Genomic DNA, 46,403 nt, shown 5'->3' on the forward strand with positions numbered 1-46,403 from the left:
GGCCTATTTGACGTTCACAATCTTTCAACTTCAGATGTAACCTCCGGTCCTTTCCCATAGGTGTACTGTTTACCTACCGGTTGTTCAAAACGGTGAGTTTCCCCGTTTCTATACCAACGTAACCATATCTCCACTTGCGTTTTGTTCTTGATACAAAGGTGTTCCATTACTTCTCTCACTGATACGCCCCTCAGCCTCATTTCAACAGCCTTTAACTTGATTTCCGTTGGATAACTTACTCTCGTTGACACAGAAAAAACACCTCCAAGTTGTCCCCATATCTTACGACATGGTCGCATTCTCTTGAAGGTGTTTTGATTTGTCTTACATTATGGGGTCAGTCCCAATTCTCGGGTGGCACTCTTTTATATATCCTCAGGCATGGCGTCAAGCTTCTCTCGGATGGCTCAGTTTAATTCAAGCGGGACTGAAGTGCTGTTGGTTACGCAGCGCGGCTAGAATCCATGTGGAGACTACGCCAACGAATCCCTCTACATTCGGCTTGTCCTTTGGCTTACGGACATGTGCAGGGATGACGGCCATATTGTAGTGCTTGGCCATCTCGTGATAAATCTTATTGATAACAGCGGAGTGCCCGGATGCTTTCTCTACTCCGGTCTTCAAGTTGTCCGGAATGAGCCCACGAGTCGAGCCACCAAAGAATTGATACATGTGGATATGGGCGGTAATCCACATTTCCTGATCTTGTGAAGGTAAGGCTTCCACATACGGCTGGAAGTCAGTTTACGAAGCCTCCATGGAAGAACTGTCGCACTTGGCTTGACAATTCGTCAAAATGAAAAAATCAAATCAATCTGTTATTAATTTTGAATAGATATTGAGATCGTTAAACTTTCCGTTTACTCTTTCATACTGTCTTAGTGTTCCCTCAAACGTAAAGTTTAACTTTTGTAAGACTTTGACTGAGCTCACGTTTTCGGGTTCCACTTTTGCTTCGATTCGATTTAGCTTTAAAGATGAGAATGCGTAATCTAACAAAGAACAGATAGCTTCTGAAGCGTATCCTCTTCCCCAAAATGCTCTAGCAAGGTCATATCCGATTTCTGCTTTTGCATTTTCAAAATCTAAGAAATTGTAACCACAAGAACCTATGATTTCATTTGATTCAATTTCAATTATGGAGAAACGAATAGCTTTGTTATCTTGAGAAAATTCATCAAGGAGTTTAATCATATCTTTTGCCTGATTTTCATCAGTAAAACAATTAATATTCATGAATTTGGTAACATCTGGATCAGACCAAATTTTAAACAAACTAGGCGAATCCGATACCTTCATTTTTCTTAAATGTAATCGTTCTGTGTGTAACTCTACAGTCAACATTCTTACCTCCATTAAATTTTAATAGTTGGCTAAAAAATAATGACATCTGCGCATAGTTCAGTCCCTTCATGTATAAAGATAGTTTCATAATACAAGACGCCAAAGGCTTAATCCACGCTTAATATCCAAGATGTGGTTTAATTAGGGGTGTCGCCACATCAATCGAATCTCGACTCTTGGGGCTTTTATGACGACCGTCATTCATCTCCGTATTACTAGCCATTCTTTTGCCTTTTTATTCATGGCAATCTATTTCTCTGTAAGCAGATCTAATGTACCCGTGTGCACACCAAACAAATTATTATCATAATCATAGAAATAAATGGAAAATTCCTCTCCCTGCATTATTTCCTCTCTTGCCCCCATGCTTCCACGGCTGACCTTATAGATTATAGTTTGCTGCCGAGTTCCAGTTGTATTTGAAGATGACGAGACACACAAGGTCCTATGACTTTACAATGCTCTCTTCATGGTCTTTCAAGTAATGGACGAGATTTAGCCAGTATTGACCTGTTGTTTCCATACCTACAATGAATTCTCTACATCCGTTATTTAACATGATTTGCTGACACCACTGTAGAAAGCCAGCGAATCCCTCTTTGTTATTCTCGAACGTCAGTGGCTTTCCTAGGTCAACTCCTCTAAAGTCCTGTGCACGAGCCACGTGTTTGTATTTTGCGATGTCTACACCAATAATAAGTGTGTGAGAAGAGATTTGAGAAATCTTCTGATTCTGATTATAATTCATTACGATATCCTCCTTGGTATGTTTGAAGGTCTGTTTCGCTTGCCGGCAACTTGGACCCTTGAGCATCATACCAAGGAGTTTTTTTATTCCTCAAACCGTAAATTCTTCAAAATAGGAATGCTCCCTCTTAGTTTAAACGCTTCTTAGAATAGACGATGTGATACAAGAGCTGTGACAAGAGCGTCAAGCGGATATTCTGCCTTTCAGTGTCTGCCGCTTCCGCCCACGGTAATTGACACCCAGCACGCCGCCAATAATGAACACTGCACCTATGATGTGATAGTAGGCCAGCTGCTCATTCAAGAAGACAACGCCCGCCAATATTGAAACAAGTGTTCCCACATTGACGAACACGCTCATCTGGGAAGCCTCGATTTTGGACAGCACATAATTGGATAACAGCGCGCTAACCAGCGACGACAAAATTCCGATATATAAAATAGCGACTACGAAGCTTCTATCTTTAATCGGCTCGAGCAGCTCAGGCAGTGTGCCTTGAGTGGCATGGTTGATGATGGACATTGCATTAAAGCAAATGAATCCTAAAGCCATCATGGCAAAAGTTATTTGGAGCGCCGTAAATTCCGTACTCAGCGACCGGGCCAGCACGCTGTAGACGGCAAGCATAAGCGATGACAGCAGAAGCAGCGCCATGCCTTTCGTATTGGCCACGTTAAGCGATGCTCCTTTCATCATCAAGATATAAACGACCCCGCCGACGGAGGCCAGGACGGACAATTTTTGCAGCCAAGTCGTTCTTTCTTTGAGAAAAAACGCTGCCAGAACCATAGTGAAGATCGGCGAGGAAGCCTGAATAATTCCACCCTCGGACGAACTCGCATACACCAGGCCGAAGGCTTGGAAGGCAAAAAACATCGCCGGATAAAACAGTCCGATAAGCAGAAGGCGCCACACCTTTTTCCCGTGGAGCCCCAATTGAACCCAGCCCGCCGCAACCGGAATCAGGATGGATAAAAATGATATTGTAAAACGATATGCAAGCGTATCGATCGGATTCGATACGCCGAGCGCCACTTTCGTAAACAGAAAGGAAAAACCAATAATTAACGCGTATAATAGTGCACATAGATAAATAATTTTTCTTTGCGTCATATTTAATCATCGCCTTTGCTTGGATTCATTATCAATGCTAAGAGCCGGCCGGCTAACTGAGTTCAGCATAACCGAAACCGAAACCACTAACTGCTTACAATATTAAAGACAGCCTGTACCGGTACGGTGTACACTTCGCCATCCGGAATGTTCAGGCCGCCGTCGCATTTTACGGCGCCAAGCTATCCCCTTCCATTCGGTTGTAAACCCGTCCGGTCAGCAGCAAGCCCGTTCCAATAGCCAACAACACCGTATATACTTCTTTACCGCCGCTTTTTTTGACCCCTTTCTCTCTTACTGAAAGTTTGCGGAAAGCGGGGAGAGTCAGTAAGACAGCCAAGCCAATGAATGGAAGCACCAACCAAAAAACAAATCTCCAGGACCAGTGCTCAGCTAAAAGCCCGGCGATATAAGGGCCGATTAACGCAGGTAAAATATACGAGCTTGAATATTTTCGTTCTCAGCTTATCAGGATAGCCTAAAGTAATGCTGTAATATACACACGTAATGATGGCTCCCGCGCCAAACCCCTGAAACGCTCTCCCCGCGATCAGCATAACCATGTTCACGGAGGTAGCCGCAATAGCGATACCGATTACAAATAATAGAATCGGTTACCCAAATCTCTACTTATTTTTAGAACTCCATTTTTAACCATGTCATGATAAAACTGAATATTCATTTTCGCCAGAAATGTATGCGTATGAACAACAGCATCGTACCAAATATCCACTAAATTATCATGATCTTCTTCTTGATAAGCTACAATTCCGTATGGCATTCTTCATCCCCCGATAGTTCAAGCTGCCAGTCTATTCCATCAACCCTTTTTTAATATTCCTAAATACGCAATCCACGGCCCAACATCTGTCCTGTGTCTATTCGCCATTACCCGAACGATTTGAGCGATGTGCGTTAAATCGTGTACAACCCAGGTAGATAGAAATTCCCTTACTTCACTGCACCGAATTCAGGGTGCATACCTTTCAATTCAAGATGCGATTCAGGATCAATAAGCTCCTTACGTTTGATTATGTTGTGAGTTCTTATCTTTTTAAATTCAAGCAATTTCAGTTCAATTGTTTGTTCAGCTTCTCATTTAAGTGGGAAAAACGATCAAATGCGGGAAACGGTTTGTTATCGCGTTCCATAAGAATAAATTCTAACCGCGGCATCCAATTATTCTCTTAATGAGATGCCCAATCACTTCATGGACATTCCAAGTTCCTTCACCTTCATTGCAACCAACCGTCGGACAAACCGGATACAAAATACTCCAATGTTTGCGACGTACGCTCCAGTCCCTCAATCGCTTCATACAGATTAAAATGCATACATCTGCTCTTCTTTCTGCTTATAAATCTTTTACATTGTTATACATGACGGTAAGAACCCTTCTGAACGTTTCAACTTCATCTTCGGACAACCCCTTGATGGTGTTCTTTTACCCCTCAATGGAAGGAGCAAGAATTTCATCTTTAATTTCACGGCCTTTAGGAGTCAAATAAACGCGCAACGTTCGTCTGATCCTTGTGCAGCCTTTCGGCCTTTTTGGGGAATCCCTTCTATTTCCCATAAGACGATCAGTATTTGCGAGAGCCGATCTCTTGTGTTCTACCTCGATACGGAGAAATGCAAGACATGCCCTCTTCGAGAAGGCTGTTTCAAACCAAAGAGAAAGACCTATTCCATCCGGATCGTGGCGGAACACTACAAGGTGCAAATCGAGTTTGAGAAGAGCGATACGTTTAAAGAACGTATTCGCCGCAGACCGATCATTGAGCATAAAATTGCGGAGTTAAAAAGGTATCATGGGATGACCAAGGCCAACTACCGTGGTCTATTTCGCATGCGAATGCAAGCTATCCTTACCGCTTTCGTCTGCAATGCGAAGCGAATGGTCAAGCTAATCGAAAAAATTGCCCGCCTCCTAAGGGAGACGGACTGCATTTTTTCATAAAAGCCCATTTAGAAAAAGCTCATTGGGGAAAAATCATTCCTCAATCCCCAAAAACGAGGTGTTCTGCAGGGCTCTCTTAAATAGAAGGTTTTATTATTTCGCCTGTCTACTTAATGGGGAGCATACCACTTTATCGGTAGCCTTTTGTTAAACTGACGTACGAAGGGGAAATTTAATTGGGGTACAGGGTTACTTGTACCGAGCTCACATCGTTTCAAGATCCAGCAGATAATTTTTATACTGATCCAGATAACTTGTGCGTTGCTCATTTGATATATATTCGGGTTGGAAGACAACAAAAGGATTCAAGACTTTGATGTGGGAATACTCTAGCATGCCGACTTCAATGTGTTTAATCCAATCTCTGATCGGTCCCTTTTGCCCTTTCAAGGAATATGACTCTTCTGAAGCTCCAGTGGTCATGACACATACTGCCTTTCGGCCGCTTAAGTTTTGGGGAACACCGTCAATATGTCCATAAGCGAATCCATAGGCAAATACCCGATCGACCCACCCCTTCATGATTGCAGGCATGGAAAACCACCATACCGGAAATTGGAACAAGAGCAAGTCCGCCCATAGCACCTTGTCTTGTTCTTGCTGAATATCTTCTGCAAAGCGTTTATGAATCGAGGAATTCATTTGCTCTGCAGTAAGACTTAAGAACTCGTTGTTTTCTCGCTCCATAAAATCATAATAATCCGCAATGGGATTGAATTTCATCGTGTACAAATCTGAAATCTGTACTTGATGCCCTGCTCCAGACAGTGTTTCCACCGCCAGATTCTTCATCGCGGCATTAAAAGAGTTTTTTTCAGGGTGAGCATAAACGATTAATACCTTCATAGCTGACCTCCATTGTTTTTTTGCCTGTACATTAACGAAGACAATTGAAGGAGCAAATCTGTGACAACGATGCGCAAAAAAAATCAGGATGGCCGTTCGAGCAAGCGGGCCGCGTTATGCAGTTTGTCCGGATTCATCATGACATAAACGCGCGAAATGGCCGAACCGTCCGGAGTGAAACCTAGGGCGTAAACAGCGTATGGTTTGCCGGCATGTATCACCATGAAGCTGTTGCGGCCATTGACGGAAACCGACCGGATAACGCCATCCCGGAGGTAGCGAGAAATGGAAAAGGCCAGCAAATCTCGGACGCGGTCCCGGCCATAAATCGGATTGACCGCGGCTTTCACTTTGCCGCCGCCGTCTGTAAGCAAGATGGTGTTTTCGCTCAGCAATTCGACAATGGAGGCGATATCTCCGACGCGGAAGGCGGCGCTGAACGACGCGCTGAGCGCCTCGGCTTCCGGTTTCAAGGGTGCAATCGGCACGCCGGCGTCGTTCTTCTGTACGTCCAGCTTGCGCTTGCTGCGACTGAACAGTTGCCGGCAATTGACCGTAGATTTGCCTATCATTTCGCCGATTTCCTCGAACGTGAAGCCGAGAGTTTCCCGTAGTACGAAAACGGCCCGTTCCACCGACGTCAGCCGCTGCATGACGACCAGATATGCGTAGGCGATGTCATCCTGTAGCGCCAGCGCTTCCGCAGGATTACCTTCAGACGCCGTTACGATCGGTTCGGGTAGCCATGGTCCGATATAGGTGGTTTTCGTCTTGCGCGACGATTTAATTTCGTTCAGGCAGCGGTTGGTGACAAGTTTGCACAGGTACGCTTTCATATTGGCGATTTCGCCGGAATTGTGCTGTTGCAGCACAACGAACACGTCCTGAATAACATCTTCGGCGTCCTGTGCCAATCCGAGCATCCGGTAGGCGATGGAGAAAAGAAGCGGACGATACTGTTCATAAAGCGCATGGTAATCGAGCATTTTTGTCCACACCCCTTTCAACCTGAGTTATAAAAGCCTTATTCTATACTTTGTTCCAGCTGTGAGACTCAAGTTCCGTTATATACGTTTCCAGCGCAATTTTCTGCATTTCCATCGCAAACGGGTCCAAAGTCACCCATTATTCATCGGCAAATGTCAGTATCAAAAGTTAGTTGTTTACGAAAGATCGGAAAAACTATACTACCATCTACCTTAATGGATGAACTCTCCATGAAATGAAATAGTGTTTCCTTCATTTTGCAATCATTTTATCGCATAGGAAATTCATACTACGGCGCTCCATCTAGTAAGCCTATTGCGCTTAAAATCAGAGAGCCGTTACAAACTGATGTAGTCCATTTAGTCGTTTCATGAATTTTGCGAATCCAGCTCAACGTCTCTTCATCATTCATTGGGGCTTTGTAGTTAGGAGGACTGCAACCAGGAACCACGAGAATATCAGCAGAGGCAATTTCAGAAAAGCTATAATCGGCATGCAAATAACCCATTTTTGAGTCAAGCTTGATGATACCTTTGTTCTTAGCGATAAACTTCACGTTATTGTTTCCATAGTGTTCTCTCCTTAGGTAAAGTATATTGGGTTTCGGAATTCAGGTTTACTTAACTTTAAAAAGTTGTTCGCCGATAAAACCTCCTTCGCCTGCACCGGGCGGGCAGGCAAAAACAGAACTCGATACCGTTGAAATAAAGGGATTAAGCGCATCATGCGTAGCGAGTAAGGATAACATTGGAACGAGCTGCTTGCGAACACTTTGCTGAAAACTGATAAAGAAAAGACCAGCGTTCAAATTGTGAGTCATCGGATCAATGCCTTCGAAGTAAGAGTAAGATCGTCGTAAAATTTTCGTCCCAACGCTACGTGCAAGCCAAACATGGGAGTCAGACGGGATTTCGCGCATCGATACGGCATCAAACTCATCTTGTTTCCCAAACGGGGCCCCGCTGTTTTTCCATCGACCGAATATAGCTTCCTGCTTTCTAACTAATGTTTGCTCCCATTTTTCCAAATCCATCCGAATTTTACGGGCTACCAAATAAGTTCCGTTGGTCATCCAGGCAGGACCTTTGGATGAGTCAACCCATACATGGTCCTCCTTGCCTTGTTCATTTGCCAGCTCAATATTGGCTGTGCCGTCTTTAAATCCAAAAAGATTTCTTGGTGTTTGACCATCAGAAGCATCAATAAATCCAGTTTGAATCCAACGAATAACCGCCATCTCAATGGAAACCGCAGCTAAATTGCGAATCACATAAAAAGCGATAGTCGGATCATTCGAACAGACCTGAATACAAATATCGCCTCCCGAAATTTGTGCATTTATTGTTTCTCCAGGCATAGATGGGATATCTTTCAGCTCGTCAGGACGATGTGAACCCAAGCCAAATCTGTCTACCCCGTTCCTAGTGAACAGAGTCGATCCAAATCCTAACGTAATGGTAAGCTTTGCTGATGAACTGATAGAATTCTCCTCGGTACTGTTCACCTGCTGCTGACCATTCGTTTCTCTAAGTGCTCTGCCTGCAGTCATATCTGCACTATAATCAGTCCATAATTTGAGTAATTGTTTTAGCGTTTCTACATTATCGGAAATAATGTCAAAAGCGGCAAAACACATATACATTTGCTGAGGGGTTCCGATACCCGCTTGCCTTGCTCCATAGAATGGGATTGCGTCTTTGTTCACTGTTTCGGGTTGAGTGTCTTCGAGAACAGGATTAACAAGGCGATTAGCTTTTAGTCCGTTGTTAATAGCGAATATAGAAGCCATTCCGCTCATTCCAACGACAATTCCTGTTCCCGCCAGAGCCGCCATTTTCAATACCTCTCTTCGACTATAGCTGGATTCGTCACGATTATCGTTATTTGATTCATTTGCTTGTGTATGCTTCATGTTGAACTCCTCCATTCTAAAAAGAAACCTATTGTTTTTTATAGTAATAACGAGTATTTTCCCTTTTTTCACCAGGCATAAGTTACAATTTGTAAACATGTTCCGCCCTGGGGAATGAATTTTGTTAATTTGGTTGCTATTCAATTTTGATAATCAGCCATTTTTATGTATCACATGAATACCTGTCTATTTCATAGAAATTAACTATAGCAGCTAATCTTTAATTAAAACGGATGGCACTCTCTTCTGCTTCGAAATCAGCTCTACAAACACTATATTGATGATCCAAGCTGCCCACACGGCAATCGTATAAGACGATACATAATCCACATCAAATAGCTTTATTATTGCAAGCTGAATGAAATGAAGCGATGTATTAGCTAGTGTCAGCGCATAGCTTCGCATCATCCAGATCTGATGCTTAACCGTCTGCTTCAAACGAATAGTCCACCAAGCATATAAGGTAGCAAAGATCCACATTCCGTTCAGGAGGAGAAAGCCAACCGTGCTTAATGTCCCTCCCGTCGCATCCTTCGCTAAATATATCGTTGCAACAGAGCTAAATAATATGCTCAGAACATATACTTTCCCATTTAATCGGTGCAGCGCCGGTTTTTTCCTCAACATTGTTGCAGAAAAACCAAAGGGACCTGTTATCAAAGCAATACAAGCGCTTATAATATGAAGGCGCAGTAATACAAGCCATAGTGTCTCTCTGAAATTTTCGCCGAGGTCTTTATGCTGAAGATGCTTCGCCGCCCCTGGATCAACAATAAAATAGTTGGCCAGCATGTGAAAGGCCCAGCCGATTGACAGGATGCTTAGGATGATATAAAGGCTTTTCCTCAATAGTTTCATGACGCACCTCTTTTATTTTTTTCAAAAAGACCGATCGGTCTTTTTTACGATAAGGGATAGAATCTCCTTTCTCAACAGACATATGTTACAATTTTAAAACAGCAACTACTCGATGGAGGTTATCATGCGAAAAGGCGAGCAAACACGAATGCACATTATTCAAAAGTCTGCCGAGCTATTTAATGTCAGAGGGTATGCAGGTTCTACCATTAACGACATCATGAAGGCAACTGGTTAAAAAAGGTGGAATATATCGTAACTTTTCAAGCAAGGATCAGATTGCTGCTGAGGCCTTTGATTATGCGACGGCTATTTTGTCAGAACGATTTTCTAAGGCTGTGGAAAGTGCTGATACTGCGATTGAGAAGATGTTGGTGATATTTGACGTTTACAAGGATGCAGTCAATGATCCACCTGTTATTGGTGGCTGTCCGCTATTGAATACAGCGATTGAAAGCGACGATACCCATCCAGAACTGCGCGAGCAAGCCCTGCGGGTTATGAAACAATTTCTTTCAACCGTTCAGGAGATTATTCAGGACGGGATTCAAAGTGGGGAGCTCCGATCAGATGCTGAAGTCGTTTCGTTGTCTTCGTTGATTTTATCTACACTGGAGGGCGCCATTATGGCAAGCAAGCTTGCGTGTGACAACAGCCATATCGCGTATTGCAAAGAGCATCTACACCGCTACCTGCTTTCCTATCGAACTGAGTGTGCGCACGAATTTGAGACGCTATTTTAGGGAGGTGAAAGAAGCCTGCAGAACCTTGATGTAGCCGGGTAAACTGTTGATCCAACTCTGGAATTGACATTAAACATAATCGTCGTACCGTTTCGTTTTCGCATCTGCCATTTTCAAAAAGAATCCATCAATTGCTGGAGAGTTGTTTTCAAGTCAAAATCCCGCAGTACTTCGTTTGCGGGATTTTGACTTGAAAACATAGATTTGGGTGCTAATGAAATCAAAAACGACTACCAAAAAAACGAGAAGATGGCACATCGTGAAGATAACGGGAACCATTTATAAGACCCTTCTTCAAAAAAAGGGTTATTCCTCTTGTATGAAAATCTACAAAATTGATCCAGATCCACCTAAAGTTCCATACATTCATTACTAATAAAGTCTTAGACTGCTAATGCCTTTCTTCAACTATCGATTCCCGTTAGCTACCCCTGCATCAAAGTCCGTTATTGAGACATAAAAATGACTTTGTCAATTAACCCGTATTCCTTTGCTTCGTGGGCGTCCATAAAGTTATCTCAGTCGTGTTGAACAGTATTTTCATTCCGAAAGCACCATTTGAACGAGGGGAGCATGGAAAAATCCCCTCCAAATGAACAGGTAGAGTCATGCTCTTACCTGTTTATTTAAAAGGGATAAGATCGAATCACTTTATTCAAAAACTAATGAATCTAAATCTCTTGGATATTCCGTAATCAGTTTATGACCATTTGCCGTTAAAACAACCGTATCCGAATGACGGAAGCCTCCTAGACCAGGGATATAAATACCAGGTTCTATCGTGTAGACCATCCCTTCTTCAAGGACCAAGTCATTATCAAAGCGCAAGTAAGGTTCTTCATGTGCGGATACACCGATCCCATGTCCAACCCTATGAATGGCGTATTCACCCAAGCCTTCTTTCTGAATCACATCCCTGGCTATTTTATCTACCTGCCTAGCTGTTACACCCGGCTGAATAAACTCCATTGCGACTTCTTGAGCCAGACGCATGACTTCAAAAGTCTTCCGTTGTTGCTTGTTTGGCTCCCCAATGAAAATAGTTCTTTCTAACTCTGCCCGGTAGCCGTTAAGGACTACTTGCCGAGTATGAATAACGACATCCCCTTTCTGCAAAATTCGGGTATTTGAGAATACATGCGGCATAACAGTCCGCTCGGTTCCAGATGGAGACATGACAAGCATATCTAGCGTCGCTTTTGGATAGTTATTGGCTGTTTCAGAAAACAATGCTGCCGTACCGACTGAATCAAACTCAATCTCGGTTATCCCTGCACGACACGCTGCAAGAGTTGCACTCACAGCCAGATTGACTAAACGACCCGCTTCTTCTATCCGGTTGATTTCCGCATCATCTTTTACATAGCGCATATTCACGATTTTTCTTCCAACATCAGAGACCTCAAAGTCCAGATTTCTAATAAAATTCGTTAATTCTGCTGCTGCAAATGACAAATCAATACCTACTTTTGCGTCATTGGTGTATACAGATAGCACCTTGAGGATCTTTTCTCTGAAATCTGTTCCTTTATCGGCCATTTCAGGGTGCTCGTAGTACACGAGGATTTCGTCTACAAGTGCAACCACCTTGGCATGGATTTCTTCCAGTCCAGGTACAATCATTCTTGTTTGATCTTCTTCAACGATGAGGACAATCGGTCGTGAATATATCAGTGCTTTAAAGCCCGTTAAATAAAACTGGTGATCCGGATTCATTACGACAGAAACTTTGATACCCTCTGCTTTCATAAATTCTCTTAACGCAGCTAAGCGATGATCAGTACGCAATTCGATTCACTCTCCAGGTTTAATTTTGTCCAAAACTACGTGAACGGCTGTCATCAATTGTGATTTCCCTCTATATCAATTTCACTTTTTTCACGGTTACGAGCATCATTGCCAATGGTGTATCCTCGAGGCGGCTCTACGCCCATTAGATGCCTCACGAAATAGTCCCATTTCCTGCGAAGAAAATAAGGCTCTAAAATAAATACGTGATGTCGGTTGGGCAGGATCAACATATCAAAATCCTTGTCCGCTTTGATCAAGGCATCAACCATACGCATGGTTAGCGCTGGATGGACGTTGTCATCCGCGTCCCCATGAACCAGCAGCAAATGGCCTTTTAGATTGTGTACGAGCCTAGAATTATCTTGTTCGTCGTATAAGGCTAGATCAGACGAGCCCTGATACCGCTCTGCCCAAAGTGCATTATATAGCCGGTTATCGTGGTTGCCACATGCGGAGACGGCTACCTTGTAAAAATTAGGGTAAGACAGAATCGCGCGCGTAGAAGCGTAACCTCCCCCAGAAAGCCCCCAAATACCAACGCGGTCAAGGTCGATAAAAGGAAAGCGCTCAGCCAACTGTTTTGTTCCGACCACGTGGTCTGGCAGTCCTGCAGCCTCCTGCAAATTACCATAGCAAGCATCGTGGAAAGACTTATTTCGGTGAGGTGTGCCCATGCCGTCCATAATGATCGTCACAAACCCCAATTGGGCAAAGGACTGCGCGCCCCCTAACGGATCTCTGCCATTTTCAAGTGGTTGCCACGCAAAGCTTTTCGGTGTATTCGTACGTTGGGGACCGCCGTAAATATAGTCGATAACTGGATATATACGAGACGGGTCAAATTGTGCAGGGCGAACCATTACGCCATAAAGATCCGTGACCCCATCTAGTGCTTTTACCGTAATTCGCTCCGGGATTTGATATCCCAGCGCTAGGAGCTGCTCAATATCGGCCTGTTCAAGCTCACGAATCAGGGCTCCATTTGCTGCACGTAGAACCGACACCGGAGAAAAGTCAACGCGTGAAAATGTATCCACAAAATACTGCAGGTTTGGAGAGAAATTCACAATGTGCTCTGCATCCTCTGGTGTAAGCAAGGTCAGCTCGGTTCCATCCAGCTGTATCCGGTATAGATGCTGATAATAAGGATCGCGACCACTCTCTCGCCCACCGGCTGTGAAGTAGACCCACCCTTTTTGCTCATCTACTTCCAAAAGGCGACGAACTACCCAAGAACCAGACGTAATCCGATTTTTCAGTTTGCCGGTTTTGGCGTCATATAAGTAAAGATGAGACCAATCATCGCGCTCCGAGTGCCAAATGAACGAGTTGCCGTCAGATAACAGACGAATATTTGGATTGTTGTATGCTTGTCCAGAGATTACATCAAATGCAGTGTGCATATCAAAATGCAGGAAAGAATCTGAATGCTCTTCCAAGAGGGGTGAGGTCTCACCTGTATTTACGTCAGCCAAACAAAATTGGGCTGACTTATGGTTAGATTCCAGACGCACAAAGTATATCTTGTCGCCTTTTTTTGACCACCCAGCTAGTTTAGAACCTGGGGTGAACAAAGATTTACTATGAAGCGTAATCGGACTGGCTTGCAACGGCATAACCGTACCAAGTTCAATATCGCAAATGACCAGCTCTGCTTGTGGAACGTGTTCGTCGCCCGTAAGTGGGTAGCGATACGAGTGTAGAACCGGAGCCAGATCATCACCCTCCTGAGGAACTGCCTGTACGAGATGTACCTCGCGCACCAGTCGCTGATCTACCCGGTATGTTACCAATTTTTTGGAATCAGGAGACCAAGCGGCGGCTGGCGGTAGCTTTAGTCCGTTTATATGTTCGTATACCACTGTGAGGCGATTACCCGGATACGAAGCATAGTCGTAATTCGGAATACCGTCATGCGTAAGCTGAACAATGCTTCCTGATTCCAAGGATCGAACAAACAGGTTATGATTTTGAACGAATGCAGACCAACGCCCGTCTGGAGATGGGAGCTCATCCATCGGAGTCTGCTTCAACTCTTCAACACGAATGCATGAATACTCGGTAAGGTCAAACACATATCGGCTTCCATGCACATGGAACTGAATGGCTTTGTCATCATCTACGTACTCAAATTGTTCAAAAGGCAGATTGTTCTCATCGCACGAGAGTCCCAATTTTTCCGAAAGAGCTGTGGCCAAACGGGAATGATCAAAAGCAGGAATGCAAGAATTCTCCTGTGCATTCACAACCATAAACTGCTTCCCACGGTGGCTCCCCTCTTGCAGCTCCCGCATGTACCAAAACTTGTCTCCAGTCCCCAACCAGTGTGGCTTGATGACACCATTTAAAACGTACTTCCCGGTATTTGTGGGTAGAAGCTTTTCAGCACGCTCGTATTTCTCACGTATAGCATTGATTGACATTTTGTTAACCCCCGCTCTTGTTTCCAAACCACGTTTAGTAAATTATCATAGCTTGAAGCTTTCTTCCCCAATCGTGTCTTGGTCATAGCTTATTGCTGCTGGAATTGCGTGAATCCCTCGCCTTTCTTACGCAAGCAAGTGACAAAAGACCATGTGATTATTATCCAGATGAACAACAGGTGGCTTCTCAGATCTGCATTTATCCATCGCTTCGGGACAACGTGGATGAAACGGGCAGCCAGCTGGAGGGTTTACTGGACTCGGCACATCCCCGGTTAAAATGATCCGTTCCTTCTTTTCGCCTGGATGGGACACAGGTACCGCTGAAATAAGCGCTTTTGTATAAGGATGTTTGGGCGCTGCAAACAGATCTTCTGTATTCGCGAGCTCAATAATTTTCCCTAGATACATCACGCCAACCCTGTCTGTGATATGCTGCACCACGCCTAAATCATGAGAGATAAAAACATATGTCAAATGGAATTCTTTCTGCAGATTTAACAAGAGATTAATTACTTGTGATTGTATAGAGAGATCTAGGGCAGATACGGGTTCATCAGCAATGATTAATTCAGGCTGGAGTATCACCGCGCGAGCGATCCCAATCCGTTGGCGTTGACCTCCTGAAAATTCATGCGGGAACCTATCCAAATGATACTTAGACAATCCAACGATTTCCAAAATCTCAAGCGCTTTTTTTACACGTTCTTCGGGTGTGTATAATCCGTGTACGCGGAGTGGTTCCGTCAATATTTGACGAATGGTTTTTTTCGGGTTAAGCGATGCGTAAGGGTCCTGGAAAACCATTTGCATTTTTCTTCTCAGCTTCCGCATTTCTTGATAAGGTAGCTGGCTGATATCTTTTCCCTCAAATCGAATGTCACCAGAGGTTGGTTCACTTAAGCGAAGGATTGTTCTTCCTGTAGTAGACTTTCCACATCCACTCTCTCCTACCAAGCCAAACGTTTCCCCTTTGTAGACTTGAAATGTCACATCATCTACTGCTTTGACACTTATGTTTGGTTTAAACCAGCCTTGGTCAATGTTGTAGTATTTCTTTAGATGATTAATCTCGAGTAACGGCTCAGTTTGCATGGGAAACCACCTCCGCGTCTTCTTTTTCATGCAACCAGCATCGACTCAATTGGTTTCCTACGTCAAAAAGTGACGGGAGCTTTGCCCAGCATTTGTCGAATGCGTCAGGACAGCGAGGAGCGAAGGTACAACCTGCGGGCAGTTCATTCGGAGTGGGCACGCTTCCAGAAATCGTGTTTAACAAACTTTTCCTAGCGTTATGCTTGGGCATAGATTTTAACAAACCCCGGGTGTAAGGATGCTGCGGAGAATCAAATAAACGGTTTATATCCGTATCCTCCACCACTTGTCCGGCATACATCACCACTACGCGATCACAGACTTCAGCGACCACGCCTAGGTCATGTGTGATCAAAAGCATCCCCATTTGCGTCTCTGCCTTTAATTTTTTCATCAGCTCCAAAATTTGAGCTTGTATGGTAACGTCGAGCGCTGTTGTCGGTTCATCGGCAATCAATAATTTAGGCTTACAGAGCATCGCCAAAGAAATCATGACTCTCTGTCTCATTCCACCAGAGAGCTGATGGGGATATTCATCGATAATAGCCTCAGCTCTTGGAATCCCAACCAAATTGAGCATATCGATAATTCGTTCTCTGATTTCTTTCTTGCCGAGCTTCGTATGTTGTTTCAGTGGCTCACTTAACTGCTGTCCGATAGTGAAAACAGGATTAAGTGATGTCATCGGCTCTTGAAAAATCATGGCAATCTCATTCCCTCTGATTTTCCGCATCTGTTTTTCCTGCAATTTTGTTAAATCCGTATCACCTAAATAAATATGACCTTCTTTAATGGACGCCATTGGTTTCGGTAACAACCCCATGATTGATAAGGATGTCACACTTTTGCCGCAGCCTGACTCCCCTACAATTCCTACTGTTTCACCTTCATATATTTTTAAATCAATGCCATTAACCGCTTTCACTTCTCCGTGGGCTGTATCAAAATACGTCTTCAAGTTGCGAATCTCTAGAATAGGGGTCCGATTCGTCGACATCTCCAATTCCTTCCCATCATTCGAGCTGATGAATTGTATTTTCCATACACGCAATTTCAATGGTCTTGAAAATTGCACTTATTTTCCTTTTAGCTGTGGATCCAGTACATCCCGTAACCAATCACCAAAAAAGTTAACTCCCAAAGACACGAATACAATAGCGAGGCCGGGAAAGGTAATTAACCACCAGGAACTAAAGATGTAGTTTTTCCCTTCGCTTAACATATTTCCCCAAGCAGGTTGAGGTGGCTGAACGCCAAATCCTAGAAAACTGATGGAGGCTTCCGCAATAATAAACGTAGCGATTTGAAGAGACGACAGAATGATGATTGGAGTAAGCAAATTAGGGAGTATATGCTTCAGAATAATCTCCCAGCGCGGAACACCGGTTGACACACAGGATAAGATAAACTCCTTCTCACGCAATACCAACACTTCACTGCGAACGACTCTGGCGTATACCACCCAACCTGCAATCACCAAGGAAATAATAATGTTTCGCAAACCAGCGCCAATCACGGCGTTAATTATCAAAACCAACAAGATAAAAGGAAAGCTCAATTGAACATCAACAATTCGCATTAAAACGGTGTCTATCCATCCTCGAAAGTAACCCGTAATAATGCCGATAATTGTCCCGATTGTTCCAGCAAAAAGAACAGTCGTTACGCCAATGATTAATGAAATCTGAGTGCCATGAATGATTCTGCTGAGCATATCCCTGCCTAATTGATCCGTACCAAGTAGATGGCCATCCGTCATTGGGGGTAAAAATTTTTTGCTAAATTCTGTGTGGTTCGGATCATACGGTGATACCCACTCGCCTGCTACTCCGAAAAATACAAATCCGAGTAGAATCAGGAATCCAATCATACCAGTAGGACTTTTCACGAGTAATCTAGCAAAATGAACAACCCTGCTTTTTTTCTTTGCTGCGGTTTCTCCTCGAAGGACTGGATGCATGCCGGTCTCAGCCTGTGCCATAGTAGTCCCCCTTTCTGTAGTTAATAACGTATTTGTGGATTGACGAGAGCATATAGAAGATCAGCTATGAAATTTAAGATGGAATAAATCACAGCTACGAAAAAGACTCCAGCCAAAACCACGGAAAAATCTCTTCTTAATAAGGACTCCAGCATCAGCCTACCGATTCCAGGCCAAGAAAAGACTGTCTCGATAATAACTGCGCCTCCTAACAACGCACCTAAATCTAGTGCGACTAACGTAATGACAGGAATGAGTGAATTCTTTAATGTATAACGGAAAAGAATTCTTGTAACGGAAACTCCCGAGGCCTTCGCCGTTCTGATATAATCCTTATCCAAAATATCTAACGTAGTAGATCGGGTAAAACGAGCAAATCTCGCAACACTATACGATGCTAGAGTAACAGTAGGCAGGATCATATGCACCATAGATCCACCACCACCAGAAGGTAGCAAATGTAAGCTGGCTGCAAAAATATAAATGAGAATTAGCCCCAACCAAAACCCTGGTACTGCTTGACCCAACACGGTTAATGCAACACCAATTCGGTCAAAGATCGAGTTTCTTTTATAAGCAGACACGATCCCAATGGGGATTGCGATAAGCAGTGATAAACCGAGAGCTGAAAAAGCAAGTTGAAAGGTAGCAGGTACACGGGCCAACACCATGCTTAGGGCATCCTGTCGTGTACTTAACGACTCGCCAAAATCTCCTCTGATCGCATTCCATACAAAATCGGCGTATTGAGCATACAGAGGACGATCAAATCCGAGAGCATGCCTGAATTCTTCCAATTGGCTCCTCGGGGCATCAGGTGGCAGAAAAAGGGCTGTGGGATCTCCCGCTAATCGCACCAAGAAAAAAATCGCTGTTAGCGCTAAAAAAGTCACTAAAATCATCTGTACCGTTCTTTTTACAACAAAATCAAGCATCCGTTAGCCCCCTCGAATGATGTAATCGGAGGATTTACTAGGTTATCCTCCGATGTACGGACTGCCTACTGGTCTTTTACCAACTCATATCGAATGCATACAATCTGGTGTCAACCCGGGGTTTAAATTTCAATTCTTTCGCTAATGCATACGTTGCCTCGCGCTGCCACAGTGGTATCCATGCTGCTTCTTCCACCAAGCGATGTTGTATTTCATCGAAAGCTTTTTTCCTTGCTGCCTGATCAGATGTAGAGATGGCTTTGTTAATCATTTCTTCTACCTCTGGATCATAGTAAGAACTGTATGGGGCGTCTTTCACAAACAGGCTCTCCAGTGTATTTTGGGCAGTGAATAAATTTGTATAGCCTAGATAATACATATCCTTCATTTCTCTCTGACGAATTTTCGCTAAATGATTACCCCATTCGTTGTTTTGAATGGTCACCTTTACTCCAATTCTATCGAGCTGTGAAGCAATCGCTTGGGTTATCGATAGACCAATTGGGTCGGAAGTTTCTGAAACATCCAGTTGCAGATTAAGATCGGATGGTTTATAGCCAGCTTCTGCTAATAATGCAATTGCTTTATCAGGTTGATACCCGTAATCTGTCGTTTCGGTATAATCTTGATTACCATTTGATAATGGGCCAGTCATTTTTGTGCCATATCCACCGTTTATGCTGTTCAATAACTCATCGACATCAACCGCATAGTTAATCGCTTGACGAACTTTTTTGTCTTTCAATGGCCCATCGTAAAACGTATTCAGAGCAACATACACGATATTTACTGTACTCACTGACTCAATTCTCGATTTTGCATCTTTTTTGATTGTATCGATTGATTCGACTGGAACGTTGCCGATTAAATCCACTTCACCGCTTAAAAACGCCGCGAGTCTACCGCTAAATTCAGGAATGTACTTAAACGTTACCTGCTTGATGGAGGGTTTTCCCTTCCAGTAATTTTCATTTCCAACGAGTCTTAAATATTGATGTCTTTCCCATTTGTCAAATTTATACGCTCCAGTTCCTACTGGATTTTCTGCGGCTGTTTGTAAGCCTACCTTTTTAATATGACTCGGTTCCATGATCAACAAATCTTCTGACAGCCTCCAACCCAAATCCGGAAAGGGCTTCTTGGTAATAATTTGAATTTTATTCTTGTCAATTACCTTCGCTTCTTGAATGTTCGTCCATCTTGAACGATAAAAGGAGTTGTTTTTCTCATCTAAAATGTAATCAATATTGAACTTCACTGCTTCTGCGTTGAAAGGCTCTCCGTTATGGAAGGTTACGTCATCACGTAGTGCTATTTCCCAAGTCAGATCGTTCGTTTGTTTCCACTCAGTTGCCAGTGCGGGGATAAGTTTTCCTTGCTCGTCTCTATCAATTAATGGATCGTATATATTTCTAATTTGATAGTCCGTAAAAGAATTGACGTCTGTATTTGCAAGCATAGTGACGGCATCTCCGTTAAAGCCTATCACCAAGTCGTTTTGAGTCTCTTGCGCCGGTTGATTCGCTGCTGTTCCTGATTTTTCTGCAGTTCCTGCAGTTCCTGGCGTGCAAGCGGCTGTGAGAAATGTGGCTACTACTAACATGACTGAAAAAAGCGTATTTTTCCTCATTAATTCTTGCCTCCCATTTGTTAGGTCCTATATTTTGCTGAGGGCGTGATTCGTAGGTAAGGCAGAACTCCCTTCTATTGAAATAATCAGGAATCATTTAATACTCTGAAAATAGAGAATGCACCCTTTCAACCCCCTTGACCAAATCACGCAACCCCAATTACGGTTTAATGATTGTAAATGTCATTAAAATAGTACGCTAATCAATGAATTGTAGTCATTAGCTCTCACCTACAAAAAAATGCTCAAAAATTGCGCTGGGCAACAAAAGATCCCTCCTTTCTTAGAGGGATCATGTTTACTTTTTCGTTTTCAAGTAATGATAGCAAGTTAACGCTAGCTTCAAATTCAGATAGTGAATCGGATCGGTTACATGGATGTTTAAGATTTCTTCTACTTTATTGATGCGATATTTAACTGTGTTTGGATGCAAATGGAGTTGATCTCCACTGTCCTTTAAATTAAAAAAGTTACTTAAATAAACATCAAGTGTTTCCAACAGATTCGAATCACGTAAATCATCGTATTCTAACAATGGCTGTAGTACGGCCAAATAGTTATCGTGAAGTAAATCGGATTCAGTGATTAAATAGATGATTTTTTGAATACCAAGATGATCCCAGCAGATACTCGTTTTTTTCTCGAGCCTAGCAAAATGCAGGGATATCTTGGCTTGATCAAACAATTTTTTAATATTGGTGACGTTTAACTCCCCTATTTTTCCACTGATACCAATGTGAAAATCCTTACTATCGCCATGCAGAATACGACTAGGAATATACGGAAGAATTCCAATGATTTTCTTATCTGAAATCCATAATAAGCAGTCAGGAGCCCCGTCTAGTTGATCGAAAATCCATTGATAACAGTTCTTTGCATTTTTACCAAATTTGGGTTCAGCAATCAGAACATGACTGAGTTTCGTCACATCGTAATAAAAATTTTGAAGAGATAAGGACGTCGCATTATGATTGTAAAAAATATCCTCAAATAACCGAATGTCCTTTGTTTTTTGAAATTCACGGATTTGATTTTTTCGAATGGCATCAAGAATTAATGCTGTAGAGGTATTATTTGTTACAATATCCAGAAAAGGTACGTTATTACATTGTGCGTCAAACACTAAAAAACCAAAAAGGTTCAATTTGCTTTGAAGCGGAATAATAAAGACGGACTGAAGATGCCTCGCTTTTTCGAAAACGGTTATTTCTAATGGCTTGTTGTTACGCCAAATGTTCTGTAGTTCCTGGACATAATGCTCTTTGATGTCTTCCAACCACTCTTTTATTTCCGTACGTGAAAGAGATCCAGCCCATAATGACACAACCCGTAGTTCTGGATCCAAGTACATTACTGGTATCTGGAGATACTTGCCGAACTCTTGAATAATGAAGTGGGATTCTTTTTCAAGTACAAGAGCTTCCATCATACTTTTATTCAAGCTGTCTGTTTTGTCTTTCAATCTCATATTTTCCCGGTTAACTAGCTCGTTGTACTGTTCAAAAAGATAATGGTAAGGTACGTCAGTTGGAATGCTAAATACGGGAATGTTCTCCTGATTTGCGAAGTTGATCAGTTCGATTGGGATGTCACGTTGAAACACTGTGTGATAGCCGATGCCACTTACGTTCGATTCCGCATACCACCCCAAGTGTGTAAGAAGTTCAAGCTCTTGATTATTTGGAATGGAATTAAAAGTTCCCATGACAAAGCCGTTATTCTTTAATCTGGAGCTTTTTAAAAAGAATTCTTGCACCGTCAAGTAATGAATCGCGTTGTCGAGGCCCCCTTCCCCTGCTACGAGTGTAATCCCTGCACTTGTCAAAACTTCATGAAGCATTCGAACCGTAATCATTCCTTTTCACTCCAGTTTTTCGACGTTGTTTCGTTGTAAATAAGAAAGCTCCTTACGCTGTCGGAATTTGGTTGCCATTAACACTACCAAACTTGTTACTCTTTTTCCATTCCCATGACTATTTTAAGGAAGGCATATCAAAATGGTGTACAGTATTCGTTACACACCGATTATTTTCAATTCTTTCGGATAGGATGTCAGCACCTCGGCACCATCCGTCGTTACCCACACATTATCTTCGATGCGAACTCCTGCAAACTGTGGAATATAGAACCCTGGCTCGATAGTAAATACCATACCTTCTCTAACGAGGTCGTTGTTGTTTCCATGGACGGGCGGGTATGCCGGTATCGTAAAGGTCAGGTTGACGATAATGATGCCCGTCGTGTTAGGTATCAGATGTCGCCACAGGATGCGTCCAAACGATGCCCCTAACACTTGTGCCGCCAAAATATATTCGTTTGTGCGCAATTGCAGGATTTGACCACGCACCAGCCGCGCCATCCCTATCCAGCCCGTCACAGTCAAGGCGGTTACGATTGTCATAATGCCCGGTTCCATCACCACCATGAGCAGAATGACCACAAGCAAATAAGGCAGTCCGTGCAGCACCTCAATGACGCGCATGATCGCATTGTCGATGCGTTCACCCTTTTTCCCCCGCCCTGCCATATAACCCGCGATCCCGCCTACGGTAACGCCAATTACCAGATCGATCAGTGCAGCCACTATGCCGATCGTCAATGAAATGCGCGCGCCGTACCAGGTACGAGCAAACATGTCGCGTCCCAAATCGTCTGTGCCAAACCAGTGTTCAGCCGACACGGTCATATTGCTATCCAACAGACTCTGGTCGGCAAAGCTGTAAGGTACAAGAGACGGACCTATGATCGCCATGACAAAAATAAAGAAGATTAACACTAGTCCCACCATCGCGAGTTTATTTTTTGCCAGTTTGCGCACCACTTCTTGCATATAGGAGAGACTAGGACGTTCGATTGTCGTCTGCTTTCCCGTCTTCACCCACGGCTGGAATAAATCATCTGAATTTGCTTGCACGCTCATCTTCACCCCTCCCTGCTATTCAGCTTGATGCGTGGATCAATCAGCGTATATGCGATATCAATCAGTAAAATGATGAATATCAGTACGGTACTGTAAAAGATGGTTGTGCCCAAAATGACCGGATAATCCCGGTTAAAAATGCCGTTTACAAAGTATTTTCCGATCCCTGGGATTGCAAAGATCTTTTCCACTACGAATGAACCTGTAATCAATGCTGCTATCAGTGGTCCTAGAAAGGTAACTACCGGCATGATGGCATTACGGATGCCGTGCCGAATGACAATCAAGTGGGTTGGCAAGCCCTTTGCTTCCTCCGGATAGTGCCGAAACTTTTGTCCTTTGATTGCCATAAAAAATACACACCCTAGAATTTTCATCGGATAACCAAGGGGGTTTTTCCAATGTCTATTCTAAGGGGTGCACTTCAAATCTTTCGAGGGCGTGTTTTTCACGTTTTACAGTTAATATCTAACCAGATTCTCTACGGTAGCGAACTCTTCCGTACAGCTTATTTAATCGTTATCGTAAATTCCGAGCCTGGCGCGCCGACAAATACGATCGTTCCACTCTTGGGCAGAATCACTTTGTTGTTGCCATTGACGATGGAGTGAATGAGTGGGAGTTCTCTTTCTTCATCATATACCGCGAAGGTACCATTCTTTGGCAGTTTTACCGTCAGTGTTTTTCCTGCTGCCGCTGCCGGGATGGTATACCATTTGGCGTATCCGTTCGCTGGCACCGTGACCTTTGATTGATTTCCTGCATCGATCGGTTTTACATTCGCCTCGCTCACAAATATATTCGCGTTTAGCTTCATATATTCGACGCCCTTATCGGTGTAGAACTTGGCTTCAATCGTATCACGGCCAGACAATCCTGGGATTTGAATCTCACTCGTCGCCGAGTTCGGACCTGTTATCTTCTTGTCCTGCCAATAGCCAGGTAAACCGTCAGCGAGGTTAATTTCCATGGCCGGTTGTTCAAAGAAGTATAATTCGGAGCTGAACTTCTCATTTACGAGATAGTACTTAGCTCCTTCCCGTTTTGCCCAAGCTGCTGCGGTCTCCTTCGGAAGCATGTTGTCTTCCAGTTTCTCTGCGGCATACTCTGACGTTGCTTGCTGCGCCAATCCCGGTAACCCTTCGTAAACTCTCTTCCACAAGTACGTGCGACCATTCTTCTCAGCGACGAAGCTGATCTTGGTGGTTCCGTTCTCGTCTTTAAAGCTTCCATCTGAAGTATAGAAATACTTCGTTTCCGAATAGTCTGGAAGGAACAGTTCTCCGTCTTTAGTGATCTCTACCCGGATCTGTGTATTACTGCCCGCGTAATAGCCTGCTTGCTTTAATACATTTTGGGGTATCTTTGCCTTGACGGGCTTGCCAAATGATTTGTCCGGCTTGATGCTCTTGATTTCGCCCTTTGCCTTGAGCGCATGCAGCAGCAATTCGCTTGCCAGCATTTGATTCGTGACACTGCTTCCGCCAGAGGTTAACACAGTAGCTGCCATCTTTTTCTCAGGAAGCACAATGAGGGAAGCAGAATACGCAGACAAGTCCCCGCCCTTGGCCAAGCCCTTTATTCCGTAATCATGAAACGGGTACAGCTTCACACTGTCCCAGCCCAGACCGTAATTGTTACTATCATCTTCATCTTCCGGCCAGATACCTTTCTTGTATTCCTCCTGTTCCATCGCACGTACCGACTTGTCAGAAAGGACCTTGTGTGCCTGCCCCATAAACGGTTGCGAGAATCTCACCATATCTTCTGCTGTGGAATAAATTCCCCCTTCGGCGATCACCATAACATAACTTTTCGGAAGCTGCTTTTCGTAATCCGGGACATACAACGCGGCAAGCTTGTTGTCCTTCATATCATCCTGTGGTGTTTTTGTATGATTCATCTGCAATGGTTCTGTGAAATTTTGATGAATAAATGTGGTAAAGCTCATCCCACTGACTCTTTCAACGAGAATCTCGGCAAGTGTAAAGCCGCTATTGCAATACACCGAGAATGCTCCAGGGTCCGATTTCAAGGTCTGGTCGGACAATGCCTGCAGCATTGTATCATGGGCGTAAGGATCATTATCCTCGAATAAAGAATCGTTCGTAGATCCAGTACCTCGCAGACCTGACGAGTGGTTCAACAGCATGCGTGGAGTAATGCGCTTATATCGTTCGTCCTTCATCTTGAACTCAGGAATATACTTGACGACAGGAGTATCGAGATCGATTTTACCTTGGTCTACCAATTTCATGACGGCTGCAGCTCCAAATACTTTGCTGACTGAACCGATCCCGTACATCGTATCCTTAGTTAGTGGCTTATCGTTCTTGCCAGTCTGGCCAGACACGATCATTTTTCCGTTGTCAATCAGCGCATACTGGACGCTAAATGTTTCCGTGGATTCGAGGAGCAACTCCGCCTTCTCGGCAGCGATTTCCCCCAATCCTTGGCTATAAGAAGTTGCAGGGACGACATCTGAAGCCATTGCTACGGGTGGTGCCATCAGAGTTAGCGCAAGTGTAGCAGATAATGCCAAAAACGGCTTTTTCTTCATAAAACTACCTCCTGATCGCTTCTTCAAACGAAGAAATATACCTAGAATAAGACTTTTAGTCTGTAGAGTCGGGAGAAATTACTTCCCACTTTCCAAACAGACTCAAACCCGCCGCTTTAGCCAGTAACGTAGATGCATGGTTATCGAGCTGGCATCGGTACTGGGGTTCGTATCCTTGACCATAGGCGTGTTTGCAAATGGAGCGCACCGCTTTGCGGGCGTGACCTTTTCCTCTAAAGGATGTCTGCGTCAGTACACCTAGATCGGCAATTTGCAAGTCATCCTCCCAAGGGTACATACTGGCGGCGCTGACCAAGCGATTTTGCTCAAAAGAGCCAAACACCGCCCAGTGATCCAGCTCCACTTGAGCGTCAGCCAGGTCCTGTTCCGAAACGGAGGACTGGAACTCGGAGAAAGTAGCCTCATCTAGCTCTGTTAACCGGCGCAAGTCACCTTCGAGGTTTTCTTGGAGCAATTCGTTCTTATCCGCTTTTGAAAAATAAAAAAGATAATCTGCACCGTGCAGACTGACTCCCGCGTCATTCAATTTCCGACGAAAGACCGGCTCGGATAAGTCCTGCTGTTGATACAGACCAGCTTTTTTGGCCAGCTCTGGCGTCAGGACAGCCATAACCCGACCGTCGGAGAGTTCCAGTACCATGACCCGACTATCTTCGTCGAGATCAGGGTTGATCGTGACAGTAAAGGATTCATCGCGATAGAGGACGTCTCCGGTCAAAAATGACTCCTGCCAATAGTCAGTGATCGTTGGTGAAAATGTAGGCATTACTAGACTTGATTGATTTGTCATTATGTTCACTTCCTAGTATGTTGAGTTTTTCATCAAAGGGGTCTTTACTTCTCGCACATTCGCACTCCTTCTGCGAATGTACAACACATTCTATACCCTGACATTGTGTCAAGGTCAACATCTCACCTACCGCCCTCTTCAGGAAGTTCAAATTACTTATAGAGGATATTACAGACTTTTTATGTCGCATATGTTTCTAAAAAATACAGTGGATCAGGAATCCACAGCTACTTATTTTGTATTACAACAACGATTCATTTAATTGACGCATATTCGAGTTACTTGCAATCGGAATGCATATTTCTGTGACATATTCAGATTGATTATTCGTTTCTCCGCAATCTCTATAGTATCGCTCCACAGATGGTCCTATGATTGCATAGTTATTTTGTTTCGCCCATGCAATGAGCGCTTGGTAAGGATGATCAATATCCTTGTAACTACCGAGATAGATCGTGCTCATATACAGGCCACCTTCGATTATTCTGGAATAAAACGCTCCCTTATTGTATTCAGTATTTATCGGAATACATACTTCGATATCTGCATTCTCGGGATCATACACATAATTGGTTACATGAAAGACCGTCATATGCGTTCCGGTCGTTTCTACATTGTTTGCAGCAATCACTTCATAGAGTTCATCGATCATTTGATCCATTGCTTCTTCATTGGTTCGTCTTCTTTGACATAGTGCTAAAAACTCGCTGCGATAACCGATTACAATATCAAAGCTTCGATTAAAATGTGCCATCTTTTTTTCACGAGACGTCGCTCTAATTTGATTTTCCAGCTCCATAATTAAGTAATGATGTTCTGTTGCAGACTGTTGCAAGTGATCAATCTTGAGTTGAAGCGTCTGTTTTGTGTATTCCACATCATTTTTACCGAGTACAAACTTGATCTCTTCTAACGAAAAGCCATATCTTCTGAATTGCTTTATCATCGAAATTTTATTTATTTCCTCATCGCTATAGTATCTGTACCCATTTTGTTCGATAAAGCTAGGCTTTAACAATTCAATCTTGTCATAATGCCTCAACATTCTAGGAGATACCTTACTTATTTTCGCGAATTCACCGATCGTGTACATTCAATCACCTTCTTTCATGAAGATTTGACTGTGTAAAAATGGGTTTCAGCCACATTCTAAAGAACTACCTAATTTATTGACAAAGGAGTGTTGTACTTTTCTTGCATGGGTTCAATGGTTATAGGAGTTGCCTTCATGTTTCAATCACCTTTTCAGAAATTGTAGTCGGGTCGATCAAAGCTTGCAGCTCATAATTCAGCTGGCTATGACTAAACAAGGATAAATACGATCTTTCAATCAGGATGAAAGGTCCTTGTATCGTATAAGACTGTGCAGCGGCATATGCGTAAAACTGTTCGATCACTTCTTCGAGCTCATCATCGTTATGAACCAGTCTCTGGGTAGAAAGATAGTTTCCACTCGGTAATGAATAATCGCCAGGTATTTGTGATTCCGTATACAAGGTCATCGTACTGGAATCACCTTCTACGAAATAAATATCCGATTCGAACAGATTTGGGACGTACTTGGCACGTTCAGCCAACAGTTTGGCGTTGAGCTTCATTTGCGAATCCATTTCAAGCCAGCGAGTCAAGTAAGTCGTGTCTTGCCACTTTATTTGGTAGTGATTGGGGTGAGAAGCAAAGTTCTTCTGTTCATATAACACCTTATTAATAAATTGCTGAAGCTCTTGTAAACGAAGCAGCTCTGTATTTATTTCTACCAACGAATGATGGAGTAGCTGTCCATATTGATCCGCAGAAAAGGAAGTCATGCATTCTTTAATAGACTGGACTGACACCCCCAACTTGCGAAGCAACAAAATATGTGCAAGCTGGTAAACTTGATCCATGCTATACATGCGATACTGATTGTTGTCTATGTAAGCAGGTAGAAGGACTCCTTTCTCTTCAAAATATCGAATTTGATGAACAGATACGTTCATAAGCTTAGCTAGCTCGCTAATCGTAATTTCACTTTTCATAAGTACGACTCCTATGGCTTTAGTTGTAATGGAATACCTTAACAGTACACCTTAGGTCATACCTAGGGTCAAGTGATTGGTTCAAAGAAAAAAGGGAGTAGTTCTTTGTTAATTTCTCTCCTATACGTTATGATGTAGCTTATTGGAAAACGATTGCTCATCCATGGATTTCGTGGTAAATTTCAAACTCTCACGAATATGAATGATGACGAGCTTGCCCTCTTTTTCGCAAAGCTTTTTGAGCATTTCCCTATTGAGCCGGCAACCCAACGAATGATAGCCATACAAGATGGACAAGTTGTCGGGTCGATGTCAATCAAATGGCATGACGGTTCTTACATGAAACAGCAGCGGAGGCTCCACACGTGGGAAAGCTTTTGCGATTTTGGAAAGTGGAACCTCTTTAAAATGCTGCTCGGTTTGCATTTGTTAGAGCATAAGCCACAGCCTGGAGAATGCTATATCGCCGACGTTGTTGTCCATCCAGATTATCGAGGGATGGGAGTTGGCAAGTTGTTATTGAACTGGGCCTACCAGTTTGTTGAAACTGATTCACATTTGGATAAGCTCAGTTTGTTCGTCTCCGGTAAAAATCCACGCGCCAAGCGTCTATATGAGGAGCTCTCATTCCATACGAATTTACAGAAAAATAGCTTAACAAGACACCTTCTATTTAAAGAAAGGACATGGCATTATATGGTGCAGAGAGTGAAATAGTGGCGAAATCACAAAAAAGAAAAGAAGCCGGTTATGCCCGGCTATAGATAAAGCTATATTTGTTTCTATCCTTACTCCGGAATCTGATAGGGACGATTAAAAATAATATTCTCTACTACTTCTATAGTCGCTTGTGTTCGTTCTCGGTCCTGTTCCACGTTCGATAGATAAATGATTGTTTTGTCAATATCGATATACCGGCTTAGCCAAGTTTGATGTCCCGGCCAGCCCCCTCCATGGCAAACAACCTTTCCTATCGAGGGCTCATTGCGTATCCGCCAGCCATACCCGTAATCATAAGATTGATGATCTGCCAAGAGAACAGGCGAAAAGGCTTTTTCTAAGGTCTCTTTACTTACCAGCTTCTCTGTATATAAGGCCCTATCCCATTTTCTCAGGTCTTCTAGCGTTGAATTAACAATTCCATCTCCCTGAATTCCGTCGAGATAAATGACGAAATCGTACTCTGCTAATTCGTCTGGCAAGCAGTATTTATCCAAATGATTGGAATAAACGTATCCATAAGCGTAATCGTCAATCAACTCCTGAGAGGATCTGCGGTTGTAAACTCTAGTCCTCTCCATCTCAAGCGGTTGAAATATACGTTGTTCCAAGAAATCAGCAAAGCTTGTTCCTGACACTTGCTCAATGATTAATGCGAGTAACACATATCCCGTATTGCTATATTCATATTTTTCATTCGGACGAAAATAGACGTCAGGCTGATGGAGCTTAAGCTGCTCAAGAACGTCATAATTCTTGGCAATTTTTGACCTGTCCCAGTGCTGCTCAAATATCTCCATGTAATCCGGCAAACCGGACGTATGTGTCAGTAGATTCTGAACAGAAACATTTGCATATGGAAAATCAGGAATAAATTTTTCGATCGTATCCTCGTAGCTGATTTTTCCCTGTTCTTGCAAAATCATGATGCCCATCGCCGTAAATGCCTTGGAAACGGACGCAAGCTCAAATACTGTATTGGTTGTCAACACATTGGAATGATCCAGCTGAGCGAAGCCGAATGATCCAGTGTACAAGGGAACACCTTTATCTAGCACCATGATGTTTCCATTGAATTTCTTTTTATCTGCCAAAGTCGTAAATAGTTCATCAAGCTGATGGTATCGCAGTTCATTCGAATTGCTTTGGAGTTCCATTTTTCATGACTCCTCTCGGGATAGGGTTGAATAAAATGGATTCAGCTAACTAACGGACTTTACATGGCAACTCTTCTCTAACGTTGCTAACAGCTAGTTCGCCAGAAATCCTTACACATAAATCTTTTCTTCCAAAGTAACGGCTTTTATTCTGTTCATATCAGGTGTGTAGCCGATTCCAACCCCATCTGGAACTGTTATGATCCCATTGTCTACCGTAACCTCGGGGTTAATAATATCGGCATGCCAATAGTTAGAGGAAGCCGCCGTATCTCCAGGTAATGTGAAGTTAGGGAGGGAAGTCATTGCAATATTATGTGCCCTGCCTATTCCGGATTCGAGCATTCCTCCACACCAAACAGGGATGTTGTGCTTTTGGCATAGCTCATGAATTTTTTTAGCTTCAGTCAGACCGCCAACTCGTCCAATTTTGATGTTAATTACTTTTGTACTTCCCAATTTAATGGCTTTCCGCACATCCTCCGCGGAATGGATGCTTTCATCCAAACAAACAGGGGTTTGAATACGCGCTTGTAATTCAGCATGATCAATCAGATCGTCGTGTTCCAAAGGCTGCTCAATCATCATTAATTGAAACTCGTCCAGCTGTGCCAAATGATCAATATCCGTCAAGCTGTACGCAGAGTTTGCATCTACCATGAGAGGAATCGTAGGGAATTCTTTCCGCACACAACGTGTTACCTCTAGGTCCCAGCCTGGTCTGATTTTAATTTTAATCCGTTTATACCCTTCCGCCAGACTGCGTTCAATTTTACGTAGCGTCTCATCTGTAGAATCCTGGATTCCGATGCTAACCCCTACTTCTATATGCTTTTTGACTCCTCCTAAAGCAGTTGCCAATGACATATTCTTTTCTCTTGCGTATAAATCCCAAATAGCACCTTCCAGGGCCGATTTCGCCATATAGTTTCCGCGAATATGTGAAAAGACCTTCGACACATCATCAGGGTGACCGATTTCCTCTCTTTGAAGAATCGGGATAAGGAAATCCTCCATAATGTGCAAATTCGTTTTTACTGTTTCTTCTTTATAAAAAGGGTCAGCGCTTGCAACTGATTCTGCCCATCCGGATATGCCATCCTCATTTTGAATTTCGATGAGAAGAAACTCACGATCTCTTTCTGTTCCCAAGCTTGTTGTGAAGGGATGAACTAAATCCAATTTCAATCGTCGAATAATTACGCGTTTTATCTTCATCATACTTCCCTCTTTCTGTTATTCGATAAATATCCGAGTTTGGTTGTAAAGTGTTCGAGTTTTTCCCGTCGTGCCCGAATATTTTTTGGATCTTTTTCGTGCATTCCCATTACAATCAATTCAGAAAGACTCAGGAGTGCCAGGATGCGATCTGAAAAAATCTCGGGATTTTCCCCGGTAGTCAATGATATGGTTGCAAGCTGCCCGATTGGTGATAACGGTCGGTCTGTCATTGCAATTAAGGTAGCCTTTTGTCCTTTTGCTTGCTCCGCCAAAACCAGAGCTTCTTTCGAGTAACGCGGCAAGGAAATTAAGAGCACAACAGAGTTTTCTGTGAAAATTGCACAGCGTTTCCGGATTGTATCCAGTCGGGGATGAGCAGTAGACATGATCACGAAGCTGATTTAATTTATACGATAGCCAGTAGGCGGCAGTATACGATTCTCGAAAGCCTCCAACGAAGATTCGGTCAGCTTTTATCAACAGCTCTACTGTTTTCCAGATATCCTCCTCTCTCACTTGGTTTATCAAGCAATCCAATATTTGTTTTTCATGCTGGATTGAATGAGTAAATATGTTCGTAACCTTTCCTTCTTCTTCCTCAGAGATGGAAAGCGAATGAGAAACGTGTTGTTTATGGCTGAGCATCTCTTCTCTAATCATTTTTTGCATCTCAGAAAAACTGTTTAAACCTAATGCGTATGCCAATCGAATGACGGTTGTTTCACTGACACCGACCTCACGCGCAATCTGAGAAATCGTATAAAGCGCGCTCTGTTCCAAAGAAGTTACTAAAAATTCTGCAACCTTCTTTTGTCCGGGAGAAAGATCTTGGTATTTATCCTAGATGATGTGTTGGAATGTCTTGGTTAACATAGGCAACTCCAGTCATACTGTAGAATCGTAGAATTAAATACTTCTATAAATTTATAATAATGAATTTTTATCTCCACATCAACTGAAACTTTGAAAGCGATTTCCAACTGAAAGTGAAAAGGATCTACCTGAGCCATAGCAGCCAGACAAACCCTTTACTCCACGATTGTTTTTAATCAAGAGTATAAGTGACATGCTACAAAATGACCTGGCTCCACCTCTACAGGCGTTGGCCGAACCGATTTACAAAGGTCCATACAGTGCATGCAACGCGGATGAAACGTGCAGCCTTGTGGTGGATTAGCCGGGTTTGGAACATCCCCGTGTAAAACGATTCGCTCACGCTTCATCAGCGGATTCAGAATCGGAACCGCAGACATGAGCGCTTGTGAATAAGGATGGTATGGCTTGGAAAAGATCTGCTGCTTCCCTGCAATTTCGACTACTCCTCCGAGGTACATCACGGCAATTCGGTCACTGAAATGCTTCACAACGCTCAGATCATGTGAAATAAAAATAAATGCCAGTCTAAGCCTTTTCTGCAAATCTTGAAGCAAATTGAGGATCTGTGCCTGGATCGACACGTCGAGTGCCGAAACTGGTTCATCGGCGATAATGAGATCTGGTTGTACAGCGAGCGCTCTGGCAATCCCCACGCGCTGCCGTTGTCCGCCACTAAATTCATGGGGATAACGATCCGCCTGACTCGGATTTAGGCCAACTAACTGCAGCAACTCCATTACCTGCTCCCTGCGATCAGCACGATGCAGATGCGGATCACGGACAGAGAGTGCTTCGCTAAGGATGGCGGAGACAGTCATTCGTGGATTGAGTGATGCATACGGGTCTTGAAACACAATCTGCATCCGTTCCCGCAGTTTGCGCAGTTCACTTTCGGACATAGTAGTGATTTCCGTCCCAGCGAATTTCACTGAGCCGCCAGTCGGGTTGATCAGGCGGAGAATACTTCGTCCAGTAGTCGATTTGCCACAGCCGCTCTCGCCAACAATGCCAAGTGTCTCGCCCTGCTTTAACCGAAATGTGACGCCGTCGACAGCCTTAATATAATCTGTTTTGCCCCCAAACAAGCCTTTCTGTACAGGAAAGTATGTCTTTAACTCCTCTACCTCCAGCAGCCAGTCACTCATATCGTTATTTCCTCTCTCGCATACAGCCAGCATCTGACTCGCTGATTGTCTATATTCATCAGTGGAGGTTTTTCCTGCCTGCACTTCTCATGAGCATATTCACAGCGTGAAAAAAACGGACAGCCGCTTATCACTTCACCAAGCAAGGGAACATTGCCTTTGATCGGTTCGAGACGGTCTCGCTCCTTCTCTATACCTGGCACCGATCGCAGAAGTCCGACCGTGTACGGATGCTTTGGATTCGAAAAGATGCTTGTTACTTCTGCCTCTTCAACGATCTCCCCGTAGTACATCACCATGATCCGATCCGCCATTTCGGCAACGACGCCCAAATCATGGGTAATGAGCAAGATAGCGGTGTTGGAATCCCGTTTTAATTCGTTCATTAAATCGAGGATCTGTGCCTGAATCGTCACATCAAGTGCTGTCGTCGGCTCATCGGCAATCAATAGGTCAGGCTGACAAGCCATCGCCATCGCAATCATGACGCGCTGCTTCATCCCTCCAGAGAGCTGATGAGGAAACTCGCGAATGATCTTATCTGCACGCGGAATCCCTACTTTTTTCAGTATCTCGACTGTTTTTTGCTCCTTCTCCGCTTTGGAAAAATTGGTGTGCACCTTGAACACCTCCCCGATCTGCTTGCCAACGGTATGTACCGGATTCAGTGAGGTCATGGGTTCCTGAAAGATCATGGAGATTTCGTTGCCGCGCAGCGCCCGCATTTCCTTGTCGGAGAGACGGTTTAGCTCTCTATTCTTGAAGCGGATACTGCCTTCTACCTGGCCCTCCTGTCTGGCGATAAGCCGCATAATGGAGAGCGAAGTCACACTTTTCCCGCAACCGGATTCACCAACTAAAGCGACTGTTTCACCTTTATTCACGTGAAAGCTCACATTGTTGACAGCAGGTAGCAGTCCTTTTTCTGTTTTGAAACGCATGAACAACTGGTCAACTTCCAGCAAAACCGACGTCATTTGTACTTCCCTCCCCCTCTACCTAGATAACCTTTAGCCGACATTCACGAAGATTACTTTTGCTTTGGATCTAGTGCATCGCGCAACCCGTCCCCAAGCATATTGAAGCTAAGCACTACAAGCATGATCACGAGCCCTGGAAACAATGACATCCACCAGGCCTGATTCAGGAACACACGACTCTCCATAACCATTGCCCCCCACTCCGGATCTGGGGGCTGAGCCCCTAACCCGAGAAAGCTAAGAGCTGCTGCCGCCAAAATGCAGTCACCAAATATCAGGGTTGTCATGACAATCATCGGTGAAAGAATATTCGGAATGACATGCTTGAGAAGAATCTTGTAATCTCGTATTCCTAGCGCACGAACAGCTTCAATGTATTCCTTTTCCCGCAATGTCAAAACAGCAGAGCGCACGACTCGGACAAATTGCGGAATCTGTGAGATGGCGACGGCAATCATCGCGTTGGTCAGCCCGACACCAAGCACCGCGATGACAACAATTGCAAGTAGCAAAGAAGGAAATGACATAAGAATATCCATCAGCTGCATGATGTACATATCTAGCTTTCGATAGTAGCCGGCAACTACGCCAAGCGTGATGCCGATACCCAAGCAAATCGTGACGGAGATCAGACCCATCATTAATGAAACCCTGCCACCATATAGGATCCGTGTGAAGATATCTCTGCCGAAATCATCTGTCCCGAACAGATGAGTGGTGCTTGGTTTCATTAGTCGCTGTTCGAAATTGATTTGATCAAGCGGGTATGGGGCGATGACAGGAGCGAACACGGCAAAGATAATGATGACCAAAAGGAAGAGCAATCCGCTGATGGCAGCGCCGTTTTTGCTGAACCGCTTCCAGAGCATTCTCCAGTGAGATTGCGACTCCCCTTTTTTGATATCATGTTCAAGGACTGGAATCGGCACTTTATGATCATCTGCATATTTCGTTAACTCACTATCCACTGTTCATTCCCCTTCCTAATCGTAGCGAACTCGTGGGTCGAAAAAGCTGTATACGATGTCCGTAACCAAATTCACCAATGTGTACAGCAACGCTACGAACAGTACCACGCCCTGCACAGTGGGAATGTCCCGTTTGGTAACCGCCTCAATGGCAAAATAGCCGATTCCAGGAAGAGCGAACACGGTTTCCGTAATAACAGCACCTGCCAAGAGCCCTCCAAATTGCAAGCCGATCAAGGTAATAATCGGGATGACAGCATTCTGCAAGCCATGGGCGAACACCCGCGCCCAAGTTGCCACCCCTTTTGCCTCAGCAGTGCGCATGTAATCCTGTTTAATCACATCAAGCATACTGGAACGGGTCATTTTCGCGATAAATCCGATAGAAAACAGACCGATCGTCAGCGAAGGCAGCACCAATGAATAAAACCCATCGTAACCAGAGATCGGGAACCAACCGAATTGGTAGGCAAATAACCAAATGACAAACAAGATGACCCAGAAATCAGGAGCTGAAATGCTGATCGTCGATAATGTGTTCACCAGTCGATCAATGAATGTGTTTTGTTTGACAGCAGCAATGACCCCGAACAATATACCGATTACCGAACCAAGCACGACACCGTAAACGGCGAGTTGAAAGGTGATTGGGAAACGGCTGGTGATTTCTTCCCAGACGGGAATGCCAGTAAATAATGAGGTTCCCAAATCCCCATGGACCAGCTTGCCCAAATAATCAAAATACTGGGTAATCAATGGCTGATCTAGCCCTAGCTGTGCTCTCATCGCCTTGACTGCTTCCTCCGAAGCGTTTTTGCCCACGATATAGCGGGCTGGATCACCAGGTATCATGTGAACGATTAAAAAGACAAGGACCGAGACACCAAGCAAGGTGGTAAATAGAGAAAGGAACCGTTTGAGCAGGTATTTTTGCATGTGAACACACCTCTACCCTATTTCTTTTTCAATTGAATATCCTGGAAAATAACACCTGTTGCGGCTGAGCTTTTAAAGCCTTCAATGTCGCGGTAGGCTGTAACCGTTTCTCTGTTGTAGAGAGGTACCCACGGCGATGCCTTGACCAAGTAATCGCCTACCTCTTCATATGCTTTCATACGCCTGTCTTCATCAATCTCTTGCCGTCCCTTGGACAAAAGGGCTTCCAGTTCATCCGTCTCAAAATACAGTTTGGTAGAGTTGCCTTTGCCAAAAATGAGATGAAGAATATCCGGGTCTAGCCAACCGTACTCGTTCAAAAACATTTCATGCGTGCCCTTTGCCATCCGGTCTCTGAACGTCAGCCAGTCGGTCACGGAGGTTATTTTTACATCAATACCTACTTCCTTCAGTTGAGATTGCAAGATTACGGCCATTTTTTGTTTTTCGGTTCCGCCCTCAATCATCAGTTCTGTCGAAAATGGTTCGCCATTTTTTTCGAGAATGCCATCTCCGTTCGTATCCATCCAACCTGCTTCTGCAAGCAATTGCTTCGATTTGGTTATATCTCGCTTGTACATCTCTTTTGCCATATCTTCTATTTTCTGGCTGTATCCCGGGATCGTTGTTGGTAGTGGTCCATGAATTGGCTTAGCCAAACCGCTCATCGCGTACTGGACAATTGGTGTACGGTCCACTGCCATGGCAATTGCTTGTCTGACACGGACATCCTGAAAATACGGATTTTTGTTGTTAAAGCCGAGGTAATTAAGGCCAGCCTCCAAAGTCTTGGAAATTTCCACCCCTGGTAAGTTTTCCAATTCATTTACGTAGTTAGTCGGAACCTGTTGAAAGATTTGAACGGTCCCTTTTTTAAATTCAAGCATTTTCGTATCGTCATCCTTGATGAAACGGAAGACGACTTCATCTAAATAAGGGGCCCCTTTGTTCTCAGCATTATCCGGTGACCATTTGTACGCTTTGTTCAGCTTATACGTAAGGGAGGCACCACGCACTTTTTCATGAAAGACCAACGGACCTGTCGCGGATGGATTGTTGCCGAACTTGTCCCCCAGCTCGTCCACTCTGGCTGGATCGAGTACTGCCAAGAAGTCAGCTGCTATTGTTAAAAACGGGGCATATTTTTCCGTTAAGGTAATTTTGACTGTATATGGCCCAGAGACTTCCACTTTTTCAATCGGACCGAGCATTAATTTGTCTGGGCAGATTTTCAGGCATCGGTCAATTGACAATTTGACTGTCTCTGCTGTCATCGGTGCTCCGGATTGAAAAGTAACGTCTTTGCGCAATTGAAAGGTCCAGGCTTTCCCGTCATCCGAGACGCTATATGATTGCGCTAGACCCGGAATGATTTTCCCAGTCTCGCTGCGGGCAAGCAAAAAATCATATATTCGTGTGTTGGCATCATCGTACCAAGCCGTTAGATGCATATCCATCGTATCTGGCTCTGTTGGCGCTGCAATGACGATTGTTCCTCCCACACTCGCCTTGCCAGAGCTTTGGTCGTTCTCCCCATTTGTTTGTGATGGTGTTGAGGAAGTACAGCCTGCCAAAAACACTACGGTAACGAGCAAAAGTGAAATCCACTGCTTAAACCGATAGAATCGGAGCATCATTTAACCCCCTTTTTTTCGTTTCTCAGTAACAGTTACGCGGTAACGTTGGCAAAGTCGTAGTTATACTACTTCCATGATGAGTTTCGAATCTTCCGAAATATAAACACCTGCAGCTTGTGTTGTGCTTTCGATCATGGATCGATGGTAGCACGTATTGAATGGCTAAAGACGGTATAGGCCCACTCACCGTCTTTGCCTAATTTGATCGACGTACCCCGTATTGTAAACGCTTGCATCAATGCTTTTGCTTACTCTTCTTTTCCACCACTGACGCCGTCTCGATCTGGGGAACAAAATCGAATCTGTTCAAAGAGAGCAGCCGGTTGGTTATAATATTTGGCCCACTCTTTATCACCGTAGGCGAAATGCCACCACTCGCTATCCGTTGGGGCAAACCCTGCTTGTAGCATGCAATGGCGCAAGATTTGCCTTCTGTGCCACACGTCCTTTTCGATAAACGGAGAATGGACATAGTGATCTCTACTATTCTCTTCCTCCGGCCCCAAGTACACAGCTTCGCCATCAGCGTTGATGAGTAGAACGTCTACGGCTCCTCCAGTCGGATGCCCAGCAACCTCTGGGACAGCAACCAAACGATGGGCTGCCTCTTTTAGTTCTTCTCCATCCAGCTCAGGGTTTTCGGCTTTAACGTGGGCTTTATAGTCGGAATACGCTTTTTCCTGCACATCTGGATGGCGATATCCGCAGACGACTTCGAGTTCGTAATCAGGAAATGTATTTTTCAACGCTGCACGAGCGCTAATCAACATGTCAACAACCCGCGACCGGACATAGATACTGTCGCCGGTGTATGGCTGCATTTCTTCGTAATTTGTTACCTTCCCTTCAAATTCTGGCCCAATCGGTACAAGTGGATCGCCATTGTCCTTGACCGGAATAGAGACATAGTCACTGTACTTCAAGAATTGCTTTTCGAGCATCGCGTAATAGATTTCCTTATTCAAAAAAATCATCCTTTCTGTACACTTTTTCCTAAAGTAATTTCTGCGATTTTTTTGGCGTACTCAATAGATTCAAAAGCCTCATCGTTACTTAGTACTGCAATGGTCAAACGCTCTTCAGGAAAACGCATAAAGTGTGAAGGGTAACTGGCCCAACCACCTGAATGCTCCAGGTAATGACAATCAAAATCTCCGCCTAAAAACACGCCAAAAGCATAATCCTCATTATCGATAATCAGCTGACCTGTTGGGGAAGTTTTCGGGCCTAGCTCAATCATTCTCTTAACAAGGTCTTTCCCGCCAACCATACCTGTCGTGTAGTTTTGTCCCCATTTTACTAAGTCCTCTACATTTGAATGGACGGCTCCATCGCCCATGTGTTCCCAAGGACTTTCATAGATTTCGTATGCCCCTTGCCCATTCTTCGAGTAGCCACGAGCAACTGGAAAGCTTGTAGGATAGCGAACCACAATTGCTGTGTCGTTCATGTGCAAAGGTTCAAAAATACGTTCCTTAGAAAATTCGCTCAAGTTTTTCCCACTGGCTTTTTCAACAACTAATGACAGTAAAAAGTATCCTGTATTGCTGTACTCAAACTTAGTTCCGACCGGAAAAGCTGCCATTTGATGATTTTCAAGATGCAACAATGATTGCTCAGGAGTTAATTTTTCCGTATCTTTAAAATTGGCTTTTTCCGCTAACTCCATATAATCTACTAAACCGCCAGTGTGATGAATGAGATGTCGCAGCGTCACTGGCTCAGCGTAAGCACCAAGAGTGGGTACGTACTTTAAAATCGAATCATCCAGATTCAATTTTCCCTCCTGCTCTAGCAGTAAAATGGCAAAGGCAGTGAATTGTTTGGAGACGGATGCGAGATTAAAAATGGTCTTTGTCGTTATCGGCAGGTTTTCTTCTATTGAATCTAAACCTACCGCTCCTTTATAAGTTACGCCATCGTCGAAGCTCGCTATATATGCACAGCCAGGTTCGTTTGGTGAGAACCTGTTAAATAAATCGTTAAGTGCCAGTTGTATGGATTGATCGCGAGTGCTATACATACTAATTACCCTCCTTTAGCAAAAACAGTGCTCCCCACCCTGTTTTTGCATCAGCTTCGTTGTCTTCCCAGATTAAGTGTGTTTTTTCAGCCTTTCTACATTTGCTTTTTTTCCATTAGGTAAAAATGGACAGGTACTGTTTCATCGCCTTTGATGAAATCACAAACAACCCAACCATTTTGAAAGTAATGCTTGAAAACTCCCCGGGTTGCCATTCGCCAACGGAGCGCCAGATCGACATCCCTAGCTTTCACTTCCTGAAATGCTGAGGGTACGGCAACGACTAGTGGACCGTCATGCTGTTCCACAGTGAGATCAATCGATTGTGGCTCGGGATCGCCTTCGTGGTTGAGTTCAAAATGCAATACTGGCTTTGCTTGAGCGTCTATCTCTCTCTTTTTTTGCGGATTCGCCATCTTCTCGATTACATCAGGACCACTGATCCACCACTCTACCTGAAACCGATCCGAGGGTAAGCCGGTATTTAAAATATCTGTCAGCTCGCCATAGCAGTTTTGAATGTAAGTAGAACAAATCGCACCCAGTTTGCGAATGTTCAAATTTCCGTTGACCGTTTCCAGAGGGTCATATGTCCATGAAACGAGGTTATAGCCTTTTTCAATCGCGGCTTCCTTTTGTACCTGTTTGATCTTTTCTCCCACCCCGCCTTTCTGGAAATCAGGATGGATCCCCATGGTATGAGAGCAAAGGTATGTCTTCACCCCGTCAAACCCTGCAAAGCTGTATTGAAAGCCGATAAGTCGCTCTCCCACAAATGCGCCTATGACCATGCCTCCGTGTTTAACTGCTGTCATCGTCTGATGCACAGGCACTGGGTCATCGTTCGCCCAAATGATTTCTTCCAGCTCTTTTACTGCCAGAAGTTCTTCATATGTGTTCAATTGTCTAATTGTTAATGACTCTAAAAATTGTCTGTTATGCATAAAACTCACCTCATCTCCCTAGACAATCGCAATCAATGTAGAAGAATTATGTTCTACATGTATTTGTATAAATAGAATTAAATACTATGTGAAATCATTTTACCATAAGTACCCAAATAACTAAATTGTTTTTGCATCAATGAAAATGGCCTTTCCGCTGAGTCGTTAATCAATTTAGGCTTACGCGTCCGTTAGTTTTGCAATGCAACATACATTCTAAACCTTGACATCGTGTAAAGGTCAATGACTAGCAAAATGCAACGCATGCTGGCTACGCAGCTCGAAACGCAAAAAAGAGCAACCCATCATGGTTTGCCCAACCCAAAACGAGATGAAGTTTTTAAGTGAAGGAGGTTCAACAGGTATTCACAGATGTTACACTGAAAACTTGGACAAACGCCAGCTGTTTAATTCGTCCACCTGTACATTTTCGATAATCTCCTTTACTGCCAAACGACTTACCAGAGGAGCTAATGTGATTGCTGCATGCATGACTGCTAAATAGAGCCCCTTTATCTGGTCATGAAATCCCACAATTGGATACCCGTCTTCAGGCATCGGTCTCATCCCTACACGTATATTCTCCAGCGTCAAATTTTCCCCTCCACGCAAACTGTGGCGAAGGGTTTCAAATGCTCGTAATGAAAGTTTTGAAATACATACAGGCATGCACCTTCAATCCTATTAATACCTTCTCTGCCTGTGTGCTCATTTTCTACGAACTGCAAAGCAGCATAGGGGTCTCCTGTCTTTTGAAATGCAATTTTATTTACAGGGTCAAAACATCCATTTGTACAACTCCAGACTCTAATTTGTGTTGCCTTCCCCCCTTTCCTATTTTTGCTACCTGTTTTAGTGTTTCAACAACTCTGTCTACTTCCCAATCTTTGATCCATAGCGCGGGATAACCAGGGACAAGCGCCAAGATGGACCAAATACCATCAATGTTAGTCTCACCTATTCCAACGAGCCATTTAGTGTACCCGGAAACTTATATATTATTGGAACAATGAACACCGCGGACAGATCCATTGCTCTAATGGATACTGCCCTCAGACGTCGTTTTCACTTTATTGAATGTGGACCTGATCCAAGCAAACTGGATGATGTAGCAGGCGTACATCTGAATTCGTTTTTAGCAAGAATCAATGAGCGAATTGCTTACTTGTATGATCAGGATCATACCATTGGACATGCTTACTTTATGGTACCTGAATTGGATTATCAAGGTCTTGTGAGCATTATGAAAAACAAAGTAATTCCTTTATTACAGGAGTATTTTTACGAGGATTGGGAAAAAATCGAGCTGATTTTGGGTGGAGCAGGGAAACCTGGAGATAATAATTACTTCCTAACCAAAGTAGAACGTGAGGCTTATCAGATTTTCGGGAACCATCCAGTGATTGATAGACTCTCAACGCAGGTGAAATATACTATTGTACAAAATCCTTCTCTAGAAGCTTTCTCCCGAGTGTATTTGAATACTACCGGAGCATCTGTATGAAAACTCTAACAGTGCATGAATGTGTTGATCATATTCAAATCACTCAGGAAGACAAACTATATTCCATTACTCGAGATGATGCGGAAGAGTTGGATGCGTATTTCAAATCAAGGTACCCTAACAAAGAATATTTACAATGGAGCAGAGACCAAGTTAGCTTTCTCAACGTAGTGGGATATATCCAATTGACTAATGTAGCGATTGAAATCCTGCCTAAAGTGAATATTTCGGGTGACTTGAAGCATGCACGTTCTATGTTACTTCATATGTTGGAGCGCAGCGCTTTCTTACAAGTTTCTTATTCTCATGTCGCCCATTTAGACATTTCGGACAATAACCTCTATGAGATCTATGCGTCCCTGTTCGCTTCGTTATTGGAAAAGGAACTCAGAAGCGGACTACAATCCCAATATGTTGAACATGAAGATAATAAGTTTATCTTAAAAGGCTCTTTGGTAATAAAAGAACAACTGAAAAACAAAATGCAACGAAATAACAAGGTTTACTGTAAATACGAAGAGTTTACTGCCAATCATTTGTTAAACCAAATTCTGAAAGCTGCCATTCATGTTGCTTTGCCTAATATCCGTAATACGAATACCATAAAGAAGCTAAAGAAATGTTCATTAGTGATGGCAGAAATTGAGCTTATACCTGTTCATACAGATCAGCTTAAAAACTTGAGGTTTAACCGTACAAATCAACGGTTTGAGCCATGCCTTCTTCTTGCGAAATTATTCCTGGAACAGCAAACAACAAATATGGCGAGTGGTGTTCAAAAAGGATATTCTATTCTGTTTCCCATGGAAGAGTTATTCGAACAGTATATTGCAGTGATGTTGAAGCGAATAATTCCTACTTATAAGGTACATATTCAACATCGGAAGTACAGGCTTCTCCTCAATGAACAAAGGAACACAGCGGTATATCCATTACTGCCTGATGTTGTCATAGAAATCGATGGGAAGGAGCAAGTGGTAATTGATACAAAGTGGAAACGCATTAAGAGTGGCGTGCATCGTCATAGGGTCAAAAGGGAAGATCTATTCCAGATGTATGCTTACGCAAATCGTTATGAAGATGTGAGCCATACCATATTGGTTTACCCTTATAACGAATTCCTCATAGGGAATGCAGGAGAAATATTAGAGTCTTGGCTTATTGAGGGGGCACCAACTAAGAGGATACAAATGTGTTCTATAGACCTATCTTCAGAGAAAACAGTCAGGAATAGTCTACTTGCTATGTTACATGAATTAAATATTTTACCTTCGTCATGTATTTGGCAAGAAAAAAATGCAGAGTTCGGCAACTATTTTGTGCATAGCCTTGCCAGGCTAAAATTTCATAATTTTAACGGTGGGAAAGAGCATGCCGAAGGCGATAGCTCTCTCCTGTGAAAGCTACGATATGAGCATGATGTACAAGACGGTCGATCAAGGCAGCGGTGAGGCGGTTATCTCCGAAAACCGTATTCCACTGGCTAAACTCCAAATTCGAGGTGACAATGATACCGATCCGTTCATAACATTCTGAGATTAGATGAAAAAGGAGATCAGCACCGTCCTTGTGAAACGGAACAAAGCCTAATTCATCTAAAATCAATACATCAGTGTCCAGTAATTCCTTCTGAAATCGTGGAAGATTGCCAGCCTGAAACTTGGTTTGCAAAATAGAAACCAAGTCTGCCACCCGATAAAACCTCACTTTTTTCCCCTGTTTACACGCCTCCACACCAATTGCCGTTGCCAAATGTGTCTTTCCTGTCCCTACGGGACCAAGCAATATGGCATTTTCCTTGCGTTCTACAAATGAGGCTCTCTTCAACTCCTCAATCGTGACGCTATCAGGTAACGAAACCGACTCAAAGGAGTACCCTTCAAAGGTCTTTATCTGTGTAAATCTGGCTTTCTGCAACAATCGTCGAATTTTTCCCTGCTCACGGGAACTTCGTTCCGAAGATAGCACCGCATGAAGAAATTGAGTCGGGTGTTCAAATGGAACTTGTTCATAGATATTCATAACATGGGCTAATCTCATCTGTTTGCAAAGTTGACGTAATTCTTCTTTCATTTTCGCACCTCTGTCCGTTGAAGTTGATCATACCTCGTTAGATTTGGCTGATATCCAACGAAAACAGATGGTGTGCGACTGTCTTTCATAGGTGCTGGAATGATCTCAGGATGACGTAAACGGTACAGAACATGCTCCAACCGACTCGCATCATCTTGATTTTCTTGCGTAAGGCATCTTTCAATCTCCTCGATCTGATAGGTTTTTAGCATCCGAATGATCCAGCCAATTCTTGTTTTGCGGCTTTTCCCTTCAACAGATTGTAGAAAAGCTTTTGTTTGTCTGGGAAGGAAAGCAAGAACAGAACTGTAGTCTAGAGCTTTTGGCTTACTATAAAGTGGTTGTAACAGTGTTTGAAGGTCAACTGGAACCGGTTCATCCATATATCCTCTTGGTAGTGTAATCAGCACTTCGTAGTCATCATTAAGGACATCTACCTTGTTCCACCAATACTTCACCCATACTCGTTCGTGAGAACGAATGGAAGGAATCTTTACTGTTTTTTGATCAATGAGAACCTCACCATATCCATTGGCTTTTACGAATTCTAAACGGAAAGCTTCATAAGGTACGAGAGGAAGTACAAGAAGTTTGATTTTCTCTTGCTCCCAAAGGTCTTTCTGTAAGACTCTCTTCGCATAATGGGGTCTTCTCAGATCATCAAGGGCTTGCTGATTGATGATTTTCTGTAGATGTTCCAAATCATTGGCTACAGGTAATGGAACACACCAATTTCTTCGAGCATAGCCTACTTTATTCTCAACATGCCCTTTTTCGTTCCCTTGAGCTGGGTTGCAAAAGACAGGCTGGAAGCGATAATGGAGAGCAAATCGCTGAGATTCCTCTGTAAGCTTTCTCTTTCCATCGGTTCCTACAGATACAACAGCTGCTGAAAGATTATCAAACCAGATTCGATTAGGTACTCCACACTCATTTCAAATAACTGTCGTAACCCTTCCAAAAAACACTCGGTGTTCTCCTTCGGAGTAACAAAGACAAATGCAGCATTGCTGTAAGGGTAGGAGAGGATCAACATTTTCCGCTCTATCAGTTCACCACCGATGATCGCTTGAAATGTTCCAAAGTCCGCCTGGGCTTCTCCCCCTGGATGTTCTAAACGAACATAAGGCTCCGATTTTTCGATTTGCAGTTCTGATTTCCGTTTGGCAACATAGTACCGTACGGTACGATCTGATCCTGCAAAGCCAAATTCGAAAACAAGACGATCATAGATACGTTTTGCTGTGTGTCGCTGTTTTTTGGGGCGGGTTTGATCTTCAATGAGCCAGGTATCCACCTGCTCACGGTAAGCTTCCATGATAGGGAATTTTCCTCGAAGAGGAGGTTCTGCTTTGTTCCAATCCGAACAATCTGCATATTTCTTCGCCGTTCTCCAGTTAACACCAGTTTGCTCCGCAATCTGGGAGATAGATTGATCTTTTACATCTCGTAAGTATTTGATATAGTGTTGTTGAGCCATTGCCAGCATTCCTTTCATCCCTCTCCTATCTGTTCCGCAAATAGAAGAGTAGAGGGTTGTTTAG

At 43.6% G+C, this 46,403-nt stretch carries 40 protein-coding genes and 9 pseudogenes; 5 read left to right on the forward strand and 44 right to left on the reverse strand.

The window, feature by feature from the left end:
- Window positions 1-17: 17 nt before the first annotated feature.
- From ACIFQN_RS33880 to ACIFQN_RS33915, 8 genes and pseudogenes are all read right to left on the reverse strand, one after another.
- Window positions 18-251: pseudogene (locus ACIFQN_RS33880) on the reverse strand (helix-turn-helix domain-containing protein); the annotation flags it as partial.
- Between the two features lie 166 nt (window positions 252-417).
- On the reverse strand, window positions 418-696 hold the full coding sequence (locus tag ACIFQN_RS33885; protein WP_429837457.1) for a hypothetical protein: 279 nt from the start codon (window positions 694-696) through the stop codon (window positions 418-420).
- Between the two features lie 114 nt (window positions 697-810).
- Window positions 811-1,341, reverse strand: coding sequence for a GNAT family N-acetyltransferase (locus ACIFQN_RS33890; RefSeq protein WP_429837495.1), 531 nt, complete (start codon window positions 1,339-1,341; stop codon window positions 811-813).
- 475 nt (window positions 1,342-1,816) lie between these two features.
- Window positions 1,817-2,092 (reverse strand): annotated as a pseudogene (locus ACIFQN_RS33895) (IS110 family transposase); the annotation flags it as partial.
- Window positions 2,093-2,275: 183 nt separating this feature from the next.
- Window positions 2,276-3,205, reverse strand: coding sequence for a DMT family transporter (locus ACIFQN_RS33900; RefSeq protein ID WP_429837458.1), 930 nt, complete (start codon window positions 3,203-3,205; stop codon window positions 2,276-2,278).
- 180 nt (window positions 3,206-3,385) lie between these two features.
- Window positions 3,386-3,816, reverse strand: a pseudogene (locus tag ACIFQN_RS33905) (MFS transporter); the annotation flags it as partial.
- The gene (locus ACIFQN_RS33910) at window positions 3,801-3,986 is read right to left on the reverse strand and encodes a hypothetical protein (RefSeq protein WP_429837459.1); all 186 of its coding nucleotides are present in this window, start codon (window positions 3,984-3,986) and stop codon (window positions 3,801-3,803) included. The pseudogene ACIFQN_RS33905 and the gene ACIFQN_RS33910, both read right to left, overlap by 16 nt.
- 39 nt (window positions 3,987-4,025) lie before the next feature.
- Window positions 4,026-4,539 (reverse strand): annotated as a pseudogene (locus tag ACIFQN_RS33915) (DinB family protein).
- A 260-nt stretch (window positions 4,540-4,799) separates the two neighbouring features.
- On the opposite strand from ACIFQN_RS33915, the pseudogene ACIFQN_RS33920 reads away from it, so the two are divergent.
- A pseudogene (locus ACIFQN_RS33920) lies at window positions 4,800-5,165 on the forward strand (transposase); the annotation flags it as partial.
- Window positions 5,166-5,369: 204 nt separating this feature from the next.
- On the opposite strand, the gene ACIFQN_RS33925 reads toward ACIFQN_RS33920, so the two are convergent.
- From ACIFQN_RS33925 to ACIFQN_RS33945, 5 genes and pseudogenes are all read right to left on the reverse strand, one after another.
- Window positions 5,370-6,011: an NAD(P)H-dependent oxidoreductase gene (locus ACIFQN_RS33925; RefSeq protein ID WP_429837460.1), complete on the reverse strand. Its 642-nt coding sequence runs from the start codon at window positions 6,009-6,011 to the stop codon at window positions 5,370-5,372.
- A gap of 83 nt (window positions 6,012-6,094) precedes the next feature.
- On the reverse strand, window positions 6,095-6,997 hold the full coding sequence (gene sigJ / locus ACIFQN_RS33930) for an RNA polymerase sigma factor SigJ (RefSeq protein WP_429837461.1): 903 nt from the start codon (window positions 6,995-6,997) through the stop codon (window positions 6,095-6,097).
- Window positions 6,998-7,296: 299 nt separating this feature from the next.
- Window positions 7,297-7,563, reverse strand: a pseudogene (locus ACIFQN_RS33935) (DJ-1/PfpI family protein); the annotation flags it as partial.
- A gap of 51 nt (window positions 7,564-7,614) precedes the next feature.
- On the reverse strand, window positions 7,615-8,910 hold the full coding sequence (locus ACIFQN_RS33940) for a Dyp-type peroxidase (RefSeq protein ID WP_429837462.1): 1,296 nt from the start codon (window positions 8,908-8,910) through the stop codon (window positions 7,615-7,617).
- 213 nt (window positions 8,911-9,123) lie between these two features.
- A complete protein-coding gene (locus ACIFQN_RS33945; RefSeq protein WP_429837463.1) occupies window positions 9,124-9,768 on the reverse strand; it encodes a DUF2306 domain-containing protein in 645 nt (214 codons plus the stop codon).
- A gap of 374 nt (window positions 9,769-10,142) precedes the next feature.
- Between ACIFQN_RS33945 and ACIFQN_RS33950 the strand changes: the two genes are divergently transcribed.
- Complete coding sequence (locus tag ACIFQN_RS33950) at window positions 10,143-10,511, forward strand: TetR family transcriptional regulator C-terminal domain-containing protein (protein WP_429837464.1); 369 nt, start codon at window positions 10,143-10,145, stop codon at window positions 10,509-10,511.
- A 446-nt stretch (window positions 10,512-10,957) separates the two neighbouring features.
- On the opposite strand, the pseudogene ACIFQN_RS33955 reads toward ACIFQN_RS33950, so the two are convergent.
- The 15 genes and pseudogenes from ACIFQN_RS33955 to ACIFQN_RS34025 form a co-directional block, all read right to left on the reverse strand.
- Window positions 10,958-11,026: pseudogene (locus ACIFQN_RS33955) on the reverse strand (ATP-dependent Clp protease proteolytic subunit); the annotation flags it as partial.
- Between the two features lie 136 nt (window positions 11,027-11,162).
- On the reverse strand, window positions 11,163-12,299 hold the full coding sequence (locus ACIFQN_RS33960) for a M24 family metallopeptidase (protein ID WP_429837465.1): 1,137 nt from the start codon (window positions 12,297-12,299) through the stop codon (window positions 11,163-11,165).
- Between the two features lie 53 nt (window positions 12,300-12,352).
- Entirely contained in the window at window positions 12,353-14,725 is a 2,373-nt protein-coding gene (locus ACIFQN_RS33965; protein WP_429837466.1) for a DPP IV N-terminal domain-containing protein, read from the reverse strand.
- 126 nt (window positions 14,726-14,851) lie between these two features.
- Window positions 14,852-15,820: an ABC transporter ATP-binding protein gene (locus tag ACIFQN_RS33970; RefSeq protein WP_429837467.1), complete on the reverse strand. Its 969-nt coding sequence runs from the start codon at window positions 15,818-15,820 to the stop codon at window positions 14,852-14,854.
- Entirely contained in the window at window positions 15,810-16,817 is a 1,008-nt protein-coding gene (locus tag ACIFQN_RS33975) for an ABC transporter ATP-binding protein (RefSeq protein WP_429837468.1), read from the reverse strand. Before ACIFQN_RS33975 ends, ACIFQN_RS33970 begins: the two co-directional genes overlap by 11 nt.
- A 78-nt stretch (window positions 16,818-16,895) precedes the next feature.
- On the reverse strand, window positions 16,896-17,801 hold the full coding sequence (locus ACIFQN_RS33980) for an ABC transporter permease (RefSeq protein WP_429837469.1): 906 nt from the start codon (window positions 17,799-17,801) through the stop codon (window positions 16,896-16,898).
- 20 nt (window positions 17,802-17,821) lie between these two features.
- Complete coding sequence (locus tag ACIFQN_RS33985; RefSeq protein WP_429837470.1) at window positions 17,822-18,736, reverse strand: ABC transporter permease; 915 nt, start codon at window positions 18,734-18,736, stop codon at window positions 17,822-17,824.
- 76 nt (window positions 18,737-18,812) lie between these two features.
- Entirely contained in the window at window positions 18,813-20,366 is a 1,554-nt protein-coding gene (locus tag ACIFQN_RS33990; RefSeq protein ID WP_429837471.1) for an ABC transporter substrate-binding protein, read from the reverse strand.
- Window positions 20,367-20,664: 298 nt separating this feature from the next.
- Window positions 20,665-22,221, reverse strand: coding sequence for a helix-turn-helix domain-containing protein (locus tag ACIFQN_RS33995; RefSeq protein WP_429837472.1), 1,557 nt, complete (start codon window positions 22,219-22,221; stop codon window positions 20,665-20,667).
- A gap of 159 nt (window positions 22,222-22,380) precedes the next feature.
- Window positions 22,381-23,286, reverse strand: coding sequence for an ABC transporter permease subunit (locus ACIFQN_RS34000; RefSeq protein ID WP_429837473.1), 906 nt, complete (start codon window positions 23,284-23,286; stop codon window positions 22,381-22,383).
- A 2-nt stretch (window positions 23,287-23,288) separates the two neighbouring features.
- Window positions 23,289-23,597 (reverse strand): annotated as a pseudogene (locus tag ACIFQN_RS34005) (ABC transporter permease subunit); the annotation flags it as partial.
- Window positions 23,598-23,794: 197 nt separating this feature from the next.
- On the reverse strand, window positions 23,795-25,846 hold the full coding sequence (locus ACIFQN_RS34010) for a serine hydrolase domain-containing protein (protein ID WP_429837474.1): 2,052 nt from the start codon (window positions 25,844-25,846) through the stop codon (window positions 23,795-23,797).
- Between the two features lie 55 nt (window positions 25,847-25,901).
- Complete coding sequence (locus tag ACIFQN_RS34015; RefSeq protein ID WP_429837475.1) at window positions 25,902-26,657, reverse strand: GNAT family N-acetyltransferase; 756 nt, start codon at window positions 26,655-26,657, stop codon at window positions 25,902-25,904.
- A 241-nt stretch (window positions 26,658-26,898) separates the two neighbouring features.
- A complete protein-coding gene (locus tag ACIFQN_RS34020) occupies window positions 26,899-27,750 on the reverse strand; it encodes a MerR family transcriptional regulator (protein ID WP_429837476.1) in 852 nt (283 codons plus the stop codon).
- Between the two features lie 133 nt (window positions 27,751-27,883).
- Window positions 27,884-28,675 carry a MerR family transcriptional regulator gene (locus tag ACIFQN_RS34025; protein ID WP_429837477.1) on the reverse strand — a complete coding sequence of 264 codons (792 nt, stop codon included), beginning with the start codon at window positions 28,673-28,675 and terminating at the stop codon, window positions 27,884-27,886.
- A 198-nt stretch (window positions 28,676-28,873) separates the two neighbouring features.
- On the opposite strand from ACIFQN_RS34025, the gene ACIFQN_RS34030 reads away from it, so the two are divergent.
- The gene (locus ACIFQN_RS34030; protein WP_429837478.1) at window positions 28,874-29,392 is read left to right on the forward strand and encodes a GNAT family N-acetyltransferase; all 519 of its coding nucleotides are present in this window, start codon (window positions 28,874-28,876) and stop codon (window positions 29,390-29,392) included.
- Window positions 29,393-29,463: 71 nt separating this feature from the next.
- On the opposite strand, the gene ACIFQN_RS34035 is transcribed toward ACIFQN_RS34030, so the two are convergent.
- From ACIFQN_RS34035 to ACIFQN_RS34095, 13 genes and pseudogenes are all read right to left on the reverse strand, one after another.
- Window positions 29,464-30,552, reverse strand: a complete 1,089-nt coding sequence (locus tag ACIFQN_RS34035; protein ID WP_429837479.1) for a serine hydrolase domain-containing protein — start codon at window positions 30,550-30,552, stop codon at window positions 29,464-29,466.
- A 111-nt stretch (window positions 30,553-30,663) separates the two neighbouring features.
- The gene (gene menC / locus ACIFQN_RS34040) at window positions 30,664-31,770 is read right to left on the reverse strand and encodes an o-succinylbenzoate synthase (RefSeq protein WP_429837496.1); all 1,107 of its coding nucleotides are present in this window, start codon (window positions 31,768-31,770) and stop codon (window positions 30,664-30,666) included.
- Window positions 31,770-32,090 (reverse strand): MurR/RpiR family transcriptional regulator, encoded by a 321-nt coding sequence (locus tag ACIFQN_RS34045; protein WP_429837480.1) that lies wholly within the window; start codon window positions 32,088-32,090, stop codon window positions 31,770-31,772. The genes menC and ACIFQN_RS34045 overlap by 1 nt, the downstream gene beginning before the upstream one ends.
- Window positions 32,091-32,430: 340 nt before the next feature.
- A pseudogene (locus ACIFQN_RS34050) lies at window positions 32,431-32,598 on the reverse strand (MurR/RpiR family transcriptional regulator); the annotation flags it as partial.
- 224 nt (window positions 32,599-32,822) lie between these two features.
- Entirely contained in the window at window positions 32,823-33,794 is a 972-nt protein-coding gene (locus ACIFQN_RS34055) for an ABC transporter ATP-binding protein (RefSeq protein ID WP_429837481.1), read from the reverse strand.
- Complete coding sequence (locus tag ACIFQN_RS34060) at window positions 33,791-34,771, reverse strand: ABC transporter ATP-binding protein (protein WP_429837482.1); 981 nt, start codon at window positions 34,769-34,771, stop codon at window positions 33,791-33,793. Before ACIFQN_RS34060 ends, ACIFQN_RS34055 begins: the two co-directional genes overlap by 4 nt.
- 53 nt (window positions 34,772-34,824) lie before the next feature.
- Window positions 34,825-35,742, reverse strand: a complete 918-nt coding sequence (locus ACIFQN_RS34065; RefSeq protein WP_429837483.1) for an ABC transporter permease — start codon at window positions 35,740-35,742, stop codon at window positions 34,825-34,827.
- 15 nt (window positions 35,743-35,757) lie between these two features.
- Window positions 35,758-36,678, reverse strand: coding sequence for an ABC transporter permease (locus ACIFQN_RS34070; RefSeq protein ID WP_429837484.1), 921 nt, complete (start codon window positions 36,676-36,678; stop codon window positions 35,758-35,760).
- A gap of 17 nt (window positions 36,679-36,695) precedes the next feature.
- Window positions 36,696-38,315 carry an ABC transporter substrate-binding protein gene (locus ACIFQN_RS34075; RefSeq protein ID WP_429837485.1) on the reverse strand — a complete coding sequence of 540 codons (1,620 nt, stop codon included), beginning with the start codon at window positions 38,313-38,315 and terminating at the stop codon, window positions 36,696-36,698.
- Window positions 38,316-38,563: 248 nt separating this feature from the next.
- The gene (locus ACIFQN_RS34080) at window positions 38,564-39,280 is read right to left on the reverse strand and encodes a M15 family metallopeptidase (protein ID WP_429837486.1); all 717 of its coding nucleotides are present in this window, start codon (window positions 39,278-39,280) and stop codon (window positions 38,564-38,566) included.
- A gap of 5 nt (window positions 39,281-39,285) precedes the next feature.
- A complete protein-coding gene (locus ACIFQN_RS34085; protein ID WP_429837487.1) occupies window positions 39,286-40,338 on the reverse strand; it encodes a serine hydrolase domain-containing protein in 1,053 nt (350 codons plus the stop codon).
- A 95-nt stretch (window positions 40,339-40,433) separates the two neighbouring features.
- Window positions 40,434-41,282, reverse strand: a complete 849-nt coding sequence (locus tag ACIFQN_RS34090) for a GNAT family N-acetyltransferase (RefSeq protein WP_429837488.1) — start codon at window positions 41,280-41,282, stop codon at window positions 40,434-40,436.
- Between the two features lie 375 nt (window positions 41,283-41,657).
- The gene (locus tag ACIFQN_RS34095; protein WP_429837489.1) at window positions 41,658-41,876 is read right to left on the reverse strand and encodes a hypothetical protein; all 219 of its coding nucleotides are present in this window, start codon (window positions 41,874-41,876) and stop codon (window positions 41,658-41,660) included.
- 415 nt (window positions 41,877-42,291) lie between these two features.
- Here ACIFQN_RS34095 and ACIFQN_RS34100 point away from each other — a divergent pair, with 415 nt between their 5' ends.
- Window positions 42,292-42,786: a hypothetical protein gene (locus ACIFQN_RS34100; RefSeq protein WP_429837490.1), complete on the forward strand. Its 495-nt coding sequence runs from the start codon at window positions 42,292-42,294 to the stop codon at window positions 42,784-42,786.
- Window positions 42,783-44,186, forward strand: a complete 1,404-nt coding sequence (locus ACIFQN_RS34105) for an McrC family protein (protein ID WP_429837491.1) — start codon at window positions 42,783-42,785, stop codon at window positions 44,184-44,186. The genes ACIFQN_RS34100 and ACIFQN_RS34105 overlap by 4 nt, the downstream gene beginning before the upstream one ends.
- Here the strand turns inward: ACIFQN_RS34105 and istB are convergent.
- The 3 genes from istB to ACIFQN_RS34120 form a co-directional block, all read right to left on the reverse strand.
- Window positions 44,140-44,859, reverse strand: a complete 720-nt coding sequence (gene istB, locus ACIFQN_RS34110) for an IS21-like element helper ATPase IstB (protein ID WP_429837492.1) — start codon at window positions 44,857-44,859, stop codon at window positions 44,140-44,142. The two genes, ACIFQN_RS34105 and istB, sit on opposite strands and share 47 nt — an antisense overlap.
- Window positions 44,856-45,560, reverse strand: a complete 705-nt coding sequence (locus ACIFQN_RS34115; RefSeq protein WP_429837493.1) for a hypothetical protein — start codon at window positions 45,558-45,560, stop codon at window positions 44,856-44,858. Before ACIFQN_RS34115 ends, istB begins: the two co-directional genes overlap by 4 nt.
- Window positions 45,561-45,730: 170 nt before the next feature.
- Entirely contained in the window at window positions 45,731-46,348 is a 618-nt protein-coding gene (locus tag ACIFQN_RS34120) for a hypothetical protein (protein ID WP_429837494.1), read from the reverse strand.
- Window positions 46,349-46,403: the final 55 nt, after the last annotated feature.

The sequence above is a fragment of the Brevibacillus sp. NRS-1366 genome (genome assembly GCF_050467985.1).

What these genes read in the sequence shown, in the direction of transcription:
- ACIFQN_RS33885 (WP_429837457.1), bottom strand. Translation starts at nt 696, where the DNA reads ATGTGGATTACCGCCCATATCCACATGTATCAATTCTTTGGTGGCTCG.
- ACIFQN_RS33900 (WP_429837458.1), bottom strand. Translation starts at nt 3,205, where the DNA reads ATGACGCAAAGAAAAATTATTTATCTATGTGCACTATTATACGCGTTA.
- ACIFQN_RS33910 (WP_429837459.1), bottom strand. Translation starts at nt 3,986, where the DNA reads ATGCCATACGGAATTGTAGCTTATCAAGAAGAAGATCATGATAATTTA.
- ACIFQN_RS33925 (WP_429837460.1), bottom strand. Translation starts at nt 6,011, where the DNA reads ATGAAGGTATTAATCGTTTATGCTCACCCTGAAAAAAACTCTTTTAAT.
- sigJ (WP_429837461.1), bottom strand. Translation starts at nt 6,997, where the DNA reads ATGCTCGATTACCATGCGCTTTATGAACAGTATCGTCCGCTTCTTTTC.
- ACIFQN_RS33940 (WP_429837462.1), bottom strand. Translation starts at nt 8,910, where the DNA reads ATGAAGCATACACAAGCAAATGAATCAAATAACGATAATCGTGACGAA.
- ACIFQN_RS33945 (WP_429837463.1), bottom strand. Translation starts at nt 9,768, where the DNA reads ATGAAACTATTGAGGAAAAGCCTTTATATCATCCTAAGCATCCTGTCA.
- ACIFQN_RS33965 (WP_429837466.1), bottom strand. Translation starts at nt 14,725, where the DNA reads ATGTCAATCAATGCTATACGTGAGAAATACGAGCGTGCTGAAAAGCTT.
- ACIFQN_RS33970 (WP_429837467.1), bottom strand. Translation starts at nt 15,820, where the DNA reads ATGCAAACTGAGCCGTTACTCGAGATTAATCATCTAAAGAAATACTAC.
- ACIFQN_RS33975 (WP_429837468.1), bottom strand. Translation starts at nt 16,817, where the DNA reads ATGTCGACGAATCGGACCCCTATTCTAGAGATTCGCAACTTGAAGACG.
- ACIFQN_RS33980 (WP_429837469.1), bottom strand. Translation starts at nt 17,801, where the DNA reads ATGGCACAGGCTGAGACCGGCATGCATCCAGTCCTTCGAGGAGAAACC.
- ACIFQN_RS33985 (WP_429837470.1), bottom strand. Translation starts at nt 18,736, where the DNA reads ATGCTTGATTTTGTTGTAAAAAGAACGGTACAGATGATTTTAGTGACT.
- ACIFQN_RS33990 (WP_429837471.1), bottom strand. Translation starts at nt 20,366, where the DNA reads ATGAGGAAAAATACGCTTTTTTCAGTCATGTTAGTAGTAGCCACATTT.
- ACIFQN_RS33995 (WP_429837472.1), bottom strand. Translation starts at nt 22,221, where the DNA reads ATGATTACGGTTCGAATGCTTCATGAAGTTTTGACAAGTGCAGGGATT.
- ACIFQN_RS34000 (WP_429837473.1), bottom strand. Translation starts at nt 23,286, where the DNA reads ATGAGCGTGCAAGCAAATTCAGATGATTTATTCCAGCCGTGGGTGAAG.
- ACIFQN_RS34010 (WP_429837474.1), bottom strand. Translation starts at nt 25,846, where the DNA reads ATGAAGAAAAAGCCGTTTTTGGCATTATCTGCTACACTTGCGCTAACT.
- ACIFQN_RS34015 (WP_429837475.1), bottom strand. Translation starts at nt 26,657, where the DNA reads ATGACAAATCAATCAAGTCTAGTAATGCCTACATTTTCACCAACGATC.
- ACIFQN_RS34020 (WP_429837476.1), bottom strand. Translation starts at nt 27,750, where the DNA reads ATGTACACGATCGGTGAATTCGCGAAAATAAGTAAGGTATCTCCTAGA.
- ACIFQN_RS34025 (WP_429837477.1), bottom strand. Translation starts at nt 28,675, where the DNA reads ATGAAAAGTGAAATTACGATTAGCGAGCTAGCTAAGCTTATGAACGTA.
- ACIFQN_RS34030 (WP_429837478.1), top strand. Translation starts at nt 28,874, where the DNA reads ATGAATGATGACGAGCTTGCCCTCTTTTTCGCAAAGCTTTTTGAGCAT.
- ACIFQN_RS34035 (WP_429837479.1), bottom strand. Translation starts at nt 30,552, where the DNA reads ATGGAACTCCAAAGCAATTCGAATGAACTGCGATACCATCAGCTTGAT.
- menC (WP_429837496.1), bottom strand. Translation starts at nt 31,770, where the DNA reads ATGAAGATAAAACGCGTAATTATTCGACGATTGAAATTGGATTTAGTT.
- ACIFQN_RS34055 (WP_429837481.1), bottom strand. Translation starts at nt 33,794, where the DNA reads ATGAGTGACTGGCTGCTGGAGGTAGAGGAGTTAAAGACATACTTTCCT.
- ACIFQN_RS34060 (WP_429837482.1), bottom strand. Translation starts at nt 34,771, where the DNA reads ATGACGTCGGTTTTGCTGGAAGTTGACCAGTTGTTCATGCGTTTCAAA.
- ACIFQN_RS34070 (WP_429837484.1), bottom strand. Translation starts at nt 36,678, where the DNA reads ATGCAAAAATACCTGCTCAAACGGTTCCTTTCTCTATTTACCACCTTG.
- ACIFQN_RS34075 (WP_429837485.1), bottom strand. Translation starts at nt 38,315, where the DNA reads ATGATGCTCCGATTCTATCGGTTTAAGCAGTGGATTTCACTTTTGCTC.
- ACIFQN_RS34085 (WP_429837487.1), bottom strand. Translation starts at nt 40,338, where the DNA reads ATGTATAGCACTCGCGATCAATCCATACAACTGGCACTTAACGATTTA.
- ACIFQN_RS34090 (WP_429837488.1), bottom strand. Translation starts at nt 41,282, where the DNA reads ATGCATAACAGACAATTTTTAGAGTCATTAACAATTAGACAATTGAAC.
- ACIFQN_RS34100 (WP_429837490.1), top strand. Translation starts at nt 42,292, where the DNA reads ATGAACACCGCGGACAGATCCATTGCTCTAATGGATACTGCCCTCAGA.
- ACIFQN_RS34105 (WP_429837491.1), top strand. Translation starts at nt 42,783, where the DNA reads ATGAAAACTCTAACAGTGCATGAATGTGTTGATCATATTCAAATCACT.
- istB (WP_429837492.1), bottom strand. Translation starts at nt 44,859, where the DNA reads ATGAAAGAAGAATTACGTCAACTTTGCAAACAGATGAGATTAGCCCAT.
- ACIFQN_RS34120 (WP_429837494.1), bottom strand. Translation starts at nt 46,348, where the DNA reads ATGCTGGCAATGGCTCAACAACACTATATCAAATACTTACGAGATGTA.